Here is a 57,671-nt window from a genome sequence, read left to right as displayed (position 1 = left end):
AAGGTTATGTGATAGTAATACGTTATATATGAAAAATCCTGACCAGTTTTCAAAACAACTCGTCATGATTATCCAGAATGAAGCTGACAAGATTATCCAACAGACAAGTTTAAATGGACATTGTGCTGCAATCTTCGCATTTGGCCCAATGCCTGCATTAATTGGCTTAGGTGCTTTATTAGGTAATAAAAGTAAATTCCTCCCAATGCTGCGCGATAGAGAAGCAAATAAATGGGGTTGGCCAAACGCTTCAGCTGCGGATCAATCTTATGAAACTATTGGAATTGAAACCCTTCAAAAAGGTCCCGATGTAGTTTTATGCGTAAATTTCACGGCTATTATTGATAAAATTAAAAATAAAGCTCTTGAGCTAAAAACTGAATTGAATGCTGATATTGTTGAAATTAATGCACTTGAAGCATATTTAGGAAGTAAGGCTGTTCCACATCCGCATAATATTTCAAAATTCACTACTGAACTTCAGAAGCTTTTTCATCTATTAAAAGATAAACATGGCGTAAAGAGAGTGCATCTTTTAATTGCAGCTCCAAATGCAGCCTGTATAGCTTTAGGGCAAGCCATTGATTTACATCACCCAGATATCATTATCTATGACTTCGCACAAGATACTATGCTCCCTAATCTAATTATTAGAAATGATTCCCGTGGTAATCATTTAGAACTTCCATAAATAATTATTTTACAAACTTATTTTTAATATTTTAAAAATGGGATAGACCTTATGCCTAATACTTCTACAGATCAAAATACAAATCCTTCTGATGAGAATAATGTAAATAAATTATGGGAAATTCTTAAACCATACAAAGATAAATATTTACAAGTTTGGTGGTATGGAGGGATGGCAAAAGGAAAAAGGCCTGGAGACCAGCCACAGGTCCATGTCTTATTCAGAGAGGTTTTAGAAGATTTCAGTCCCACTAATAACTTTATTCCAATTACAACCAATATCACGGATATTGTATCTTGGAGAGTTGATTCAATTTGGCATCAACAACGAAAGATTGATTCTTTAAACAAGGATATCTATGAATTTGTTATTGATCATACCGATTTCGAATTAAAATTTTTAAAAATATATGAGAATGCCGATGAGAAGAAGAAAATTAACTTTTTCAAAAATCGAGAAGAATGTGCAATAGTAGATTCAAAATCGAAAAAAAATTGTATATCTTTCAAATTGAATCACCCTGAATTTAATGAACTTTTAATACCATGTCTAGAATTTCTCACTAGAGCTTATGGCTTATCAACTGAGCTCATTCGAATACTTACTACTTATAATGAGAATGAACGCGAATCCCGATTATACACTCCCCACATAGGTGAGAAGGGTCTGTGGACTGTACTTCTCGGAGATGGTATTACCCGAGCAGACCATGTTTTTGTTGCATATTATAAATATACTGAAATCGCTAAGAAGGCTTCACGTATTTTATTTAGTAGTATTGTTAAAAATTCTGATTTTAAACAAGCGAATATCTTTCCAGAAGTTGTTCCTTGGCATACTGAAACCTTACCGATCAGGGTGTCGGGATTCCACTTAGCTGGAACAAAAACATTTGTTGTGACAAGAATCAGAGGTATGAAACCCCCAAAGAATGACCATATTAGAATAATTCCTAAAGTTACTGAACGCATTAATACCACCACAGACACTGATCACCCCAATCCACCTTTACCTCAATTAGGTAGTGGTGACATCAATGTTTCCACAAATCTAGGTGGTCGACGTCCACCATCAGACCATGAATTAATAGAAGATGATTTTGAATGGATAGATGGCGGTCCTGCTAATGAATTAAGCAAATACAAATATGTAAAGCAGGTTAAACGCCCAAAACGTAAAAAGAAATTCATAGAAACACAAACCATTGGGACGGGAGCTCCTGACAATTCACCCGAGGTATTAAATACCCAAATACTGCCATCGACAAATAATTCAAAAGAGTTTCAAGCCCCTGTAGATGGCAGAATCATTGGATTATGGAAAGCTTGTGTAAAAGCAATGGAAGTTAATCCACATTTAATTCAACAAGTGAGCTACTACACATTTGAAAAGGGATTTAATTATTCAGAACTCCCGATGTTGATCGGTTTTTTTACAGAATCTGAAGTACAAGTTCACAAAACCTGGTGCTATGCAAATTCATTAAAAACCCAGATAAGAGGAGCTTTAATTATCAGATTAACTTTATCTCAATTAGAACCTGTTTATATTTTTGATATACAGCCCGCCACATATACTTCTACTATACAAGGTGAAACTCTGACAAAAGAAAGAGGACATGCCGGTTTAGTTTTCCAAATGAAACAGGAAAAAGATCTTGAACAGTTTATTTCTGATTTAATGTATCTTCTGCCTCTTCATGAAGGTTCATACTCGCCCTCAGTGTTCCAAAGCTTGCTGGTCACTCAGATATTCTTATTTCGACATTCAAATACAAAAGGGCTCACTGAAGGTGAGTCAACTTTATTGAATGCTTTAAGAAAGATAGGAATTGATAAAATAACGTTCAAGAATTAACTGGAATTTTTAAAACTACCTTATATAAAAATGCCAATAGTGTCGGTGTGATATAACACTATTGGCACCATATACTAGTACATTATGAATTATTAGGCTTTACAGCGATGATTATATAATTTTCTCCTTCTGCTTTTAATTCAAATTCAACTTTATCCCCTACAGTTAAACCATTTAATAAGGATGGGTCAGCAACTTTAAAGCCCATCTTCATTGCAGGCCATTTAAGTGCAGGAATTGCTTCATGGTCGAGTGTTAAAATATTTTCTTTCGTATCAATAGCAGTAATCACGCCAACGGCTTGAGCCGTTGTAGCGGTAGAAGACTCCTTATTCATCTGCTCCATAGGTGCGTCTGCTTTCTTCTGCTCTGATGCTTCATTTTTACTACATGCGCTTAATGCAGCAATAGTGGTAACAAGAGCAATAATTTTTATAAACTTCAACATAATAAAACCTCTTTAGACGAAATAATAAAACGATCAATGTGTTGATAGTTTTCTTTTGATTAAAAGCTGATATACAGCCGGGATAACAAACATTGACAGTAGAGGAGCTGAAATCATGCCCCCAACCATAGGTAAAGCAATACGGCTCATCAATTCAGAACCTGTCCCAGTCCCTAAAAGTATAGGAATTAAGCCTGCCAAAATGACGGCAACCGTCATGGCTTTAGGACGAACGCGTAGTACAGCTCCTGTTCGGATTGCATCATTGAGTTGTTGCTCCGTTAAGGATGTCGTTGAAGAAGATAGGTTTTGCTGTGCATGTTCAACTGCTTGCTTCAAATAGAACAACATGACTACACCAAACTCAGCAGCAACACCTGCAAGTGCAATAAAACCAACTGCAATCGCAACTGAAAAGTGAAAACCGCTCAAATACATGGCCCATATACCACCAATCAAAGCAAAAGGTAGCGTTGCCATAATCAGAACTGCATCTTGTACTTGTCTAAAAATCAAATAGAGCAGTAGAAAAATAATCATCAATGTAATTGGAATGATGACTTTTAAACGCGCATTAGCACGTTCCATAAACTCAAATTGCCCTGAATAGCTAATGCTCATGGCAGAGGAGCGTTTTACTTTTTGATCAATAGACTGCTTCAAATCTTGCACAACCGAAGCTAAGTCACGTCCTTGTACGTCTACATAAACCCAACCGCTTGGGCGAGCATTCTCACTTTTTAGCATTGGAGGGCCATCTGTAATTTGAATATTGGCAACACTACTTAATACAATTTGTTGTCCAGATTCAGTTACAATCGGTAAATTTCTCAAAGCTTCCAATGAGTCTCGAATCTCTCGTGGATAACGTACATTAATAGGATATCTTGCTAATCCCTCAACAGTTTCACCAATATTTTCCCCGCCAATCGCAGATGATACAATTTGCTGCACATCGTTGATATTGAGGCCATATCGTGCAGCCTGCATACGGTTAATATCGACATCAACATATCGACCACCTGTGAGTCGTTCAGCCAAAGCCGAGCTAACTCCGGGCACCTGTTTAGCCACTTGTTCAATTTGCTGTGCTACCCGATCAATATCTTGCAGATCATTTGCTGAAATCTTAATCCCGATTGGGCTTTTCACCCCAGTTGCCAACATATCAATCCGGTTACGAATAGGTGGCACCCAAATATTCGTTAAACCCGGTACTTGAACTGCTTTATCCAGTTCTTTTACTAATTTGTCAGGTGTCATACCTGAGCGCCATTCAGACCGTGGTTTGAACTGAATCGTGGTTTCAAACATTTCTAAAGGCGCAGGGTCTGTTGCTGACTCAGCTCTCCCTGCTTTACCAAATACTGTCGCAACTTCTGGAACCGTTTTAATCATTCGATCTGTTTGCTGTAACAGTTCTGAGGCCTTAGCTGCGGACAATCCTGGTAAAGCTGAAGGCATATACAGTAAATCACCTTCATCCATATTCGGTAGAAATTCTCCACCTAATCGAGTTAAAGGTAAAAGACTAATAAGGAAAATTAGCAACGCACCAAATAAAGTGGTCTTTGGATGAGCTAAAACCTGATCCAACATAGGTCGGTATATTTTGATGAGGAAACGGTTCAATGGATTACGCTGTTCTGAGGGTAATTTCCCGCGGATCCAATAACCCATCAAAACAGGAATCAGGGTAATGGATAAACCAGCTGCCGCTGCCATGGCATAGGTTTTGGTAAACGCCAGAGGCGAGAACAAACGTCCTTCTTGTGCCTGTAAAGTAAAAATAGGAATAAAAGATAAGGTAATGATAAGTAAGCAAAAAAATAAAGCAGGACCAACTTCACTGGCGGAACGGGCAATAATATTCCAGCGTGCTTGAGTTTCTAATACTTGATTGGGATGTTCATGCTGCCAAGTCTCTATATGCTTATGTGCATTTTCAACCATCACAACCGCTGCATCAACCATAGCACCAATAGCAATGGCAATCCCCCCCAATGACATGATATTGGCATTTAGGCCCTGATAGTACATGACTAAGAAAGCCGACAAAATCCCAAGTGGTAAAGAAACAATAGCTACCATTGCTGATCGTAAATGCCAGAGGAAAAGTCCACAGACTAAAGCCACCACAATAAATTCTTCAATTAATTTATGACTGAGATTCTCGACTGCCCGATCAATCAGTTTACTGCGATCATATACAGGAACAACTTGCACTCCTTTAGGTAAACTTTGTTGCAATTCAGCCAGTTTTGCTTTCACAGCAGTAATCGTTTCACGTGCATTCTTACCGGCCCGTAAAATCACAACACCGCCAACAATTTCACCTTGTCCATTCAGCTCAGTGATACCACGACGCATTTCCGGTCCGAGTTGAATAGTTGCAACATCGCCTAAAGTAACAGGAATCCCAAAACTATTTGTTTTTATCGGGATCTGTCGAAAATCTTCTAATGTCTTTAAATAACCAGAAGCTCGTACCATATATTCAGTTTCAGCCATCTCCAGAACTGAACCACCGGTTTCTTGATTGGCCTTTTGAATCGCTTCAATGACATTGTTTTGAGTAACTCCTAAGGCGGCCATTTTACTTGGATCTAAAACAACCTGATATTGCTTCACCATTCCCCCAATCGTGGCAACTTCAGCCACATTGGGTAATGTCTTTAGTTCATACTTTAAAAACCAGTCTTGTATGCTTCTCAGTTGTGAAAGGTCATGTTGTCCTGTTGGATCAACTAACGCATATTCATAAACCCAGCCAACGCCTGTGGCATCTGGCCCTAATGAAGATTTCGCATTTGCAGGCATTTTTCCCTGAATCTGATTTAGATATTCCAATACACGCGAACGGGCCCAATAAAGATCGGTATGTTCATCAAAAATGACATATACAAATGAATCACCAAAAAAAGAATAACCACGAACCGTTTTAACACCGGGCACTGATAACATGGTTGTTGTTAAAGGGTACGTCACCTGATTTTCAACAATTTGTGGTGCCTGACCTGGGTAATTAGTTCTGACAATCACTTGTACATCAGATAAATCCGGTAAAGCATCAACCGGAGTATTTTTTACAGCCCAAACACCCCAAGCTGCCAGAATTAAAGCTGCCAATAAGACAAATACACGATTCAAAATTGAAAAACGAATAATACGGGCGATCATAATAGTTCTCCCGTTAGTTCTTCATAGATGCCATAGACATCTTTGAAATGTCAGAAATGACATAAGAATTTCCAACTTTTGTAAAACTAAAGTTGACCTGGTCACCTTGCTGAATTCGGGTAAATGGTTGTACTGGCTGTTTAAAGATCATGGTCATAGCACCCCAGCCCAACTCAGGAATAGCTTGGTGTGAAATGGTAATATCTTGATTTGTGACTTTTTCAACTTTACCAAGACCTTGATATGTTGACCTCTTAATCGTTTGAGATGATGTAATTGCTTGCCCAGTGTTGAGCTTATCCAATATGCCTTGCAAATTTGCTTCAGAATCAATCAGAAATTGTCCTGAAATCACTACTCTCTGACCAGCTTTCAACCCTTGTAGGACTGCAATTTTATTGCCATCACTTTGCCCTAACTGTACAACAACTGGTTCAAAACGCCCTTGCTCACGCCCTACAATGACAACATTCCGAGTACCTGTCCGTATAACAGCTTGCTCTGGTACAACCAAACTGCTTTGGGGATTATTTATTATATTGACAGAAGCAAACATCCCTGGCTTAAGTTGACCACTAGGATTTGGTAATTCAATCCGAACTTTAATAGTTCTTGATGTTGTATCTAAGGTAGGCAAAATGTCGATAACTTTGCCAGTTACTTTTTGAGAAAAAGCAGCAAAATTGGCTTCTACACTCATACCTCGTTTGATTCCAGCAATTTGTTTTTCAGGAACGGCTGCCTCTAGCCAAACCGGGTTGATACCTTTAATTGTGGCCAAGGTTTGACCCATAGCCAAAGCCATACCATTGCGGACTTCTAGTGAATCAATAAATCCACTAGTTGGAGCTTGCAAAGTTATATTAGATTGCACTCGACGAGTTCGCTCAACTTGATGAATCACATTTTGTGGTATTCCTAAAAGCTGTAACCGTTGACGGCTTGCTTGAATAAGGGAACGATCTCCAGTACGGAGCACAGCTAAAAATTCAGTTTGCTCTCCAGTCCATTCGGGTATTGAAATATCAGCTATAGGGCTTCCTTCGGTCACCATATCTCCAACAGCATGCCCATACACTCGCTGAACAAAGCCACTTGCTCTAGTTTGTAAAATAGCTGTTTGCCGTTCATTTGCTTGTAATATGCCATTAGTAAACATGGCATTTCCAATTACAGCCTGTTCAACTGTGCCGTAACGGATGGCTAAATTTTGTTGAAGAGATGGATCTATTTTGACTGTAGGACGACTTTCATCCGTCATCGCAGTATTTTCGTCTGCATATTTAGGTACCAGTTGCATGTCCATAAATGGAGACTTGCCTGGCTTATCAAAATGCTGTTCTGGTTTCATTGGATCGTACCAATAAAGCACTTTAGCATCCTGCTTCTGGCTTACCAATGCCGATTGAGAACCCTCTTCCTGATGAGCAAACCAATATCCGGCACCGCCACCTACGACAAGACTAATTGTGGCAACTCCCATGACAGTCATTGCCAATTTATTTCTTAACATTATGGCTGCTCCTCAGCATGGTTTAAGGTCGGCTCTTCAAAGGCAAAATAAAGTTGTGCTGTTGTAATTGCTTGTTGTTGTTGAAGATCAATAAGACGCAGCTGTTGTTCTAAAAGAGCTTGCCGGGCGGTAATGACATTGGACAAATTGCTTTTGCCTGCTTGGTAACTTGCTAACTGTAAACCCACTTTTTGTTTGGCGAGTGGAATACTTGTCTGTATCGTACGCTTAATTTGTTGACCAAGCGCATCGAGATCGGATAGCCCGTCATCTAACTTCGTGAGATGTTCACGGTATTGGGCTTCTTGATCAGCAGTAATCCTGTTTTGCTCGTCTAGGGCTGCCTGAATGAGGGGACCACTACGTTTTTTTGAAAATACAGGAAGCTCAGTTGTCAGTTGTACACCGATCATATCGCCAAACTCTGGGGCACGATGCTGGTATGCAAGCTCAATACCCCAATCAGGCTTTTGTAAAGCTTGAGCTTGTTTCAATTTTGCTTCAGCAGTTTGCTTTTCAGCCTGAAAAGCTTTTAATTCAGGATGCTGATGCAAGTGATGATATAGCTTTGATGTATCAAGATGGATGGATGGAGCTTGGTCAGGTAAGGTTTCAATTTGAGAGGGATTTCCAGTTGGCTCTACACTTACCAACCGATGTAATTCTAGCTTGGCTTTATTTAAATCACGAAGTAAATCATCCTTCTGGTCAAGTAATACAGTTGCTTCTTGTCTTGGTCCAAGCCCATCAGCAATCATAGTTCGACCAGAGGTGACCTGTGTTTGAGTAATTTGAGAAAGTAATCGATTTTCTGAAAACAGCTCATCAAATAGCGCTAATTTACGTTCAAGATAAAAACGCTTAAGCCAAGCGGTTGCGACTTTCTGTCGTAACTCAATACGTAAAATCTCAGTTTGAGCATTGGCTGAACCCAATTCAGCTTTCGCTAACTCTACATCGGCTTGTCTTTTGGCGCGGTTTGGAAAATCTTGCATAACACCAATTTTCTGCATGGTCATGCCATCTTGAGTAACAGACCATGCAGCATCACCGGATACAGGGTAATTCTCTAAACCTACAAATAGTTTAGGGTTGGGTAAAATCCCTGAAGCTGAAATCATATCCTTAGCCCCTTCAATCCGGGCACTATTTGCTCTTAAGGTAGGTGCATATTGCTCGGCAAGCTTCAAAGCTGTATCCAGAGTCATTGGCTGAGCATAGACTTGGCCATAGACCAGAGAAAAACAGATCACACCTATCGGCCATCTTACCCTGCGAGATAGCTTTTCTTTATAAAATTTCATATTTTTAGCTCTAAAATGATATACACGCGCACGCGCAGAACATCCATAAAAATGCTATGAATGACGATGAATCATTAAATTAGATAGAGCGTGGGGGTTTCCAAAGAACAGAAGGAAAAGGAGCAGGAAGGTTTTGATCCAGAGAATAAAAAGCCGATCGCTCTATAGGAGGGAACACCTTTGCGTATAGAAATTCTTGCGTAGAAGGGGTATACGCAATCTTGGCAAAAGACATAATGCACTCCTGCTCAGACATACAGGATGGATCATGTAAAGATTTTTTGGCCTTTGTCTCTACTTTCATACAATCAGTGTGCATTGTATCCTGATTTTGAGATGCTTCCATTGGTATAGGTTGCATCTGTTCAAATGGCATTAAACACCGTTTATGTACAGACGAAGCAGCAGCAGCCGATCCGACGAACAGGATAGCAAACGATAAAAACAGCGATAGGCATGTCTTTAACCACTGCATAGATTTAGACCAAAATTTAAGCTTTTTTAGTTTTACAGATTCGAAATTAAATAGCAATAATTTCATGAATGATAGCCAAAGCTATCATTCATGATACTAAGTCATATCACCTTAAAAAACTAATTCGATACCTGCACCATATTTCCAACCTTTTTCAGACTCAGTAGCTTCTTGCATAGAGGTAGCTTTTTGTCCTTTTTCATATTGATAAGCCACATCAATAAAAGGCCTGATTCTTTTAGTTATCTCATACCGCGTTTTAATACCAGTTTTTAATTCTGATAAACCTGATTTTGCAGCATAGTTAGAATCATCACTAAATACAGCATCTACTTCTAGGTAAGGTTGGGTAATCAATTTCTGGGTTAACAAGAAATCACGTTCGACTTCAAAACTTGCTCCCCAGAAGTTATTTTCCCCACCATATAAATAAGCTTGGGTTTCAAAGAAATAAGGAGCTAGCCCTAATACCCCAATAACACCATCAACTCGATCGCTGTTGCTGTTATTTTTATCTTCACTGTATCTCACCCCAGCTTGTAAATCCCAAAAAGGTGCTACATTGCGGCTATAAAGTGCTGACACATCATATTTGGGGTCATGGCTTTCTGACTTATCCAAATTCGCTTCAATAAATAGGCGATTTTCATCTGTACCTATTAAAGTTTCAATTTTTGAACCTAAGGCACCTTTACCATCTTCATCCACAGTCCATTCATTCTCAAACTTTGTTGTTTGAAAAATTTGTCCACCATGTTCTTTAAGATGCTTATCATGATTCTGACCATTGGAAATTACAGTTTCAAACCCTGTACTATTATCTCCATCATTACCAGAAGTTGTTTTTTGATAAGTATTCCTTTCAGCATAACCTAACCCACCTGGTTCTTTTAACAGCACTCTCATACTTTCTGATTGAGAGCTATTTACTTGATTTCCGGTAGATGGATCATTGGCAAAGGCAACACTTGTTAATCCTAACAAGGCTAAAGATACAAGTGTTTTAGAATAGAGTTTTTTAGTGGTGTGCATGTTGATTTACCCCCTTATCATTATTAATAGGTTGAGCAACAACATCTTTTGAATCAGAACTATTGCTATCGACATTTGCAACAATAAGCTTATTCATCATCCCAGCAGACATGTGATAGAGTAAATGACAATGGATAGCCCATTCACCTAACTCATCTGCCGTTAATAAGGTTGTAACTGTTTTACCTGGTGGGACAATTACAGTATGTTTATTTGGCATATTACTAGCATCCTGGCCATTTTCTAGTTGCATAAACATGCCATGTAAGTGCATTGGATGAGCCATCATACTGTCGTTCACGAATTTCAAGCGTATACGCTCACCATATTTAACCTTGAATGGTTCAGTTTCATTAAACTTCTTCCCATTAATTGTCCAAATATAGCGCTCCATATTTCCACCTAAACGAATTTCAATTTCACGTTCTGGAGCACGAGTATCTTTTTGGGGCGTTAATGACTGTAAATCACTATATTGAAGTGCTTTTAGACCAGCTGGAGTTGATGCATTCGCCCAACCGTAAACATTTTCACCATTTTTCACTTGTGTTGGTGAGGTCATTGCAGTATTCATTTCCATATTATGTGTCATGCCTTGCATTGAAGACATGTCATGATTCATTCCGGACATTGACTGGTCTTTTGAATTGCTTCCCTTTGAAGGCATATCGTGATTCATACCTTCCATTGAAGACATGTCATGATTCATTCCGGACATTGACTGGTCTTTTGAATTGCTTCCCATAGAAGACATATCGTGGTTCATACCTTCCATTGAAGACATATCATGCCCCATACCCATATCCTCCATAGTCAATAAAGAACGTGGACGTGGTTTTGGCATCAAAATATTTTTTACAGGTAAGGTATTTTCATTATGTAATGTACCAATAGAAAAACCACTACGATCGATAGATTCAGCCTCTATCTGATAATTTGCCTGTTTTGGTTCTACGATAACATCGTACGTTTCGGCTGTTCCAATTCTAAACTCATCAACTGGTACAGGCTTCACTGGCTGGCCATCTGCACTAACTACTGTCATTTTTAGATTAGGAATTCTTACATCAAAAAAAGACATTGCAGATGCATTAATGAAGCGGAGACGAACTCTTTCTCCTTCTTTAAAATTTCCGGTCCAATTTTGTTCCGGGGTTTTACCATTCATCAAGAACGTATACTTTGTTACATCAGACATATCTGTCTTAAGCATTCGCATCTGATTCCACATAGAGCGATCTTGCCATGTTGCTTTTAAGCCATCTTTTTTAATCTGTTTAAAAACATCAAAAACCGTTTCTCTTCTATTTTGGTAATAATCAGCCTCTTTTTTGAGGTTACTCATAATTTGACCACTAGTCGAATTATGAAAGTCAGATAGTAGGACTACGTAATCTCTATCAGCCTTTTCGCCAGCTGATAAAGGTACTTTATTTTTTGGATAAATCACGAGGGGGCCATATAGGCCATCCTGTTCTTGTCCTTTACTGTGTGAGTGATACCAATAAGTACCATTTTGACGGACTTTAAATTTGTATTCATAAGTTTTATTTGGTGCAATACCATCAAACTGATTAAATCCAGGAACACCATCCATGATGCCAGGTAAGATTAAACCATGCCAATGAATAGATGAATCTTGATTCTTTAACTTGTTATGTACACGAATAACAGCATCATCACCTTCCTCAAACTCAAGAAGAGGTGCAACAAACTTACCATTTACCGTAATTCGCTTTAAAGGCTTACCTGTTATATTCACCGTCTGTTCAGCAATAGTTAAATCATATTCTTTAACCGCGGCCATAACCCAAGTCGACGAAAATAAACCGATTCCTATTAAAAAGACATGACTTAATTTTTTAGACATTTACTTCACCTATCGGATATCAAGATAAGGGATAAAACATGTTTAACTGCTTTACCCCCAATCTCTCATTTATCGTATTCTTTATTTATTTGATGTATTTGACATGTTCATTTTAGAGTGATCCATGTTCATCATATTTGAGTGATCCATATTTCCCATTTTAGAAGGGTCCATATTCATCATCTTAGAATGATCCATTTGGGACATATCGGACATTTTACTGTGGTCGTGCTGGCTATGATCCTGTTGAGTTGTTTTATCATTCTTCATATCACAGGGTTTTTGACACTTACCTTGTTCTTTGATATCTGCTTGAACAGCAGTACTTACTGTACTGGTCTGTTTAGCCTCTGCAGCCCAAGACTGAGTTCCAGCGAACAAAGATCCAACACATAAAAAAGTAGTTAAACTACGACGAAATAAAGTTTTCATTTTTTGCTCCAAGATTAGCTCATATGAATACATTAAAGGCCGGCACTAAACATCTATATGACATGAAAATGACATTTTTGTAATCTACGCCGAATCACGGATTTATAACGTTATTATGATCCTAATTAATGCAATCAGGTTTTTATAAATGAGAATCTTATTAGTTGAAGATGAACAAAAAACTGGTGATTACCTTAAACAAGGCCTTTCTGAAGCTGGCTATATTACTGACTGGGTTACAGATGGATTAACAGGAAAACACCAGGCTCTTTCTGAAGAGTATGACCTAATTATTCTAGATGTAATGTTACCTAAGTTGGACGGCTGGAATATCATTAATGACATTAGAAAAAGCGGTAAAAGCATGCCTATTCTTTTTCTTTCAGCCCGAGATCAAATTGATGATCGAGTGAAAGGGTTAGAATTAGGGGCTGATGATTATCTTGTCAAGCCTTTTGCTTTTGCAGAGCTACTGGCTCGAATTAAGAGCTTACTCCGTCGGGGACAACAAAAAGAAGATAGCAACCTAATCACTATTGCAGACCTTGAACTTGATTTACGTAAACGTCGTGTTACTCGTGCAGGGCAACGTATTGACCTAACAGCCAAAGAGTTTGCATTGATGGAATTATTTATGCGTAGACGTGGAGAAATTCTACCTCGTGCTTTAATTGCTTCTCAAATATGGGACATGAATTTTGATAGTGATACCAATGTAGTTGAAGTCGCTATTAAACGGTTAAGAAATAAAATAGATAGCAACTTCACCCCTAAGTTAATTCAAAACATCCGGGGGATGGGATATGTCTTAGAGGTAGAAGATGACTCATAAATTGTTTAATGCAATTAGCTTCCGTATTGCAATTATCTTTTCTCTATCAACTGTCATCATCTTATTGATTATGGGGCTGGTCATTCATCAACTTGTTATGCATCATTTTGAAACTCAGGACCGGACCCAGTTAGAAGGAAAAATTCAGCTTTTAGAAAATTTACTTGAACAGAACCCTACAAATACCCATGAATTAAATACATATTTAAAAGATGCTTTAGTAGGTCATCATGATCTGATTGTTCAAATAGAACGTCCAACAGGCCAAATCATTTTTAGTTCAGCACCAGCAGTCATAAAGACGCAAACGTTAGTCAAATCTAAACAAGCCCCTTGGATAGAATGGGAAATTCAAAAAAAAATCTATCGGGGCTTAGTTTATAAAAAGTCCTTTAATAATATTAGTATTCCATCAGCCCAAATTATTGTGGGGATCGATACATCTGAACATCAACACTTTTTAAATGATTTTAGACGACAGTTATTATATATCGGCGTTGTAGGCACAATTTGTTTAATGTTTTTAGGTTGGTTTGCCGCTTGGAGAGGATTACGACCAGTTCAAAAAATGGCGAAAGTTGCAGAAGGTATCTCGGCTCAGCATCTTTCTGAGCGATTAGAAGTAGACAGTACTCCAACTGAACTGAAATCATTAGCCATCGCATTCAACGATATGTTAGACCGGCTAGAAACAGCGGTAGGGAAACTCTCGGATTTTTCATCTGATCTAGCTCATGAGATCAGAACACCTATTAATAATTTGATGACGCAAACCCAAGTTTGTTTATCACGTAGTCGAGATATTAGTACCTATCAGGAAATTCTATTTTCCAATTTGGAAGAGTTTGAACGTTTAGCCCGAATGGTATCCGATATGCTCTTTCTTGCAAAAGCAGAACATGGCCTACATAAAGCGAATTTACAGCAAGTGAATTTAGTCAAGGAAGTCTCAGCATTATTTGATTTTTATGATGCAATTGCTGCTGAAAAAGGAATGTCACTCAAGCAAACTGGCCAAGGTTACGTTGAGGGCGATCCTTCAATGTTACGTCGTGCACTTAGTAATTTGCTATCAAACTCTATTAGGTATGGCAAACCAAATTCGGTAATCAAAATTCAGTTTCAAAAAAATATAGATACCACTATATTCACAATTGAGAATGAAAGTTCACCATTAACATCTGAGCAGTTGAACCGATTATTTGATCGTTTTTATCGTACAGATGCATCGAGACAACGAGTTGAGGAAGGCACCGGGCTAGGTTTAGCCATTACAAAGTCAATTCTTGATGTCCATGGCGCAACAATTCAAGCAGACTATAATAACGGACGTATAATTTTTAAAATTATTTTTAAAAATTAATTAATTATCCTATAAAAAACTGACTACTTATTACAAATAATTAAAATAATAAGTAGTCAGTTAATCATCTATTTTATTTACGTAGCCGTAAAGCATTACCAATAACCGAGGCTGAACTTAGACTCATCGCGAGCGCTGCAATCATAGGAGAAAGTAACCATCCAGTAAATGGGTATAAAATACCAGCAGCCAAAGGGATACCTAACGCATTATAAAGAAACGCAAACATCAGGTTTTGCTTCATATTCTTAATAGTTGCCTCCGACAAGGTACGGGCTATTTCAATACCGCGTAAATCACCCTTTACCAAAGTAACTTGAGCACTATTCATTGCGACATCTGTTCCTGTCCCCATTGCAATTCCGATGTCAGCCTGCGCTAAAGCCGGAGCATCGTTAATTCCGTCACCAGCCATTGCTACGATTCTTCCTTCTTTTTGTAATTTCTTAACTAATTCTAATTTATCTGCGGGTTTTACTTCTCCATAAACTTCATCGATACCTAAACGGCTACCAACTGATTTCGCTGTTGTTAAGCCATCGCCTGTAGCCATTACGATTCTTAAACCGGAATTTTTTAATGAATGCAAAGCTTCAGGTGTACTTGCTTTGATTGGATCTGAAACAGCTATCAAACCTATCAGTTTCCCATCCACAGCTAAATGCATAACACTTGCACCTTCAGCTCTTAACTTCTCAGCATCATTGATAAATGCATCAACAGATATACCAAGTTGTTCCATTAATGCGGTATTACCTAGAGATAACTGATGTCCATTTAACTCACCCTTAACGCCAATACCAGACCCTGACTCAAAAGATGTCGGTTTCGTTAGTGCAAGATCTCTTTCCCGGGCAGCACGTACAATTGCATCGGCTAAAGGATGTTCACTTCCTTGATCCAGACTAGCTGCTAATCGAAGAATCTCGTTATCTTCATATCCAGAAAGAGGGATAATCTTATCAAATGTAGGTTGGCCTTCGGTTAAGGTTCCTGTCTTATCAATAATTAACGTATCAATCTTCCGTAAATTTTCTATAGCTGCAGCATCACGAAAAAGTACACCATTTGATGCACCACGACCGGTTGCCACCATGATTGACATAGGCGTCGCTAATCCTAAAGCACATGGGCAAGCAATAATTAAAACTGCGACAGCATTGATTAGCCCATAGACCCAACTCGGCTCCGGTCCGAATATTCCCCAACCCAAAAATGTAAGTATAGAAATACCAATAACCACCATAACAAACCATCCTGCTACCTGATCTGCCATTCTTTGCATTGGAGCTTTAGAACGTTGAGCTTGCGACACCATTTGTACGATCTGAGAGAGTACAGTTGATGACCCAACCTTTTCTGAACGCATCACTAATGAACCATTCATATTCATAGTTGCGCCAATCACCTGGTCTCCCACACGTTTTGTAACTGGTACGGGTTCTCCAGTTAACATCGACTCATCAATAGAACTTGAACCTTCAGTAACTATTCCATCAACAGGTACCTTTTCACCTGGTCGTACTCTAAGCAAATCTCCAACGTGTACATGGGAAAGAGGAATATCTTCTTCTCTTCCATCGTCATTTACTTTTCTGGCAGTTTTCGGCGCCAACCCAAGCAAAGATTTAATCGCGGCCGAAGTTTGCGAGCGAGCTTTTAACTCAAGCACTTGACCTAACAATGTTAGTGAAATGATAGCGTCAGTAGCTTCAAAATATACTGCAACACGTCCCATAGATATAAAAGAGTCAGGGAATACTTGCGGTGCCAAAGTTCCAACGAGACTGTATATAAATGCTGCACCGGTCCCAATCCCAATTAAAGTCCACATATTCGGACTACGATTTAAAATTGATTGCCAACATCTAACAAAAAATGGCCATCCCGCCCAAAAAACTATTGGCAAGGTAAGAAGAAGTTCAATCCAAGTTTGTACTTTAATTTCAAACCAGTTTAATTTATGACCAAACATCGCCAAGGTTATTACGATAACGGTCAAAGGTAACGTGTACCAAAATCTTCTTTTAAAGTCCTTGAGTTCAGGATTTTCATCAGCCTCATCTAAATTTGGAAGCAAAGGCTCTAATGTCATACCGCAAATTGGACAGTTTCCAGGTTGATTCTGTCGAATCTCCGGATGCATGGGACATGTATAAATTGTGGAAGTATTTACATGAGCTGAATTAATAATTTCAGTTGAATCTACTTCAGCTCTATTCATTGATTTTTTAGTTGGAGAAGATTTACCCTCTTCATTAATATAAAACAAAGGATCATTTTCAAACTTTAACTTGCATTTTTCACTGCAAAAGTAAAACGTTTTACTGTCAATTTTTTCATAGAATTTAGAAGCCTGTGTTACGGCCATTCCACAGACAGGGTCAATAAGTCTATTGCCGGTATTCTTATCTTCATGATGATGGTCCATAGAACCTCCTTCATATTAATTCTCAAAAATAAAGAGCTCATTAGGATTAAACTAATTTTTCGATATCCGGTCATTTAGTGACCATTATTTTCAATAAAGTCAGTGTAACACTTGTGTGTTTTCAATTTTAAAAATGACAAAAATGTAATTTTGGAGTCATCAAGACGTTTCTATCTGTCTTGAATAATAAGCATACGAAGAGTGATGACCAACTCAATCTATTCATGAACGTCAACGGGTCATTACTTAGCTATGTATCTGTTTTAGAAGGATGATGAAATGAAAATTTTCCAAAATAAAGTATCAGTTCTACGCAATGTATTAGTTGGTGCAACTATGGTTGTAGCTGCTTCTAGTGCGTTTGCACATGTAAAACTTGAAAGTGCAACACCTGCTATTAATGCTTCTGTAGCAAGTCAACCCCAAAACATAACTTTAAATTTTGGTGAAGAGGTTATGTTAATGAATGTCAAATTGCTTGATGCCCAACGTAAGGATATCCCATTAAATTATAAAATAACTCATGATATGAAAAAGTCATTTGAAGTGGCCGTACCTAAACTTAAGAAAGGTAAATATACCGTGGTATGGACCACAATGGGTGCAGATGGCCACAACATGAATGGCGAATATAATTTCACGCTTAAAGCAGCAAAATAAAATAAAAATGAAATTAGTAAACATGCCAGCTATTTGCTGGCATGTTGCTATAACGATGGAGAAAAATATGCTTCCTGAAACTTGGATATACGCAACATGGCTGGCTAAAGTCGTTTTATATTTAGGTATTGCATTTGTTGTTGGTGGCGCTTTCTGTTATTTCTTACTTGGTCGTTATGTAGAAATTAAACAGACTATTCTGAAGTACATAACTATTGGTGCAGGACTGGGTTTAATATCCAGTATTCTTGGCTTCTTCCTTCTCATTGGAAGTTTTGCCAATACAGGTCTTTCTGGCATGTGGGATAGCAACTACATAAACATTTTAATAAATACTCCCACAGGGCACGTTCATATTATTCGATCAATTAGTTTTGCTCTTCTACTTCTAGTGATGATCATAAAACTTAGTAAAGGAACTATTCAGGTTTCAAAAATTGAAGGAGTAATATTTCTCATACTTTTAACTCCTATTGTTTTTAGTTTTTCTCAACTTGGTCATGTTACAAATTTACCTTCATTCGCACAATTTTTATTATCAATCCATGTACTTGTAATGTCTTTATGGATGGGATCACTTTATCCTTTATGGAGAACAAGTAAAAAAATTACTGGTCTTCCCTTGAAAGAACGCATGCATCTGTTTGGAAGAATTGCTGCTTTTGTGGTAGGAATATTACTTGCATGTGGTGCCAGTATTGCACTATTACTCATTAAAGATTTCAATATTCTACTGAATACTCCTTATGGGCATGGATTCATTATTAAAATAATATTTGTTTTAAGTATTTTATTATTGGCTGCCTTTAATAAATGGTATTTTACTCCTCGTTTACAGGATCCAAAATTTGCAAAACAATTGGGTTATGCCATTTTATTTGAAATGTCACTAGGCTTATCAATTCTTTTAACGACTGGGTATATTACAACAGTAGTCGGTATTGAGTAATAGGAGTAGCCAAGCAATGACTTCATGGATGAAAGTTAACTGTATCGTAATTATATCTCTTGTTGTAAATACTGTGAGTTGGGCAGAACCAGCATCAGCTAAACATATGCATGCGCTTGATGACAGCGAGCTGAGGAAAGTTTCGGATCATGACCACTCAGACGAGAGCTCACTTTCACATGCCCATCATGCAGATAAGAAAGAGGAGCCACAAAATTTAAGTAAGGAAAATAATCAGCAAAATTTAAGACTAATACAAACGTCTTATCCAAAATAAATATGGATAAGTAGGCTTGATTTTGGGGATAGAAAGATTCTATTCCCTATCAATAACTAGTAATTAATTTTTTTTTGATAAAGTTCTCAAATCTTCTTGTATCTAGCAAGACCTCTCGATAATGTACCTATGTTGATTCTTGGCTAATATCAAAAAAATTATTAATTTTAGGTATCCAAAAAATCTCATTCCTGAAACTAATCTCTAATCCATCTTCAATTTCATTGATCATATTTAGTTCTATATGCTTAGAATGGGTAATCTCAAACTTATGAAAATACATTAAGCAAATTCTTACCCACAATAATAATTCAAATCTATTCTCGGTCACTTTACTTAACTTAATAATTTCTTTTTCTAATTTCTGATTTTTTACTGCTTTTATAAAGTTAGAATTCTTTATAAATGAAAAGTTTAAATCCGTATCATAATTCCGGTTTAAAAAAATTATAAAGCCAATGAGTTCAGCCGCTTGACCAGGATGATGTGACAAATAATGTTTGACATGCCATATCCGTGGCAAGTTAAATCTTGAATTACTCATCAGAAACATCAAGGCTGAAGCTGGTTTCATTGCTAGCCTGGCAGAGCGAATAGTTGTTGTACCATCGCTCACTCTACTCATTAACGTGTCAAAGTACTTTTGAAGAATTTGAGCGGGAAAAGTGGACTCTAGACAAATATTTTTTAACCTATTCAGTTGGTCCAATTCAGAACAAAATTCTTTTGCCTGTATATCTACTTGAAGATGATGTACTTGAGTTAACCATTGCATAGGTAATACAAATTTACGTAAACCACTTGTTCTTAATCTTCCCAAAAGCTCGGTATAAGCGGGAACTTGCTCTATCCAAAGATCTTCAGTTTCTTCAAAAAATTTTATATGTTTCGCAGTAAATAAGGCTGCTTTATGTGAGCCTACTCGTTGTTCAAGCCATTTTATATAGTTTTTAAAGTGTTTTCGGAGATGTGTATCTACTAAATTATTTGCTAATTTCCCAACTCTTCTTTCAAGAATCTGGTGCCAGGAACAACTTTCACAATAATTTCCACGCCCAGCAGGAATCTTCAATTTACAGATCAAACAATAATGAGGTGGTGAATTCAAACATTTCTTGCAATACATCTGACCTGATTTAACATCTTCTTCAAGTAGCCGGTACCTACGACAACTTGGGCAAGTTCTATAATCACGAGTTGCGCATTTAGGACATACTCTTAAATTATCTGAAAAGCGGCTGATTCTGGAGAGTTTCTGGGAAAAGCATCCACAACGCTCACAGGCTTGAAACTCCTTGAAATAAACAGAGCAACTACAACAAACAGGACCATACTTTGTAATTTTTCCTATAGAGTAATCAACTCGTTGACAACGTATACATGGTCTATTGTTTTCACATTTTTGGCAAATGGCTGAGTTATCATATTTATATAACCTGGCAAGCTTTCCACAGGATGAACATGCTCTTTTTTTGAAAACCCGTACATAACATGTATGGCAAAATTTAGTCGATTTATAATTCTTATGAATTTTTTCCACATTGCGACCACAGTCATCACATTGAGGCATCTCATCTTCCCCCAATTTATAAGATTTTTCGCTTCAATCTCCACATTTTTCGTAATATAGCTTTTTTACATGTTGGTTTTGGGGTACTTGAGACATTTCCCTTTAATATATACCCCCGAGAAACCTTGTCTAGTTGCTTTTCTAAAGGTATTAATATTTCTGGTATTTTACATCTCTTATCCCAAAATGAGGCTCTATTCATACTTAAAGAGTGAGCTGTTTCAATAAATTTTTTTTGGGAAACTTTTAACAGTTGAGAAATACAAGCAAATATTTTCTCCCTTTCTAATACTGAAATTTGACTAAGGACTAAACCCGTCGAGGAAAGTTGAGGATGGGGAACTCTAATATCCAGCGCATTTAAAAATGCCCAACCTTTACTATTTAAGGAACTTCTAAGAACTTTTCGAATAAATTGATTAAATAACTGAATGACACTCAACCACTCTGATATAGGAATTAAAGTATCATCATAAATTGCATATCCTTGTTTAAGGAAAAGATCAAAGTCTTTCTGTAATGTCAAAGCATTGCGATCTATGACATCGGCTTTCACATCAAAAAGTTTCTCTTTACATAGGGCACAGCAAGATAATGTCTGATCAGGAGCTTCCAATAATCTTGGTTGAATAGCCTTCTGGCAATGGGGACATTGATCTAATAAACGCTGATTATGCTTAACACATCCCACGTGCAATACATACCGCCAATTCAGCCGAAAGTAAGCAACAGGATCACTTTCCAAACATTTGGGACAATATTGCCAACCACTTTTATGTTTACGATTCCGTGTACCTAAAGCTAATATCCATGGTTCAAGATTTATTGCACTATTTTGTAGAAATAATGTCTTAAAAGTTGAGGGATTGAAGTGATCCGGGCTGGTACCAACCTTACGGACTAATATATCTAAATATTCTTGATCAAGTCCTTTATCAATGTCTACAGTCCATGCTCTCCATTTAGGCCAAAGTAGCCCAGTTAAGCTCAGTGGATCACAACCACTCTCAAGGGAAATTCGTATCAGCCATGAGGATAAGGCTTCATCTTCATAGGGAAGTGTACGAATAACCCAATAATGAGTCCCTACAATCTGAACCATACTTGTATGCTACAGGTTACTTTACACTTTCTAATAATTGGTGATTAATGTGTTCCTGCCCAGTAATGATAGCCTTCTTGGCAGCTTCCCTTAAAAGACTACGTAAATTGCCTAAATTTCCCTCTGTAATGTCATGTAAATACTTTACAGTTGCTGGCTCAGCTAATCTTGAAGGCAGTTTAAGTGGAAGCACTTTTTCAAATTTATTTACCATAGCCTGAAACTCTTTATCAAGTTGCCATAAGGGAAGGTTAACAACACGAAAACGGCTTACATGCTGTGGATCGGTATATAGCACCCGAACAGCTTCTTCCGTCCCAAAACCAACAACAGGTATCTGAGTTTCATTACACAAATATTTGATCGCATTCATGACTGTTCTTTGTTTAATAGGAGTTCCACACAACAAAGAGTTCATTTCATCAATAATAAGTAACTTCACCTCATAAAGCTTGAGGCAATGAACAACCTGATATCTTAATTTTGCAACAGGATCTCTTTCGCGGAAGGGTTCCCAAAATCTATCTAAGATGGCCATATATAAAGCTTTCTCATCAGGGGAAACAGGTGCTTGAACAACAATCACAGGTTTAACTGCATTATTAAGCTCATTAGTATACCCCTCTCCATAGAGCTTAAAAAATTGGTTAATAATTGAAGTCTTACCATTATTAGGTTTACTTAACACCAGTAAATTAGGCATACGACTTCGTTTTGGAAGAGCGAGCATGCCCTTTAATTGATCCAGTAGATCATTCGCTGCTGGGTAACCTATCCAACGGTCCTCTTCGAGGAAAAAAAGTCTGTCCTCATTAGATTGGTCAACAATAGGTCGAAATTCCTGGAAAATATGTGGATAATTACTCATGAAATATCCTCATCATTTTCTACCTCATCTAAAGGTAATAACCCATATAAGCTTTCAAATTGTTGATCCATAACGGTACTCTCATGTTGAGATTTTTTGTCCTGAATTGAAGCAGGGTTAATTCTCTGTTGATGTTGAGTATTACGCTGATATGTTCTGCGAGCACGACGAGTTTTAATACTCGCTTCTTGTACCCGTTCACGCAGTTTAGCTAAAGCCTGTCCAAGCTCATGATCTTTTAAATATTCACCAGTTTCTTTTTTCAATTCCTGAATTTTTTTATGTTCCCAAATACTAAAGGGTGGAATACTTTGATCTGCTAGAGGAACTTTAAAATAGTTTTTTATTTCAGGGTCAAAGAACCATATTTCACTAATATTCCTTGGATCTCTTCTAAAAATAAACTTGCGTTTCTCTTTATGGTTATCAGGGTCAATTGAATTGATCCAGCTTCTCAATACATCCGCATAATATGACAGCCCATCAATAGTTACACCTGTAGTTTGGATTGTTCGTTCAAAACTCGGTAAAAAATCAAGGAAAAAATTATGATCATTTGCAGGTAATCTGGCTGCTCCAGAACCTAAAGTATTCTTATCACCAAAGATACCCAGTTCAAAAGCATGTAGAGGTGATGTACCTAAAGCTGAATGTTTTCGTTTATGGTAAACATTACAGATAAAATCAATCAGCCAATCCTCAAACTCTGTAAATGTAAAAACGGCTTGAGTATCAGAGTCATAATCTTTTCTCTGAAAAATATTAGAAAAAGTAGTACCTGGTACTGCATGAATATCTGTAGCAAAAGTACCCATCAAACGTTCAATATGTCCACCAAAACGTGGTTTTTTAACAGGTCGATATTCCAGACGGATATCATGTGCCATACAAGCATTTCTGAAAGTTTCTGAATGGAATTCGGGACCATTATCTACATGGATCGTATTCATAATTCCCCAAACAGGCCATTCAGCCTGGATCTTGCGTAAAGCCAACCATTTCTCTTTGGGTAATACTGCTTGAGATACACACATGGCAATAGACATTACCGAAGGTGCATCTAAAGACAGGTAATAGCCGACAACTACCCGCGAAAAGACATCAATTGCAAGAGTTAGATAAGGACGCCCAATAGGTTGTCGGTTAAAATCATCCACCAGAATTAGATCCACTGGGGTATGGTCAATCTGAACAACTGCAAGCGGGTAATCCGCATGAGGAAATTTTCCAGCGGCTGGGGTAAATTTATTATTAGCCTTTTCTTTATGTCCTCTTTTACGAAGAACTTCTCTTTGACTGATTGCTGCTATACGATTCCGTACGGTATTTGCATGAGGGACGTCAAGAATATGATATTCATGACATAAACGTTTCACTTCAAGTACAACTTTTTGAACACTTATTCTCTGATTAGTCAGATATAAGTCTTTAATCGCTTTTTCAATAATTGCTTCAGCATGCTTATTAATCATCTTCTGACCTTGAGGCAACCCCTCTTTTTTAGGTCTCAGTCCATCAATCGTTCCGTATGCGTTATATATTTTTAACCATCTGTATAAAGTTGCTGGATTTATATCATGTTGCTTTGCACGTAACTCCACTTCCTTGCGTCCACTCACCCCATCCTCAATAAAGGGGCGGATTATATTGAAGCGCCTTTCAGCTTCAGCCCAGTCTTTATCAGGAATGAGATCTATATCTTCATACGTTTCAGTAGGCAATGCTGGCTGTAATTCACTTATGGCAGCAATACCTTTTCTACCCGTATTCTTGTTTTCAACAAAGACAGATTTAAGGTCAATAATCTCAATAATTGTATGCGGTATACCTTTTACCTGAACTGACTCTCCAGCAGCAATCTTGATATTCACACGTCTATCATTCATCTTAATTCCCACTTATCCAAAGTTCAGTAGAAGGCTGTAAAGGTAGACTCAAATCGCATGCTAAAAAGCCATGAGCAACTAAATACCAAATTTGACTAATCCCATTTGCACGAGCCCATTTACCAGAAAAATGCCGAGCTAAAAGTGTGTCAAAAGTTACAACTTCTCGATCTCTTACATAGTCCATTAAAAATTTTGAATCGGCAAAAGAGAAGAACATTTTTCGGTATTTTTGCAGAAACATAGCATTTGACCATATCTGATCACGAATACGTCCTTCATGTGCAATGTGGAATTTCCAACCTTCTTCTTTGCAAATAGCCATAGCGGCACGGTATCTGGATTTCCATAGATTTAAATTAAGTTCTAACTCCGCTGCCGGCTTAACTTCAACTAATTTAGGAGGGATAAAAGGGAGATAATTGTCATGTTTATATGTTACTAAAAAGTCTGGGGTATAAACCCGTTTCTTTCCATTATCAACATACTCAATAGTAAATGGTTGAGACTCAACAGCCAGAACATTGGGATCAACCTCTAAACGAATGAGAAAATCTCGTTCAAGTGTAGATTCAAAAGGAACTGCAGAATCTTTTTTAAAAGGGTACAGTCCGGATACACTGATACGTGTATTACCAATTTTTCTTCGAGCTGGTACGATCTTGACCGTGTCGCATAATTGATTGTACATTCTTGGTTCCGTCGCATAGTTCATTATAAGATTTGTCGCACAGTTCTTTATAAAAAGCGTTCTAAGTTATTGACTCAAGCTTAAATTGTCGCATAGTTCTTTGTAAATGACAGCGGATCTCATCCTAAACCGGGTGAAATTACCCTATCTCACTTAGGTGTTCTATTTTTAGATGAACTTCCAGAGTTTGACAGAAAGGTGCTAGAAGTTTTACGCCAGCCGCTTGAGTCAAAAGAAATCATTATTTCACGAGCAGCTCGGCAGATTACTTATCCGGCTAACTTTCAATTGATTGCTGCGATGAACCCCTGCCCATGTGGTTATGCGTTTAATCAAGACAGCCGTTGCCAATGTTCACCTGACAGCATTAAGCGCTATCAAAACCGTATATCAGGACCTTTACTTGACCGTATCGATTTACATATTGATGTACCGCCTTTAAAAGCTCAGGAACTGCAAGATTCAACACCTGTTGAAGGTTCTACGGCTGTAAGACAGCGCGTGATTTCTGCTTATGAACAACAAATGCAAAGACAAAATTGTTTAAATCAAGCGCTTTCGCCGAAGCAACTTGAGCAATATGCTGTCCTTGATAGTACTTCACAGCAAATGATTGAAATGGCACAGCAACGTTTAAATCTATCAGCTCGTGCTTATCACCGTGTTTTACGAGTAGCGCGGACCATTGCCGATTTGGCTCAAAGTGAGATGATCCGAAGTCCTCATCTCACAGAAGCACTCTCCTATCGAGGCAATCATTCTTAAAAACAGAACAGCGGATTATGAGTCCGCTGTTCTTTTGTTAAGAACTTGATTTAAGGACTCAATTAAAGAAGTGATTTCTTTCTCTGATAAAGCAGCAAAACCCAAGCGAATACAACGATTAGAAGACTCAATTTGTTTAAACTTATGCTCTGTATCAATGTTGAGTTCTTTTAATTTTATAAGCTGATCTCGAGTAAATGGTTTCTGGAATTTTACCCATAAAGCCATTCCACCCGCAGGTGGTTGTATATGAACACACTCTGCAAAAATTCTTTTAAACTCAGCTAACGCATGGTCTCGGCGTAGTTGATATATTTTTTTCATTTTACGGATGTGCCTTTTAATTTCACCCCGTTGCATTAAATCTGCTAAGGCAAGTTCAGTAATATTATTACCTTGACGATCAATCAGTAAAATATCTTCTGTAATCGATTGAATGATTGATGGCGATGCCACGATGTAGCCTAAACGGATCCCTGGTGCAAAAACTTTAGACAATGAGCCAACATGAATGACTAATTCAGAATGAGGCAAACTCGCTAAGGGTGGCATAGGCCGACTGTCATAATGGAATTCATGATCATAGTCATCTTCAATAATATAAAAGCCCCATTTTTTTGAAAGCTCTAAGAGTTGAAGACGGCGATTCATTGGCATCGTGACAGTTGTGGGATATTGATGATGCGGAGTTGTATAAATGGCAGCAACCGAATGTTCTTTTAAAATACGTTCTAAATCCTCAATGACAATACCTTGTTCATCTAATTTGACAGAAACGACCTGAAAACCATTTGATTGAAACGCTTTAAAAGCAGATGGATAGTAAAGCTCTTCAACAACGATAACACCCTGCCGATTAGGTAATGCACGAGATGCAAGAAAAATTCCCATCTGGCTACCACGTACAATACAAATTTCATCTTCGGCAACATTCATAAAACGTTCCATTGACAACATTTGTTGTAAGGCTTGTCTTAACTCAGCCATACCTTGCGGATCACCATATCCCATATACTGGTTTTGGGTAATTTTAATCAGTGCATGCCGATAGGCCCGCGAAAATAGTTCGTAGGGAATAAGCCTCGGATCTGGTACACCATCGTTATGTGGATATAAAGCAACTTCTTGAATAGTTGGCTTCTCATTCACTTTTCGTTCAGATACTGACTCTATTTCGAGTTGTTTTTCTGGCAAAATATCTGCCACAAATGTGCCTTTTCTGGGACGAGTCACAAGCCATCCCTGTGCTTCTAATTCTTCATAGACCGCTTGTACCGTTTTCCGATTAATTCCTAATTCTTTTGATAGGCTACGAGACCCCGGCAGCATAGTCCCTTGCGCCAAACGGCCACTTAAGATTTCCTGACTAATCAAGTTGGTAAGCTTTAAAAAAACTGTTTTCTCTTCTCTTTCATCGATACGAAAATGTACTTGCCAAGGTCTTAGCATATTTGCCCCATCTGGACCATATAACTTATTAAAACTGGATGTATTGATTCATCCAGTTGTTTTCTATTCTGCCTTCACCTACTTAATTTGGTCAACTGGACTGGAGAAGAGATGAAGACTGCTTCTGTAAACAAACAAGACCTTATGCAACATGCACAGCAAGACATGCAAAAGTGGATTAGTGACTCAGATTTAACTGACCGCCAAAAGCTTGCTCTCACTTGTCGTATTTTATTTGATCATGGCCATGATGCTGGTTTAGCAGGCCAAATTACTTGTCGTAGTGAAAGTAAAGAATCCTTTATTACCCAACGTTTTGGTTTAGGTTTTGATGAAATTACTGCCTCAAACTTGCTTGAGGTGAATCAAGACTTAGAACCCATCCATCAAGAAGGTATGGCAAACCCAGCCAACCGTTTTCATACATGGATTTATAAAGAACACCCAGAGGTGAACTGCATTATCCATACGCATCCGACTCATGTAGCGGCTCTTTCCATGCTTCAAATTCCGCTCATAATTTCTCAAATGGATGTCTGTGCACTCTACGAAGATTGCTCATTTGTAGGCCATTGGCCAGGTGTTCCTGTGGGCAATGAAGAAGGTATTTTGATTTCTTCTGCTCTGGGTAAAAACCGCGCTGTTTTATTGTCTCACCATGGTCAACTGGTCACAGGAAAAACCATTGAAGAAGCGTGTAACTTGGCTCTTTTAATTGAACGTGCAGCTCAACTGCAACTTTTAGCCATGTCTGCCGGGCAAATTCAGCCAATCCCACACGATTTAGCTACAGAAGCTCATGACTGGGTATCTACCGATAAACGCAACAAAGTGAACTTTGCTTACTACGCACGTAAAGCTTTGAAAAAACATTCTGACTGTATTTAAAAAAGAGATTTCGACCATGAAACTAAACGGCATTATTGGCTACCCTGTTACTCCTTTTTCTGATGGCAACACCATTAATCTTCCTGTTTTAAAACAGATGCTGGATTTGCTTATTGAAAACGGCTGCGATGCAATTGCACCTTTAGGCAGTACTGGAGAAAGCGCTTATCTTGAATGGGATGAGTGGTGCTTAGTGGCTAAAACTTCAATTGAAAGCATTAATAAACGTGTACCTGTCATTATTGGAATTTCAGAACTCACGACGGATCAAGCCATCAAAAAAGCGCAGATCGCTCAAAGCTATGGTGCAGATGCACTTATGGTGATTCCTGTATCTTATTGGAAGCTAACAGATCAAGAGATTTTTGAATATTATCAATCGATTGCACAAGCAACGACTTTACCGATTATGATTTATAACAACCCTGCAACGAGTGGTGTTGATATGTCTCCAGAATTAATCGTGCGCATGTTTAATAACATTGCAAACATCACAATGGTAAAAGAAAGCAGCGGTGATATTCAACGTATGCATAAAATTCAAGAACTCTCAAAAGGAGAACTTCCGTTTTATAACGGCTGCAACCCTCTAGCTTTAGAAGCTTTATGTGCTGGAGCAAGTGGTTGGTGTACAGCAGCGCCAAATCTGTTAGGTCAACAACCTCAACAACTTATCGAACATGTAAAAAATGGTGAATTAGAACAGGCCAAAAAATCATTTTATCAGCAACTTCCTTTACTACGCTTTATTGTAACTGGTGGTTTACCCAAAACGATTAAAGCAGGTTTACAACTAAAAGGTGTTGCTGCGGGTTCACCACGCAAGCCACTGTTTAAAGCTACAGATATTGAGCTTAACCAGTTAAAACAGCTACTTTCTGAAATAGAAAACTAATAAAAAAGCGGGTCAATAAACCCGCTTTTTTACAGCATAAACTTAGAATGTTTTAGTTAAACTAAAGACTAAGCCTGTGTCATAAGGTTTTTTCTGAGCATCAGTCATACCAGAAGTGCTAATATCTGTACCAACAACATCTAGCTCAGCCAAAATGCCTAGAATGTTACGGTTTACACCCACTTTATAATCGATATAGCTATCGTCTTTACCTGGACCACCAGCAACTACGGCTAAAGCTTCTTTATTTTTGAATTTGTTATAACCAACTGATGCAAGTCCAGTAAATCCTGTATCTGCAATTGGCGCTGAATAACCGACATTAAAATACCAAAACTGCTTAGAATGAGCCCAGTAATCATCTGAATAGTTCACACCTACGCTAAGTGCATCCCCTTTAAATAAAGAATCAGCAAAAGTTAATTTACCGTAAACCTCATTAAAATCTAATCCATTTTTACCATCATAACCAATTCCATTACGGTCAAAACTATGACCAGAACCAATATAGCCATAATGAATTACACCGACATCATAAGTAGGCGCAAGCGTATCCGTTAATTTCAAAGTATTGGTATAACCCAAAGCGACATCAGTTTCTGTTGAGTTGCCAGTTACTCCAAAATCAACACTTGAACCCCAGAGTGATAAATAAGCACCCGACTTATGAGAAAAAGTAAAACCACCTTGAATCGCTGGATTATTTGATGATTGGGTAACTCCGCGGAAGCGGTAGTCTGTGGTTGCTGCGACGCTCCCTGTTGCGGTGATACCATAAAAAGATGGTGCATCTTCAGCCATAGCCATGGTTGAACCTGCTGCAAAGATACCAAGACCTAAGGCCTTAAGTGCAAATTTCATCATTCTGATCTCCCCCATAATGAATGCACGATTTATGTATATAAAACACATTGTGTTACTTAAGCTTTAGCAATTGCTGTGCCAATTCCATGTTTGCTATCAACGCGCTTCATTAATTTTGAGATCAAACTTGTTTTATACTGAAACCCCTGCTTGTTTTGTATAAATATAAATTCATAAAAAACAATAAAATAAAATAAAACTCTTGTGCATTTAGAAATAATAAACATATGAAAACCCCTTATCGGAAACTAGTAACCGAGATGGGAAGTATTCATTTACTCAATGTAAACTTTCTATTTAACCTTGATTAGGAAATATAAAAATTACGTAAATTTGTTAAAGCTAAGCTTTTAATGGTCTGTAAATGGGCATTTCATTTAATTAGACTTCTTTATTTTTTCTATTTTTAAACTTATGAACTATTTTGGGTCTTTTTTAATCAGCAATATGAGCAAAAAGAGTAATGCACAAAATTTACGCAAAATATCGCACTAAATTTGACCAATTAAACTAAATTCTATTGCTCGTTTAGAGTGATCTATTTTTGCACATTGTTCTTAAAAATAATGTTATAAAGTAACACTTTAAAAAATATTAAAAATAAATCGTCGAAAAAATCAACTCAACAGAAGATCAAAAACTAAACATATCCATCAAAAAAGATTAAAAAATAAACAGAAGAATCAACTATTTTTTTAGCTTGGAATATAAAATAAATGGTAAAAATACACTAAAAAATAAATTACTTTTTTTATTTTAAACAATACATTAAGTATAAAAGGTTAATAGTAAATTTAGTCAACAAGCAGTAGCACATTAATCAATTTCTGCATAGCATATATAAAATAAAATCAACAAAAATATATCTTTTTTATAGATTACTTATACAATTGATTCAAATCCTAGGCCCTGAACAATAACAAGGCACAGGATTTATCGTTTTTATGAGGTTCTTTAAATATGCTAAATGCACAAAAACTTACATTAGCAGTTCTCATTTCTGCGGCAATAATTTCCTCAGCTCAGGCAAGCGAGCAAAGTGAGGCAAAAGGATTTGTTGAAGATGCGAACGGTTCTATTCTCTTCCGTACAGGTTACATCAGCCGTGACAAAAAAAATGGCGTGGATGATACCAGTTCATTTGCTCAAACAGCAATCGTAAATATTGATTCTGGCTTTACTCCTGGTATTGTCGGTTTCGGTGTAGGTGTTGTTGGCGATGGTTCATTTAAAATCGGCGCAAACAAAAACGCTGGCAATAACATGATTCCACGTGAAACTGGTCTCAATGATGATGGCGTACCAACAAAAGGTGCTGGTGATTCTTATGATCACTGGGCACGTGGTGGTGCTAACGTTAAAGCACGTTTCTCAAATACAACAGTACGTTACGGTACTCAAGTACTTGATTTACCAGTTCTAGCAAGTAACACAGCACGTTTGGTACCTGAATATTTCACGGGTACTTTGTTAACTAGCCATGAAATTAAAAATTTAGAAGTGATTGCTGGTAAATTTACTAAAGATCAATATTCTGATCAGGTGAATACAGATGGTCGTCATCTTGACCGTGCAATTGTTTGGGGAGCTAAGTACAAATTTGATGACAATTTAAATGCATCTTACTATGGTCTAGACAGTAAAAATGCTCTTGAACGCCATTATGTAAATGTAAACTATAAACAGCCTTTGGCGAATGACAGTTCATTAACTTACGATTTCAGTGGCTACCACACTAAATTCGATGCGAATGCGAATACCTACTCAGCTACTGGAGCAGTAGCACCAGATTATGGTAAAACTGGTATAGCAGGTGAAGAAAAGTCTAATAACATTTGGGCAATTTCAGGTACTTATGCAACTGGTCCACATAGTGTGATGTTAGCATACCAACAAAACAGTGGTAATGTTGGTTATGATTACGGTGGTAATGCTGACGGTGGCCAAAGTATCTATTTACCGAACTCTTATTTGTCTGACTTCATCGGTAACGATGAAAAATCAGCACAAATTCAATACAACGTTGATTTTGGTAAGTTAGGTGTATTACCTGGTTTAAACTGGACGACTGCATTTGTATACGGTTGGGACATCAAAGTTAGAAATGTAACTGACAGTGCCCAGGAACGTGAGTTCTTTAACCAAGTGAAATACACTGTTCAAAGCGGTTTTGCTAAAGATGCAAGCCTTCGTATTCGTAACTCGTACTATCGTGCAAGCGATTCATACCAAGGTGCTTACATTGGTGACACCAATGAATGGCGTATCTTCCTTGATATTCCTGTGAAATTATTCTAATTCACAAATTTATCAAGCATAAAAAAACCTACGTCTGGCAACAGATGTAGGTTTTTTATTAAGCTCAGAATATCAATTGAGGCATTCTGAGCCTTATCAATTAAAGCTTATTTAGCAGCTTCAATTGCTTTTAATACTTCAGCTTTAGCAACGTCAGCACCTTCCCAACCACTGATTTTTACCCACTTACCTGGTTCTAAATCTTTATAGTGACTGAAGAAATGCTCAATTTGGCTAATCAATAATGGAGGAAGATCTGTATATTCCTTAACATCTTTATACAATGGAGACAATTTCTCGTGTGGAACAGCAATTAATTTCGCATCGATACCACCATCATCTTCCATTTTTAATTTGCCCACTGGACGGCAACGAATGACTGAACCAGCAGCAACAGGATGTGGAGTTACAACAAGTACGTCTAACGGGTCACCATCTTCAGACAAAGTATTTGGAACATAACCATAGTTCGCTGGGTAGAACATTGCTGTACCCATGAAACGGTCTACAAACAATGCATCAGAATCTTTGTCGATTTCATATTTAATTGGTGCTGCATTTGCAGGAATTTCAATGATGACATAGATGTCATTTGGGGCATCTTTACCTGCTGGGATATTGCTGTAACTCATATCAATACTCTTTCGTTATGAAGTCAGATGTAAAATCCACTCGATTATAGCGTGGATATCATCAAAATGATGCCGATTATACAATGCGCACACGCGAAAGTTGATATGAATGATGACAGAATGACACTCAAGTCAGTTTAATCGTGACGACTAATAAGAAGATTGGGCACAATATAGATAAGAACCAGACAATCGAACGTAAAGTTGCCCAGTTACTTAAATAACAGATCCCATAAATTACTCTTAAAATAATATATGCCCAACCTAATCTCAGAATAAAATATTCTGGAACGACCATATATTCAGCCATTAAAATAGCCGTTAAGAATAAAGGTAAGCTTTCAAAACTATTTTGTTGTACGGCATTTGCACGAGCAGCCAAACCAGTTGTTTTGGCAAAAAAAGCTCTTGGGTTTTGATTATCGGCAGGCTGAAAACCACCTGTAAACTTTGCAATTACGGTAAATGCGTATGGCAGCAAACATGCCACTAAAATAATATAGATAATGCCGCTGATGCCCTGCATAGTGCCATCCATCACTGAAAATACTGTTGATCATGCTATCATAACATTGCGTTTTTACCTGAAATTTTATGCAATCACTTGTCATTACTGATTAATAGGGCCATGTATGCAACAACCTGATCAAAAAGAATTGTTTGAAGTCTTGGATAAGCAAAAACAGAATCAACTTCAGATAGATCGCATATTAAAAATCGTACTTCCTATTATGGCTTTTTTACTTAGTGTGATTTGTGCAAACTTGAATTGGCAATCGACACTTGGCACCTTTGTTATTTTAACAATTACCTTTATTGCAGTCGGTATTAAACGACTTACTTTGTGGCATTGGCTCATTGTGATTACGATATATTGTTTAGCAGATAATTATTTGAGTTATGGTCAGCTTGATTTAACTCACCTACGCCTGCAACTCGGCACAATGCTTGTTTTTGTTGGGATGGTCGGAATTGGACGCCCTTATATAGACCGCTGGTTTATAAAAAGCCATAAAAACTAAAATAAAAAAAAGCGCCTTAAGGCGCTTTTTTTATTAACTGATTAGGCTGGTTTACGTAAGTCTTTACGTAAAATTTTGCCTACATTTGATTTTGGTAATTCATCCATAAACTCAACATAACGAGGGCGTTTATAGCCTGTTAAGTTTTCTTTAGCGAAGCTCAAAACTTCTTCAGTCGTTAAGCTTTGATCTTTTTTCACAATAAAGAGTTTTGGCACTTCACCTGATTTTTCATCTGGAACACCAATAGCTGCAACTTCCAATACTTTTGGATGTTTAGCAATAACTTCTTCGATTTCACTTGGGTAAACGTTAAAGCCAGAAACCAAAATCATATCCTTTTTACGGTCTACAATTTTTGTATATCCACGGCTATCCATCACACCGATGTCGCCAGTACGGAAGAAACCATCCGCTGTCATGACTTTAGCTGTCTCATCAGGACGATTCCAGTAACCCTTCATCACTTGAGGACCACGAATCGAGATTTCGCCTTGCTCACCTAAAGCAACTTCTTTACCGTCATCATCTAAAATAGCAACTTCAGTTAAAGGTAACGGAATACCAATAGTGCCGCTAAATTCAGTAGAAGCAGGTGGATTTGCAGTTGCTACCGGTGAAGTTTCTGACAAACCATAGCCTTCAATAATGGTTGTACCAGTAATTTTCTTCCACGCTTCTGCTGTAGAAGGTAAAACGGCCATACCACCGCCCATCGCCATTTTTAAATTGCTATGGTCAAGTTGTTTGAATTCTTCATTGTTCACTAAAGCATTAAACAATGTGTTTACTGCTGGGAAGAATGATGGTTGATATTTACGTAATTCGTTAATAACAGCTGGTAAATCACGAGGGTTCGGAATCAAGATATTTGCCTGACCTTTATACATACCGTACATCGCGCAAACCATGAACGCAAAAATATGATAAAGCGGTAATGCACAAACAATACGGTCGCCTTTAGCGCCATCATTTGCTCCAAATTTACTTTGGAAGATACCGTCACACTGAAGTAGGTTTGCTACAAGATTACGATGAGTAAGCTCTGCACCTTTTGAAACGCCTGTTGTACCACCAGTGTATTGAAGTACAGCCGTGTCACTTAAAGTTAAAGTCGGACGCTTATAATTACTCGCATTTTCTTTATTTAATGCTGAGTTAAATTTAACGTGTCCTGGAATATTCCAAGCTGGAATTTGTTTACGTACTTTACGTAATACAAAATTCACCAGAGTACCTTTGAGTGTACCGAGCATATCTCCGACTGATGCAACTACAACATGCTTTACTGGAGTTTTACCCAAAATGCTTTGGTAAACACTGGCAAAGTTTTCGATAATCACGAGTACTTCTGCACCTGAGTCATTTAATTGATGCTCAAGTTCACGCGCAGTATAAAGTGGGTTAACGTTTACTAACACTAAACCTGCACGTAACACAGCTAATGCAACTACAGGATACTGCAATACATTCGGCATCATCACTGCCACACGAGTTCCTTTTGCTAACCCCAAATTTTGCAAATAGGTCGCGAACTTACGACTTGCAAGTTCTAACTCATTAAATGACATCGCTTTATCCATAAAGATAAAGGCATCGCGAGAACCAAATTTTTGGAAATTACTCTCAAAAATATCAACAAGTGAGGTATTTTCCGCAGGCAATGCTACTGTTTCTGGAATCCCTGTTTTTTGGTATTCTGCAAACCAAATTTTTTCCATAATGCCATTATCTCCGATTCGTAATCCTTAGTAATAACTGTTATTCAATGCCCCAGCTATTCTTTAGCTTCTTGGTGCCAGAACATATTTAAAACTTATTGGCACATTCATGACACTTCGAACAAGATTATGAGACAGAAGTTTTGACAATTTAACCCTGCCAAATTTTTTGCATGGAGTACAAATTACGTACTCCAAATTGCTGTCCTTTTAATCGTTATTCAATACCAACAAGTTCAGTTCATTGCTTGAACATGTTGCCATATATAGCGTATTTATGTTGCCAGACGCTAGCTTTATCTCTGAATCAACAGTTTATTTGCTTTTTGATATCCACGTGGTAAGAGCTGACCTTTTGAAGCTCGTTTACCCATATATTTTTGTAGATCATCACCTTTTAATTTTAGATGTTGCTGACCTGCAACCACCTGAATTATTTCATCTAAGTTCAGGGTTGTCATGGATAAAATTTGCTCTTTCGCATCAAGTTGTATCAACTTATTACCTTTACCCTTATTTAGATTTGGTAGTTCTGCCAAATCAATAATCAAGAGTCGACCTGCTGAGCTGAGCACCGCTAAGTGCGTCATATTCTGAGCAGATATTAATGGTAAAGCTTTTGATTTTTCAGGAACAGACAAGAATGTCTTACCTGCCTTGGCATTGGTATCTAGCTGTTTGGTTTGAGTTTTAAACCCGTAACCTGATGTACTTGCAGCGATAAGTTCAGACTCTTCGTCTTCTAGATAAACCTGAATAAACGACACACCACTTGCAGGAGCAAGTTTAGAACTTAAAGGTTCGCCCAAACCTCTTGCTGATGGCAAACTGCTAATAGGCAAGGCATAACTACGCCCTGTCTCATCAAGGAAATAGATCCGTTGATTGGTTTTACCCACAGCGTGGCTTAAATATTGGTCACCCGCACGATAGTTTAAATTCTCTGCATCAACATCCGCACCTTTTGCAGCACGAATCCATCCCGCTTCAGATAAAACCACCGTTACCGCTTCAGCTGGCATTAAATCCTGTTCTTTAATCTGAACAGCTTCAGCACGCACCACGATTGGAGAACGGCGTTCGTCACCAAACTTTTTCGCGTCTTCTTTTAACTCACCAATAATCAGATTTTTTAAAGATTCCGGATTTTCTAATTGCTCACGAATAATGGCAGCTTTTGCAGCAAGCTCATCTTGTTCATGACGGATTTCCATCTCTTCAAGTTTTGCTAAATGACGCAACTTGAGTTCTAAAATTGCTTCTGCCTGTATCTCATCAATATTGAAATGTTCCATCAACACTGGTTTAGGCTGATCTTCTTCACGAATAATACGAATCACTGTATCAATATCAAGATAAGCAATTAAAAGACCTGCCAAAATATGCAGGCGTTTCTCAATTCGGTTTAAATGATATTCTAAACGGCGAGTTACCGTTTTTTTACGGATCTCAATCCATTCAAGCAAGATACGACGAATTGACTTAACTTGAGGACGACCATCCTCACCAATCATATTTAAATTAACACGGTAGCTCGACTCTAGATCGGTGGTTGCAAATAAGTGACTCATTACCGCTTCTGCATCAATACGGTTAGAGCGAAGTACAATCACTAATCGTGTTGGGTTTGCATGATCCGACTCGTCACGAATATCAACGACTAATGGTAGCTTTTTGGCCTGCATTTGGTCGGCAATTTGAGTAATCACCTTAGAGCCCGATACTTGATAAGGCAATTCAGTAATCACGATTTCATTTTTTTCGATGGTATAAACCGCTCGCATGCGGTAACTGCCACGACCAGTGGTCTGGATTTTGAGTAACTCTTCTGGCGGAGTAATAATTTCAGCTTTTGTTGGTAAATCTGGCGCTGGAATATATTCAGCCAATTTTTCATCTGAAGTTTGTGGGTTACGAATTAAGGCAATCGTTCCTTTAATCACTTCACGTAAATTATGCGGAGGAATATCGGTCGCCATACCAACGGCAATACCGGTTGTGCCGTTGAGTAGAATATTAGGAATACGCGCTGGCAACGTAATAGGTTCTTTTAATGAACCATCAAAGTTATCTTGCCAGTCAGTTGTGCCCTGACCTAACTCATTTAACAATAATTCACTGTAGGCAGAAAGTTTTGCTTCGGTATAACGCATCGCAGCAAATGACTTAGGATCATCTGGTGCCCCCCAGTTACCTTGTCCTTCAATTAAAGGATAACGATAACTAAATGGCTGAGCCATCAATACCATCGCTTCATAACATGCCGAGTCACCATGAGGATGATACTTACCGAGCACATCACCTACTGTACGTGCTGATTTTTTTGGCTTGCCGCTATTTTTTAAGCCTAGCTCGCTCATGGCATAGACAATACGGCGCTGTACAGGCTTTAAGCCATCACTGATATGCGGCAATGCACGGTCCATAATGACGTACATGGCATAATTCAAGTAAGCCTGTTCAGTAAATTCGGCTACAGAGCGGTTTTCTGTCGCTTGATGCGCAAGGCTGGTCATAGTCAGCTTATCTTCCAAATCAGTCGTTATTTTAAATGAGTCTTATGCTAAGTGGGCTATGTTACAGACACAAGAGGGAGTCTGTCACCTGAGCGTCAAATTATGTCTCATCTCTCTATATTTTTAGTTACTTGCTATAAAGTTAGGCAAAACTACAAGCCTATCGACTCTAGTCTTTTCCCTTGGGTTTCTTCACCTAATATTAAAATTACGGCTGCGACCAAAAGTAAAACAACGGTAAACATCATAAAAACATGGCTAAACCCATGCTTTGCAACCATCATATGGGTAACAACAATTGGCGCCAAAATTCCCCCTAAACGCCCCATTGCCGATGCCCAGCCCGAACCAAAAGCCCGAATATTGGCTGGATATTGTTCTGGCGTATAGGTATATAACACTCCCCATGCCCCTAAATTAAAGAACGACATGAGGCAGCCCCAAAACATAATGCTGTTTACGCTGTCGGCTTGTCCAAAGAAATATGCAGACAGTGCACAAAATCCGATAAATGAAGCAAGAGTAATTTTTCTACCCAGTCGCTCAACAAACCATGCCGCTGCTAAGTAACCTGGTAGCTGTGCCAAAATCATCAGCAAAACATATTCAAAAGATTTAACAATGTCATAGCCCTGTTTCACCAATAAACTTGGCAACCACGTAAAAATGCCGTAGTAGGAATACACAATTCCAAACCAGATGAGCCAAAGCATTAAACTACGACGTGCAAAAGGACCACTCCAAAGTTGTTTAAAAGAGACTTTTTGTTGTATGGCGACAGGCACAACTTCAATGTGATGAACAATTTGAACACCCGCCTGAGCTTCTAGTTTTTGTACTAAAGCATGCGCTTCTTCGATACGTCCACGGTTAATCAGGTACGGTATCGACTCGGGGAGTTTTTTCCAAATTACTAAAATATAAATTAGTGGTAGGCCGCCCATCAGAAATGCGATATGCCAGCCAAATTTAGGAATAATAAAATAAGAAATTAACGCCGCAACTAACCAGCCTAAACCCCAAAAACTTTCAAGTAATACAATAAAACGACCACGTACATGTGAGGGTATATACTCACTCACCAATGTCACCGCAACAGGTAGCTGCCCGCCAAGTCCAAGGCCAACAATAAAACGGAAAATCAATAACCATTTCAAATCAGGAGCAAATGCACATAAGGCAGTCGCAATACTATAAATTGCCATGGTCGTGGCAAATATTGTCTTACGACCAAAACGGTCTGCTAAAGCTCCCGAGCAAACTGCTCCAATAGCCATTCCTACAAAGCCAATACTGACAATCCAACCGCTTTCGGCTGGTGTTAATGCCCAGTCTTTAACAAGCGTTGTCATGATAAAAGCAATGATACCGGTGTCCATCGCATCAAACATCCAACCTAAACCAACCACCCACAATAATGTGTAGTGGAATTTGCCAATTGGAAGATTTTGTATACGTGAAACCAGATCCATAAGAAAACTCTACTGGAAAGAATAAGTGAGCAATACAATATTTAATTGTTATAGCATGCTCACATCGTATTCTGCATGATTAATGTTCATCGGTTGATGAAGCTGATTCTGCATCGTCATCTTTATAAATAAACTTAGGCATTTCTAAGCCGAAATAGATCGCAATCAAACGCAGAGTAAAACCGAAAATTAAGGTTGAAATAACAGTTAACTCTAAACTGAATCCCAAATCTAAGCATACCCAATAGCAAATGACCGCTACAAAAGAAATACTCGCATAAAGTTCGCGACGGAAAACGAACGGAACGTCGTTACATAAAATGTCACGCAAAATACCACCAGAAACGCCAGTTAACACCCCTGCTACTGCCGATACGACAAAACCATGCCCCATTTGTAAGGCAATCTGACAACCAATAATGGTAAACCCAATTAGACCTAAAGCATCGAGCACCAAAAAGATGTTATGTAAATGACGCATCCATTTGGCAATAATGATTGTGACAAATGCAGCACAACAAGTCAGAACAAGATATTCAGGATGTTTTACCCAAGTTAAAGGATAGTGACCAAGTAATACATCACGTACAGACCCACCACCTAAAGCAGTCACACAGGCAATCAGTACGACACCGAACCAGTCCATACTCCGTCGCCCAGCAGACAGTGCGCCTGTCATGGCTTCGGCAGTAATCGCAATAATATAAATAACGGTGAGTAACATTGCCCTTTCCCTCAGGCCAAACGGTGCGCGTATTTTAAGATAAAGTTATAGGAATTGTGCACAGCATTGTTTAAATTTTTTTCCAGAGCCACATATACAAGGCTGTTTCATGGTGACATGCATATCTACAGTGGGATCAAGAAAAAACCATTGTTGTTGCTGATATACAAAATGTGAAACCTCATGGTGCACCTGAGCTTTTTGTCCATCATGATAATGTGCCTTGAATTCAACTTGTGCATGGGTTTTATCGAGTTTTTCTTTAGCGTTAACGACGTCTAAACCCAACCATTGATTTTGTTTACTCCAATCTGCAATGGCATCTTTATCAAGTGCAGTTTGCTGGCCTAAAGCGGTTGTTTTCACAATATAATCAATTTGCTGTAATGCAAAAGCACTATAGCGCGAACGCATCAGCTGCTCTGCCGTCAGGGCTTTTGCTGTGCCTAAATGTAAAGGCTCACAACATTCTGCATAGCTGCCTTTTCCACATGGACAAGTGTGTTGAGTCATTCTGTGTTTCTCAAATAAAAAAATAGCTCAGAGTTGAGCTATTTTATGATGTTTCTAGACTTAAAATGTCATTTAATCTTTTGATTCATCTTGTTCGATAGAAACAATATGAACTTTCTCGATTTTATGACCTTCCATCGTAATCACTTCAAAGCGATAACCATCTGCTTCAACAGCTTCACCATTTTCTGGTAAACGACCTAAATGGAATAGCAAGTAACCTGACAAAGTTGAATACTGTTCACTCTCATCGACCAAATCACGGCCTAATAAAAGAGATACGTGACGAATGTCCGTTGAACCTTCAAGTATTAATGAACCATCTGCCAAGCTCTCAGCGGCTGCATCTAGCTCATCTTCATCAGGGAATTCACCCGCAATGGCTTCTAAAATATCAATTGGCGTTGCAATACCTTCAATTGAACCGTATTCATTTAAAACGATTGCCATTTGTAACGGTGCTTGACGTAATTGCTCCATCACCATAAGTACTTGAGCATTTTCATGCACAATGACAGGTTCACGTAAATGCTTTTGGAAATCGACCACACCTGTTTCAATAAAGCCATTTAGAACTTTATGAGTAAGTGCAATACCTTCAATATTATCAAGCTCACCACGTGCAACAATCAAACGGGAGTGTGTCATTGACATTAAACGTTCTTTTAAAACTTCCGGTTCGTCGTCTAAATCAATCCACTCAAGTTCAGGTCGTGGAGTCATAACAGACTTTACAGGACGCTCTGATAAACCCAGAACACCTTGCACAAGCACACTATGATAAGCACCATTTTCTTCGTCAAAAACTTCATCTGCAAAAGCTTGTGTAGCTAATACATCTTCTTTATCAGAAGATTGCGTATCTGAGCTAGAACCACTGCTTTTACTGCCTAACATACGTAACACGGCTGAGGCAGTGCGATAACGTAAGTCTGTAGTTGTAACCAGTTTTTCCTGATTGCGGCGCATGCTTTGGTTGATAATTTCCACCAAAACCGAGAAGCCAATTGCAGCGTATAAGTAACCCTTCGGAATATGGAAACCAAAACCTTCCACGACCAAAGAGAAACCAATCATCATCAAGAAACCAAGACACAGAATAACAACCGTTGGATGCTTATTCACAAAGTCCATAAGTGGTTTCGATGCCCACAACATGATTCCGACGGCAATTACAACTGCAACCATCATGATAGACAGTTCTTTCACCATACCTACAGCGGTAATCACACTATCTAACGAGAACACGGCATCAAGCACAACAATCTGAACAATGACCATCCAGAACGCAGCATGAACAGGATTGTCTTCTTTATGAAGTTGATTACCTTCCATGCGTTCATGCAATTCCATGGTGCCTTTAAAGAGCAAGAACACGCCACCGAACAACAAAATCAAATCACGGCCAGAGAATGGGTGATTAAAAATATGGAAGAGTGGTTCTGTCAGTGTCACGACCCAAGCAATCGAAGCTAAAAGTATTAGCCGCATTCCTAAGGCGAGTATTAAACCAATTATACGTGCTTTAGCTCGCTGCTCTGGCGGCAGTTTTTCGGCCAAAATAGCGATGAAAACGAGGTTATCGATCCCCAATACAATTTCAAGAACGATTAAAGTTGCTAAACCCACCCAAGCAGATGGATCAGACATCCATTCAAAGATCATCGATCCTGCTCCTGTGCTGATTGGATTTTATCTTTATTTGGCAACACAGCAGGCATGCCCATACAAAGGAGGGAAAATGTTTTTTTAGGACAAGAAATTAAAACGGAGCGACTACAACCACTACCCATATTTGTTCATATGTTGTTAAACGAATTTTTAGTATAGGCAAGATTTAACATAAATTCATCATTTTTATTTGTTCATGACAGGCATTCACCAAACCCATACAAAACATGAGTCTTTACTATAAAGCTGCTTATAAAGTTGTCATATTTTTTGCTTAGTGTAGACAAGAAATATGAACGTGATAAGGTGAAAATAAAACAATGAATAGCGTATTAACAATGGCAGTAAATGATTCACCAATAACAGCTGTAAAAACAAAACAACCTCTTATTGCATTATATTGTGGTTCACGTGCGGGAAATAACCCGATCTACCGAGAAAAGGCGATTGAACTCGCTCACGGAATTGCTGACCAAGGTTTCGGTTTAGTCTACGGTGGTGCCAGTATTGGTTTAATGGGACAAGTTGCTGAAAGCGTTCTCGCAAACGGCGGAGAAGCTGTCGGTGTCATTCCTGAATTTATGCTCGATTATGAAGTAGCCCATGCTGGCTTAACCGAATTACATATCGTAGAAACCATGCACGAGCGCAAAGCCATGATGGCAGAGCGTGCAAGTGCATTTATTGCATTACCCGGCGGTTTAGGAACATTCGAAGAAATATTGGAAATAGCCACTTGGGGCCAACTTAATCAACATCAAAAACCCATGATTTTGTATAACGTAAATGGCTTTTATAATCCATTGATTGCCCAACTAGACCATGCGGTTCAAGAAGGTTTTCTTCCCCTTCAGCACCGAGCTAAATTAATTGTATGTGATGATGTCGATCAAATTTATAACGTCATTAAAAATTTAAAAATGCCGAAAAGATTTGTTGTTTAGTTACCCACCTACTCTCCATAAAAAAGCGGTTCTGCCGCTTTTTTTGTTTTACCTATTTTCACCGCTACCTTCAAAAGCACTTAGATTTATTAAAGGGGTAATCAACATTGTCTTACTTTTTTTACTTTCAATTTGTTTTACACTAGACCAAAACGTTAACTTTCAAATGTTATGAATGCCACGCCGACTCACCAAGCCTTGCAACCTGAATATCGCTTACTCGTACTTTTGGTTTCCATTGGCTTTTTTATGCAGGCTTTGGACACAACAATTGTAAATACAGCTATTCCTGCCATGGCTCACCATTTAAATGAAGACCCTCTACGCATGCATAGCGTAGTGGTGGCCTATGTTTTATCAGTAGCTGCCTGCATTCCTTTAAGTGGATGGTTAGCAGACCGCTTTGGTGTTAGAAATATTTTCTTATCGGCAATCGTTATTTTTACTTTAGCCTCTTTAGGTTGTGGTCTTTCTCAGAGCCTCAATGAACTCTTATTTTTCCGAGTCATCCAAGGCGTAGGCGGGGCCTTACTACTTCCTGTTGGCAGACTATCACTTTTAAAGATTATTCCCCGAACTCAGTTTTTAGCTGCAATGAGCTTAATGAGTCTTGCAGGTTTACTCGGGCCTTTGGCGGGTCCAACTTTAGGTGGCTGGTTAGTTGAAGTTGCAACTTGGCACTGGATTTTCCTGATTAATATTCCCATGGGTATCTTAGGCATCTTAATGACATTAAAAGTCATGCCTAATTTAAAAGAACCTTCAGTCAAAACATTTGATTTAGGCGGCTTCATCTTATTAGTGGTGGCCATGATTGGATGGTCTTTGGGTATCGAACATTTAGCCTCACCTGAATATTCAAACTGGTTCAGCATTTCACTTTTAGTCGTCGGCATAATTGCAACACTTTGGTATGCCTATCACTCCCACACTCATCAAAATGCATTATTCCGCAGTCGACTCTTTAGAAACAAAATTTATGCGATTGGTATTTTAGGTAATTTCTTTGCTCGTTTTGGTGGTAATGCCTTACCTTTTGTTTTACCGCTCATGTTACAGGTGGCTTTTGGCTTTGAACCTTTCATTGCAGGTTTAATGATGATCCCTTTGGTCTTAGGCTCATTATTTTCAAAACCAATTGTCAGACCTATTATTCAAAAGATTGGCTATCGACGTTTTTTACTCATCAACACAACGCTGGTCGGGCTATGTATCGCCTCTTTCGCCATCATGACAGTTGACACTCCAACTTGGTTTAGAGCCTTACACTTTTTCTTATTTGGCACATTAAACTCACTGCAATTTGTGGGTATGAACACATTGACCTTAAAAGATCTGCCTCAACAAGATGCAAGCAGCGGTAATAGTTTCTTATCGATGATCATGATGCTATCAATGAGTATTGGCGTAGCACTCGCGGGCACGCTCATTAATATCTTTACTGATTATTATGGAGCTAACCATGTGACCACTGCATTCCATGTCACTCTCATTTGCCTCGGGTGCATCAATGTCATTACAGCGCTTATTTTCTGGCAAATTCCAAAAAATACCCCCGTATAAGCCGTTGCATTTTTAGCATGGTTTCTCCCGCTTGAATCACGTTATGATGTCGGCTTCAAATCTTTAATGAGTTTTGCATGACCAAACTGGCTAAAACCTTTTTCACAGCACGGTACAATACCTTTATCGGAATTGGCTTGGGATGTGTTATGGGAGTTCTGGCTTATTTTGGTCTGTTCTATCAGCAAAAAGCCGTTGCACAAGATTATCCAGTTCAAGGGTTCGATGTCTCTCACCATCAAGGTGATATTAACTGGAAAAAAATATCACCGGAAAAATTCCAATTCGTTTATTTGAAAGCGACTGAAGGTGGTGATTACAAAGATTCAAAATTTCAAGAAAACTGGCTCAAAGCTCGTGAACATGGGCTTCATGTAGGGGCTTATCACTTTTATCGTCTATGTCGTGATGGAAAGACACAAGCAGATAACTTTATTGCGACTGTGCCTAAAAAATCAGATGCGCTTCCACCCGTCATTGATCTGGAATATGACGGTAATTGTATTAATTCACATACCAAAGAACAATTACTTAAAGAAATAGGCATCATGCATGATCGCCTAAAACAGCATTATGGCAAACAGCCTATATTTTATATTTCTAAAACTTTTTATCACATTGTGTTAATCGGTAGTTTTCCTAATACACCTCTTTGGGTTCGTGATTATGAAGGTAAACCTGAACTTAAAGACAAGAGAAAATGGCTCTTCTGGCAGCATAGTAATCAGGGTAAAATTGAAGGGATAATAAAACCCGTAGACTTAAATGTTTATGAGGGTTCAGTCAAAGAATGGCACCAATTCTTACAGCAGCAAGGCATCGTGAAAGCACAATAATATGCGCAAAATCATTCATATCGATATGGATGCCTTTTATGCATCAGTCGAATTGCGAGAGCGTCCTGATCTAAAGCATCTCCCCGTGGTTATTTCTTCGCATCATCCGCGCGCTGTCATTGCTGCTGCATCCTATCCTGCCCGTGAATTTGGTTTGCGTTCAGCCATGTCGATGAGTCAGGCAAGAAAACTATGCCCTCAAGTCGTTATTATTGAGCCAAATTTTGAAAAATACCGCACAGTCTCTGCTCAAATTCACTCTATTTTTCAGCAATATACTCTGCTTATTGAACCTTTATCGCTCGATGAAGCCTATTTGGATGTCACTGAAAACCTAAAACAGATTGCGAGCGCAACCGAGGTTGCGATGCATATTCGAGAAGATATTTTTAGGTTAACTGGACTGACTGCATCAGCAGGTGTAGCCCCCAATAAATTTTTGGCAAAAATTGCTTCGGATTGGAACAAACCTAATGGTTTATGTGTAATCAAACCTTCGCAAGTCGCTAGTTTTATTCAAGACCTGCCACTTAAAAAGATTCCTGGGGTCGGCAAAGTCACTCAGGAAAAATTACAGCAACTTCAATTACATACTTTGGGCGATTTACAGAAAATTGAAGAGGCTGTTTTAGTTCACCACTTTGGTAAATATGGACAGCAGCTCTACTTATATGCACAAGGAATTGATCATAGACCTGTTCAGGCTGAAAGAGTGCGTCAACAAATTTCGAAAGAGACCACTTTCGATAGTGACTTTACTTTGGTTCAATGTCAGCCCTATTGGCAGGGACTGGCCGAGAAAGTCTGGCAAAGCTTAGAAAAAAAACAACTCAATGCACGTGGTGTAAATATTAAGCTTAAACTCAAGAATTTTCAGACTTTACAACATAGTAAGAGCTTTAAAAGACCGATCCAGTCGCTACAGGACTTAATCCAAGTTTTATTTTTATTATTAAATGAAATGCAGATTCCTGAACATTTTCAGTTTCGCTTAATTGGTATAGGAGTTTATCAATTACAGACCCAAGCGGATGACTTCCAACTTAACCTTTGGTGATTGATTAATTTTCACTCAAAAGAGCAACTTTTAAACAAAATAGACTCCCTTTTACTAAGACTTTAGAGTAACCTAATCAACGCATATTCATTACCCATGTATTTGCAACATGCCAAAGCAACCTTTACTTTCGGCATATCGTCCTGTGATTGGCGTGACGACCAAATCCGAATATTACAGGGCTCTTCTGATACATGGCTTAGATATCCCTTCATCACAATAATCTACTGAAATTCCTTTCTACTTGCTTGCACCAACCCAGTAACTCTTCATAAAATCAAAACTATTAAATAAAGCCACTCTAGAGCATTTTTATGACGGTAAAGCGTTTACACGTGACTTCACGCTACTGTGAAGTTGCGATTTCAGGTAATTTGGTACATTTAGCTGGCCAACTCGCAGACGATACAAGCGTCGATGTTACAGCACAGACTCAACAAACTTTAGATAATATTGACCGTCTATTGGCAGAAGCTGGAACAGATAAAACCCATATTCTTTCTGTTATGATTTTTCTAAAAGATATCGACAAAGATTATGCAGCAATGAATGCTGTTTGGGATGCATGGATTAGTGAAGGACATCCACCAGCACGGACGTGTGTCGAATCTAAACTTTATGCACCAGACGTGCTTGTAGAAATGACGGTTGTTGCAGTACTTCCCTAATTTTTATAAATATAAAGTGACACTAAATTGAGCAATATCCCTAGTTATATTGCTCAATTTTTTAGCAGTTTTAACATTTTTAATGTCAGCATGTTATTAAGATCTTCTTTAATGAGTTCTTTAATCAATTGCTATAATCTCTAACTTTTAAGACTTCACAAACGCATTTGACATTCGTTCTAGTTGCGGCGTTGCATGTAAAATTGCCATCTCTGTTTCTGGAGTCAATAAGTCCCTTCTTAGATCGTGATAATCAGGCACCTCACTGTAATGCAGTACACGATAGCCAGCCAATTGTAATAGACGACGTTCATATTGTTGATGCGCACGACGTAAACCATTTTCGCCAAGAACCACAATGACAACAACCTGATAATTTTGATCAAGTACAACAAAATCAGCTGCCATATTTTGATATTTTCGACGTGTATGCGCATATTTTGTAGTTAATAATGCATCAAAGGATACATGTGCCAACACGGTAAATTTAGGTAAAACTGTTTGTAGTCTGGTTAATGTCATTTGCTCATGACTAGTTAATACTGCACGGCGCTTCAAGGCACTATCATGTTGATGCCTTCGCGAAAGACTTTTCACTGCCATTACAACAGCAAGAAATAATAATAAAATCGTAATTAAATAGTACATGGGTCCAATCCTTTAGGTTTTTTATAATGATTTTGCTAGATCACACTTTGTTTTAATTGATAACGACACAGCCGTTTTTTAAAAGGTTCACTTAGTAATTTCACTTGTAGTTATCAAGCTTGGCTTAAATTTAGCCACCCTCACATTATTTATAATCATAGAATCTACAACAATCAAGTGCAGCTCGTCAGATTTTTGCTATTTATCATTATTCGTTACGTTTTTTGTACTTTTAATCTTCAAAAATCTCACTATACGATTTAAATAGACACTTTAAAAACAAAACAGGCTCTATTTAAGAGCCTGTTTTATCACTATCCACGAACCTTGTTTTTAGGTTTACTTTTTCCACCAAATGGTCTTTTCTCACCTGTTTCACGAGGAGGTAAACCAGTGTGTTGGGTTAGAACCTGTCCTTTTTGTGGACGTTTTTGCCCTGCTGCTGAACGAGACTGCCCCTGACCACGTTTTGCTGAATCGCCCGCTACAGAAGAGTTCTTCTTACGTGCCGACTTATATTCACCTTCAGCAGTACCTTGTGGCTGATAGGTCGGGATCAAGTGCTGCTTTGAATTACCAATTAAGTCTGCACGGCCCATTTCTTTTAAAGCTTCACGAAGCAATGGCCAGTTGTTTGGATCATGGTAACGTAAGAATGCTTTATGCAGACGACGGCGTTTCTCGCCTTTTACAATATCAACTTTTTCAGTATAGCGAGCGACTTTAGCAAGCGGGTTTTTGCCCGAATAATACATGGTCGTTGCAGTTGCCATTGGCGATGGATAGAACGTCTGTACCTGATCGGCACGGAAACCATTCTTTTTCAACCAAATTGCAAGGTGCATCATGTCATAATCTGAAGTACCCGGATGTGCAGCAATAAAGTAAGGAATTAAATATTGCTCTTTTCCTGCTTCTTTACTAAAACGGTCAAACATTTGTTTGAAACGATCATACGTACCAATACCCGGCTTCATCATCTTAGATAAAGGACCATTTTCGGTATGTTCAGGAGCAATTTTTAAATAACCGCCAACGTGGTGCTGTACCAGCTCTTTTACATATTCAGGGTTGAGTACGGCAAGGTCATAACGTAAACCAGAACCAATCAGAATCTTCTTCACACCTTTAATGGCACGTGCTTTACGATAAAGCTGCACTAAAGGTGCATGATCGGTATGCAAGTTTTGACAAACGCCCGGGTATACACAAGAAGGTTTACGACAGTTCTTCTCAATTTCTGGGTCTTTACAGTGCAAACGGTACATGTTTGCCGTTGGACCACCTAAATCTGAAATAATGCCGGTGAAGTTTGGCGCTGTATCACGGATTTTTTCAATCTCACGTAAGATCGAATCTTCCGAACGGTTTTGAATAATACGTCCTTCATGCTCTGTAATCGAACAGAATGTACAGCCACCAAAACAGCCACGCATAATGTTGACCGAGAATTTGATCATATCAAATGCAGGGAAACGAGCATCGCCATAACTAGGATGTGGCAAACGTGCATATGGAAGATCAAACACGTAGTCCATTTCCTCAGTAGTTAGAGGAATTGGTGGAGGATTGATCCAGACATCACGTTCACCATGGCGTTGAACCAAAGCACGGGCATTACCCGGATTAGTTTCAAGGTGCAAAATACGGTTTGCATGTGCGTAAAGCACGTGATCATTTGACACTTCTTCAAAAGAAGGTAAACGAATTACCGCTAATTCGCGTGGAGGCAACTTATGTTTAATTGCTTTTGATGGTGCTGGTTTTAATTGAACGATTTGAGTGTCGTCATCGAGTTTGTCGCCTTCACGCACAATCGGATTTGCAACAAACTCTTTCTGGAAATCTTGATACTGAGCTAATGAGTTACCTTTTTCTTTTTCAACCTCACAGCCATCAATATCTTCAGTCATGACATATGGGTTAATAATTGGATCAACACGCCCAATCGTATCTACATCATTACTCGCAACTTCAACAAACTTTGCTTTTGATGCTTTGTTATGTTTATTAATAATAAATGCTGTACCACGAACATCAGTAATCTCATGGATTTTTTCACCTTTAGCCAAACGATGCATCACATCAATAATGGCACGCTCACCATTACCATACATGAGTAAATCAGCTTTTGAATCCATCAAAATCGAACGACGAACTTTATCTGACCAATAATCGTAGTGCGCAATACGACGTAAACTACCTTCAATACCACCTAATAACACAGGTACATCTGGGAATGCTTCACGACAACGTTGGCAATATACAGTCGCAGCACGATCAGGACGTTTATTTGGTTCATTGTTTGGAGAATAAGCATCATCAGAACGGATTTTACGATCTGCCGTATAACGGTTAATCATCGAATCCATATTACCTGCGGTTACACCCCAAGCAATCGTTGGTTTACCTAAAACTCGGAAGCTTTCAACATTGGTCCAGTCTGGCTGCGCAATAATTCCGACACGGAAACCTTGTGCTTCAAGCACACGCCCAATCACACCCGATACAAATGATGGATGGTCAATATAAGCATCGCCACAGACTAAAATAAAGTCACATGCATCCCAGCCGAGTTGGTCCATTTCTTCTCGTGACATCGGCAAAAATGGTGCGGGTTCAAAACACGACGCCCAATATTTGTCGTAATCAAACAGCGCTTTAGGCGCAGTCTGCATGGTGTAGGCAGTAGACATGGCTTGCGAATCTCGGCTAGCAGATGGAGGAGAGACATCTAAAGATGAAAGCCGATCATTTTAACATGAATTCCATTCATTTTCCCTGTTTATAAAACATGCGAAAACAATAATATAGAAATTAATTTGATTAAACTTTACTCAATATTTTATTCTTGGAATAAATACGGCGGAACAAAATCCGCCGCAGTTTTAATTTTTTATTTATAAAGCTTAGAACAAAGCTTTTGGCAAACGAATCTGAATAATCTCATTATCATCAGCTAGTTTTGCATTACGTCCTGTTGAACCAGGGAAATTATTGTCATTTAGTACCGTGAGCGTTGTGCCATTTTCAATAATCACATCTTCAATAGTTTCAAACGGGAAAGCAAAAACCTGTCCCGTCCCTATATCGCCTGCTCTAGCTGTGCCATACAGCATATTCGGGTTAGCAATTTTAATTAAATCGACTAAATCTTCACGGCTTACTAGCTGACCTGACTCATTCAATTTAATACGGATTAATTTTTTATATCCGCCTAAATTATTCTGAGTCGCATCACGCTCAATAATAATGCCTTCTTTATCATTAAAGAGTTGGAAGTCACCAATATTGGTTGCCTTACTGTCTAATTGGAACCAATAATATTTCCCTGTATACGCTTTTTTCTTAATGTCGAATTGAGAGATCAGCAACTGTCTTTCCGTTTCCCGAATTGATTTAATTGGCTTTTCTATAAGCGGGTAAAGATACTGCCCATCTGGTGAAATTGCCATTCCTTCAAAACCACCACTTTGCTGAACCAGAGGCTCCACAAAATTAATTTGTGCTTTATTAAACTGATTTTGTGGTGAACGTAATTCTTGGGTCGGGTTTAACGGATTTGGTAGAGCAATCGGTGCATCTAATAACACGCCCTCTGCTGAAAAATGAAGTAAATAAGGTCCAAACTCATCCCCAATCCAGTAAGTACCATCGCTAGTACGTTGCATTGACTCTGGGTCAAAATCAGCACCCGTTAATAAACGCTCAGGCGTATTACCGTTCACGATATTAAAAGGAATTAACTTATTTGGATCACGCAATTGAATAAAGCTTTGTACGGTAACTTGCCCTGTACCTTTGGTTTTAGTTTTGAAATCAGGCTTTAATTTATAAATACGAAGTAGAAAGTCTGCTGAATTATCTTGAGTCCCAAAACCATTATCAGCCATTGCCATATAACTGCCATCTTCATTTTTTAATGCAGCAGAAAAGCCTTGTACAGGCTGACCTTTAAATGGAGGATAAATTCCATTTGCACCTTTCACATATGCCCCAGAGTCTGGGCCAGCCGCATAAGTTTCTACAGGTAATTTGGCAAAAGAAATTAAGGTCGGTTCAGTAACTTTTTCAGTAGGTGAAGCTTGTTCTTGATCGTTATCATCATTACATGCCGTCAATCCTAAACTGGCACAGCATAATAATGCCACTAATGTTTTTTTGCTCATAGTTTTATACAGTTGGTAAAAAATTAAGCAAATTTAATCAAGCTTATATGAAGTTTTTACTTCAAAAAGATGAAATCTTTATGGCGAAAATATGACAGGACTAACTATTTAATAGAACCTTAAAAATTCAACCTCTTCGCTAAAAACTGATTAAAGTTTTGTTGGCTGATATTCTCCAGCAATTGCTGCTTTTAAAAATTTTTGGAAAGTTGGACATTCCATATGATTTTCAGCAGGACATACAGCAGCATGTTCTAATCCTTGACTAATAAAATGTAATCGCTTTGCCATGTGCTCTAGCTGTTCAGCTTTATCTTTTAGTTTTTGCCGATCAAGCTCTGGCTTACCATCTTGTCCAAACATTGTAGCAATCTCATTTAAAGAAAAACCTGCGGCACGACCTAAAGCAATGAGTGCCAATTGATCAAGCACTTGTTTCCCATACTGCCGACGTAAACCTTGCCGCCCTATCGATTTAATTAATCCTTTCTCTTCATAAAAACGTAGTGTAGCGGTTGTGACTTTTGCCTCTTTAGCGACTTCACCAATATCCATAACAACCTCTTGACTTCAAGTGAACTTTAACTTGCACAATAAATTTATCACGTTTCAGACGTATAAAAGCAAGGTTTCAAAATGAATCTCTCCACAACATTCTTTCAGGCTTTATACCTTGGTATTGGCGCAACAATTATTATGGATATCTGGCTGTTAATATTAAAGATATTCAAAATTCCGACCTTAAATTTCTCCTTTCTCGGACGCTGGGTGGGCTGGATATTTCAAGGGAAACTCATCCATCAATCAATTGCAAAAAGCCCTCAAATTAAGGGTGAATATTTGTTTGGCTGGATTGCTCATTATAGTGTGGGGATTATCTTCGCATTGAGTTTTCTTTTCATTATCGGCTCAACTTGGCTTAGCCATCCTCAGTTTTATTCAGCACTTCTGTTTGGTGTAGTCACCGTTCTCATTCCTTTTTTTATTATGCAACCTGCGATGGGTAGTGGCTTTGCTTCGTCAAAAACCCCGCATCCTTTTCTGAACTGTCTAAAAAGTTTGATGAACCATAGTGTTTTTGGTTGTGGCTTATATCTCACTGCAAAACTATTTCAACTTTAAATAAAGAGGAAACTACCCATGAAAACCGTTGCCATTATTTACTATAGTCGCCAAGGCCACACCCAATTTATTGCTCAACAAATTCAAACTGGTATTTTGAGCCATAAAGATATTAAAGTAGATTTACTCAATGCTGAACATCTTGTCGAAAACCCAGAAATCCTAATTCAATATGACGGCTTAATTTGGGGATCCCCTACTTATTTAGGGGGTGTATCTTCCAAGTTAAAACAACTCATGGATGCAACGGGTCCATTATGGAAAAAGCAGAGCTTTAAAGGAAAACTAGCGGCTGGCTTTACCGTATCTTCCCTTCCCGCAGGTGACAAACAATCGACACTAATTTCAATTTTTACTTTTTGCATGCAACACGGCATGTTATGGATCGGCAACCCGATTATGCCAGAACAACACCAAGGTATTCCTTATACTCAAGCAGCCAATCGTCTAGGCTCATGGTCAGGCTTAATGGCTCAGGCTGAACATGGCAGTAATGCCGATAGGTTTGATGAAGGAGATATTAAAACTGCTCAACAATTTGGAGAAAATTTTGCATTGACCTTAAATGCTTATCAAGGAATATAAGACCATGAAAGTACAGAAACTTTTATTCCTCTTAATTTTATCTGGAATGATGTCTTTTATAGTTTCAGGTATTTCAACTTTTAAAGTAGTGGGACTAAATCATCATTTGCTTTCATTGTGGGTATCGGCTTGGATTATTGCATGGATATTGGCTTTTCCAAGTGTATTGATCTGTGCGCCTATAGCCCAGAAACTTGTCGACATCGTATTTAAGTAAGTTGATCTGTAAGTTAAAACGTACAAAACTTGCGGTGAATTGCGGATATTCATCTTTAGTATTTTTTCATAATATATGAAGCATAGAGAGACAGGATGTCTCATTGAAGAAGAATAAGAACGCAGGAAGCGGTAGTTGACAGGAGTTAGCTACATAAGCTGAATACGAAAGAACCTCGACAGGATGTCGGGGTTCTTTCATTTTAATTATACAAAATTCTCACTATTTGCTTGTGCTGAGCAACAGAACTTATATTGATCGATTAGTTGCAGCTGAATACCATGATTTCATTTGAAATTTGATTATCGGTTTTGTATTTTGCTTACCTCATCTTTATCTAACAATTATTTTAAACCGACTCAAATAAACATTTTGAGTCTCAAATTTTTCATAATTGCTTTAATGACAATAATGACTGGGTGTACAAGCTTAGGCCCGAATAGTGGTTCATTTTCATGGCGTTCAAATACGCTCTCGTCTGGTCTACAAAAAGCTTATTCTGTTCCACAAAGCACAGCAAATCGGTTATCTCCAATAATTATTCAAAGTGCTGACCAATATAATGTGCCGCCTCTTTTACTTGCCGCAGTCATAAGACAAGAGTCTAACTACAATAGTAATGCCCTCTCGCCTACGGGTGCAGTCGGTTTAACTCAAATTATTCCCAGCTATTGGCAACAAACTTGTGCTGGTAATTTGTATGATGAATCTACAAATATTCAATGTGGTGCTTATATCTTAAATCACTATTATCAGTCAGCGGATAGTTGGTTCAAAGCAACTGCTTATTATAATGTGGGACCAACTGGATATGAGCGAAGCTTCTGGACACGGCACAAAGCTAAAAAATATGCTCGATCTGTTAAACATCATCAAAAAGCTTTAAAAAGTGTCCTATAAATAAGCTTAAATAAAAGCCCATCAATAGATGGGCTTTTTTATACAGTTAATTTTATTCGTCAAATAAACCGTCAAACAGAACAGAAGATAAATAACGCTCCCCACTATCTGGCAGAATAACAACAATAGTTTTACCAGCACTTTCAGGGCGTTCTGCAATTTTTGCCGCCGCAGCCAAAGCTGCGCCACTTGAAATACCCACTAAAATACCTTCTTGGGTTGCACAGTTTCTTGCCCACTGAATTGCTTCTTCGCTAGTCACTGGTAAAACTTCATCAACAAGATCTAAATCAAGATTCTTTGGAATAAAGTTCGCACCAATCCCCTGAATTTTATGAGGTGCAGGTGTAATGTTCTCTCCATTTTTGGTCTGAGTAATAATTGGAGACTCAGCAGGCTCAACGGCTACAGAATACAAAGGTTTATTTTGAACGTGTTCGAAATAACGAGAAATACCGGTAATTGTGCCACCAGTACCTACGCCAGCAACTAAAATATCAACTTGTCCATCTGTTGCTTGCCAAATTTCAGGACCAGTTGTTTCTACATGTATTTGTGGATTCGCTGGATTTTCAAATTGCTGAGGTAAGAAATAAACATCTGGCTGTTCAGCTGCTAATCGTATAGCTTCATCAACTGCACCTTTCATTCCTTTCGCTGGTTCAGTTAAAACTAAATTGGCACCGAGTGCTTTTAATACTTTTCTACGCTCAAGACTCATACTTGCAGGCATAGTTAAAGTAATTGGATAACCCTTAGCAGCCGCAACAAAAGCCAATGCAATCCCTGTATTACCACTGGTTGGTTCAATAATATGCATACCTTCTTTTAACACACCACGCTTTTCTGCATCGGCAATTAGTGCCGCTCCGATACGACATTTCACAGAAAATGCAGGGTTACGGCTTTCCACTTTTACTAATACGGTTGCACCAGTTTTAATCAAACGATTAATGCGAACTAAAGGAGTATTACCAATAGCTTCTGCATTATTTGAATAAACTGCTATTCCTAAATTATTGGGTGTTGGAAATTGCTGATCAGTAGACATGTTATATCCTTATTAGATTTGGAATGATTCTGAATCATTATAAGCTTCTATAATAAACAGGAAAGTAGAAAAGCTAAGTAATGCCTGAATTCTCAAGTGAACAATATCTCTTGGCATAGATTTCTTTTTAATAAACAAAAATTAATAATTATTTTAAAAATCAAAATATTAGATTAAATAAGTCTATTTCCCATCTATATCTTACATTAGAAAAAATAGAACTTCTGGCTAATATCTTACATTCTTAAGACTACGCTAATCTTCTAGTTACAGACTAAAGCTAATGTTTTCCAAAATTTTATATAGCGAGTTACCAAAGCTCACCCTCTCTCCAATCGGCACAAATAGTATCGTCTTCTAAATTATGGGTTAGCCGCTCTTTCAGCTGAGCGCTCAATGGAAATAGCATAATTTGATAATCATCTGTTAGATAAGTGGAAGTATCTTGCTTGATGTATAAATCCCCCCACCACGAAATCCAATCTAATTTTTTATAGAATGTCTCATCTTCAGGCTGTAATGCCGCGAGTTCATAGCCTAAAGTAGTTAAAGCATCAGTTAAATATTTTAATAATTTAGATGCGAGTCCTTTTCCACGCATTTTGACAGCAGTAGTCACATATTCTATATAAGCAGTTTTTACAGTAATACCATCTTTTAAGATGAAAGTTCGATCTGTCCATAAAGCATGTGACACAATATTACCATCCAATATGCCTATTATATGCATAGCGGTTTGCATGAAGGTATATTGACTCCAAGGATCTTCATCAAAAGCAGCAAAACACAGCTCAGCAATTTGTTGCTGTTGTTTCTTATTTAGGTCATGAGCCGCGATGATTTTAAACTGCATAGGCAGAAACTCTATTTTAATTGTTTAAATAATAAGCAAAGATCGAAATAATATGAAGTTTTTTAGTTAAAACCCCTCAATATTTATTACCCGCATGCAAAACAACACCCCGGTTTCTTTCGAGACCGGGGTGTTAGAATAATGAGCTGGCGATGACTTACTCTCACATGGGAAACCCCACACTACCATCAGCGCTA

General features: G+C 38.2%; 51 protein-coding genes and 2 pseudogenes (1 of these 53 running past the window's edge). 21 read left to right on the top strand and 32 right to left on the bottom strand.

From position 1 onward, the window contains the following. Positions 1 to 691: the 3' end of an SAVED domain-containing protein gene (locus F886_RS03600; RefSeq protein ID WP_005301585.1), read on the top strand. The gene continues 911 nt to the left of window position 1, outside the view; only the last 691 of its 1,602 coding nucleotides appear in the window; its start codon lies beyond the left edge, outside the window; it ends in the stop codon at positions 689 to 691. Between the two features lie 51 nt (positions 692 to 742). After that, positions 743 to 2,548 carry a hypothetical protein gene (locus tag F886_RS03595; protein ID WP_004932202.1) on the top strand — a complete coding sequence of 602 codons (1,806 nt, stop codon included), beginning with the start codon at positions 743 to 745 and terminating at the stop codon, positions 2,546 to 2,548. An 82-nt stretch (positions 2,549 to 2,630) separates the two neighbouring features. On the opposite strand, the gene F886_RS03590 is transcribed toward F886_RS03595, so the two are convergent. The 8 genes from F886_RS03590 to F886_RS03555 all read right to left on the bottom strand — a co-directional run bounded on the left by F886_RS03590 (position 2,631) and on the right by F886_RS03555 (position 12,802). After that, entirely contained in the window at positions 2,631 to 2,996 is a 366-nt protein-coding gene (locus F886_RS03590; protein WP_005301580.1) for a copper-binding protein, read from the bottom strand. A 33-nt stretch (positions 2,997 to 3,029) separates the two neighbouring features. Next, entirely contained in the window at positions 3,030 to 6,176 is a 3,147-nt protein-coding gene (locus F886_RS03585) for an efflux RND transporter permease subunit (protein WP_005301577.1), read from the bottom strand. A gap of 13 nt (positions 6,177 to 6,189) precedes the next feature. Then, the gene (locus F886_RS03580; protein ID WP_005301574.1) at positions 6,190 to 7,689 is read right to left on the bottom strand and encodes an efflux RND transporter periplasmic adaptor subunit; all 1,500 of its coding nucleotides are present in this window, start codon (positions 7,687 to 7,689) and stop codon (positions 6,190 to 6,192) included. Next, positions 7,689 to 8,993 (bottom strand): TolC family protein, encoded by a 1,305-nt coding sequence (locus F886_RS03575; protein ID WP_005301571.1) that lies wholly within the window; start codon positions 8,991 to 8,993, stop codon positions 7,689 to 7,691. Before F886_RS03575 ends, F886_RS03580 begins: the two co-directional genes overlap by 1 nt. A 79-nt stretch (positions 8,994 to 9,072) precedes the next feature. Further along, entirely contained in the window at positions 9,073 to 9,534 is a 462-nt protein-coding gene (locus tag F886_RS03570; RefSeq protein WP_005301569.1) for a hypothetical protein, read from the bottom strand. 45 nt (positions 9,535 to 9,579) lie between these two features. Further along, complete coding sequence (locus F886_RS03565; protein WP_000557534.1) at positions 9,580 to 10,500, bottom strand: copper resistance protein B; 921 nt, start codon at positions 10,498 to 10,500, stop codon at positions 9,580 to 9,582. Next, positions 10,487 to 12,370, bottom strand: coding sequence for a copper resistance system multicopper oxidase (locus F886_RS03560; protein WP_005301566.1), 1,884 nt, complete (start codon positions 12,368 to 12,370; stop codon positions 10,487 to 10,489). The genes F886_RS03565 and F886_RS03560 overlap by 14 nt, the downstream gene beginning before the upstream one ends. A gap of 81 nt (positions 12,371 to 12,451) precedes the next feature. Then, on the bottom strand, positions 12,452 to 12,802 hold the full coding sequence (locus tag F886_RS03555) for a hypothetical protein (protein WP_000853615.1): 351 nt from the start codon (positions 12,800 to 12,802) through the stop codon (positions 12,452 to 12,454). 148 nt (positions 12,803 to 12,950) lie between these two features. Here F886_RS03555 and F886_RS03550 point away from each other — a divergent pair, with 148 nt between their 5' ends. Together F886_RS03550 and F886_RS03545 are read left to right on the top strand one after the other, a co-directional pair. Then, a complete protein-coding gene (locus tag F886_RS03550) occupies positions 12,951 to 13,634 on the top strand; it encodes a heavy metal response regulator transcription factor (protein ID WP_001221582.1) in 684 nt (227 codons plus the stop codon). Next, positions 13,624 to 14,997 (top strand): heavy metal sensor histidine kinase, encoded by a 1,374-nt coding sequence (locus tag F886_RS03545; RefSeq protein WP_000149042.1) that lies wholly within the window; start codon positions 13,624 to 13,626, stop codon positions 14,995 to 14,997. Before F886_RS03550 ends, F886_RS03545 begins: the two co-directional genes overlap by 11 nt. Before the next feature lie 73 nt (positions 14,998 to 15,070). Here F886_RS03545 and F886_RS03540 read toward each other — a convergent pair whose 3' ends face one another. Then, complete coding sequence (locus tag F886_RS03540) at positions 15,071 to 17,428, bottom strand: heavy metal translocating P-type ATPase (protein ID WP_005301560.1); 2,358 nt, start codon at positions 17,426 to 17,428, stop codon at positions 15,071 to 15,073. Between the two features lie 279 nt (positions 17,429 to 17,707). Here F886_RS03540 and F886_RS03535 point away from each other — a divergent pair, with 279 nt between their 5' ends. From F886_RS03535 to F886_RS03525, 3 genes are all read left to right on the top strand, one after another. Continuing rightward, complete coding sequence (locus F886_RS03535) at positions 17,708 to 18,088, top strand: copper resistance CopC family protein (protein ID WP_000689223.1); 381 nt, start codon at positions 17,708 to 17,710, stop codon at positions 18,086 to 18,088. Between the two features lie 67 nt (positions 18,089 to 18,155). After that, on the top strand, positions 18,156 to 19,037 hold the full coding sequence (locus F886_RS03530; RefSeq protein ID WP_005301557.1) for a copper resistance D family protein: 882 nt from the start codon (positions 18,156 to 18,158) through the stop codon (positions 19,035 to 19,037). A 16-nt stretch (positions 19,038 to 19,053) separates the two neighbouring features. Further along, entirely contained in the window at positions 19,054 to 19,314 is a 261-nt protein-coding gene (locus F886_RS03525; RefSeq protein ID WP_000205069.1) for a hypothetical protein, read from the top strand. Positions 19,315 to 19,441: 127 nt separating this feature from the next. Here the strand turns inward: F886_RS03525 and F886_RS03520 are convergent, their stop codons facing one another. The 5 genes from F886_RS03520 to F886_RS03500 are packed head-to-tail and all read right to left on the bottom strand — an operon-like array spanning position 19,442 to position 25,431. Then, positions 19,442 to 20,884, bottom strand: a complete 1,443-nt coding sequence (locus F886_RS03520; RefSeq protein WP_005301554.1) for a hypothetical protein — start codon at positions 20,882 to 20,884, stop codon at positions 19,442 to 19,444. Positions 20,885 to 20,900: 16 nt separating this feature from the next. Next, the gene (locus tag F886_RS03515; RefSeq protein ID WP_005301551.1) at positions 20,901 to 21,986 is read right to left on the bottom strand and encodes a TniQ family protein; all 1,086 of its coding nucleotides are present in this window, start codon (positions 21,984 to 21,986) and stop codon (positions 20,901 to 20,903) included. Between the two features lie 16 nt (positions 21,987 to 22,002). Beyond that, positions 22,003 to 22,854, bottom strand: a complete 852-nt coding sequence (locus F886_RS03510) for a TniB family NTP-binding protein (protein WP_000073891.1) — start codon at positions 22,852 to 22,854, stop codon at positions 22,003 to 22,005. Continuing rightward, complete coding sequence (locus tag F886_RS03505; protein ID WP_005301547.1) at positions 22,851 to 24,740, bottom strand: Mu transposase C-terminal domain-containing protein; 1,890 nt, start codon at positions 24,738 to 24,740, stop codon at positions 22,851 to 22,853. The genes F886_RS03510 and F886_RS03505 overlap by 4 nt, the downstream gene beginning before the upstream one ends. Before the next feature lies 1 nt (position 24,741). Then, positions 24,742 to 25,431: a heteromeric transposase endonuclease subunit TnsA gene (locus F886_RS03500; RefSeq protein ID WP_005301544.1), complete on the bottom strand. Its 690-nt coding sequence runs from the start codon at positions 25,429 to 25,431 to the stop codon at positions 24,742 to 24,744. 114 nt (positions 25,432 to 25,545) lie between these two features. On the opposite strand from F886_RS03500, the pseudogene F886_RS03495 reads away from it, so the two are divergent. Then, positions 25,546 to 26,196, top strand: a pseudogene (locus F886_RS03495) (ATP-binding protein); the annotation flags it as partial. Positions 26,197 to 26,211: 15 nt separating this feature from the next. Here F886_RS03495 and F886_RS03490 read toward each other — a convergent pair. Beyond that, on the bottom strand, positions 26,212 to 27,645 hold the full coding sequence (locus F886_RS03490; RefSeq protein ID WP_005301536.1) for a MocR-like pyridoxine biosynthesis transcription factor PdxR: 1,434 nt from the start codon (positions 27,643 to 27,645) through the stop codon (positions 26,212 to 26,214). Between the two features lie 111 nt (positions 27,646 to 27,756). On the opposite strand from F886_RS03490, the gene F886_RS03485 reads away from it, so the two are divergent. After that, positions 27,757 to 28,533, top strand: a complete 777-nt coding sequence (locus tag F886_RS03485; RefSeq protein ID WP_005301534.1) for an aldolase — start codon at positions 27,757 to 27,759, stop codon at positions 28,531 to 28,533. A gap of 16 nt (positions 28,534 to 28,549) precedes the next feature. Next, the gene (locus F886_RS03480; protein WP_005301525.1) at positions 28,550 to 29,428 is read left to right on the top strand and encodes a dihydrodipicolinate synthase family protein; all 879 of its coding nucleotides are present in this window, start codon (positions 28,550 to 28,552) and stop codon (positions 29,426 to 29,428) included. A 42-nt stretch (positions 29,429 to 29,470) separates the two neighbouring features. Here the strand turns inward: F886_RS03480 and F886_RS03475 are convergent, their stop codons facing one another. Both F886_RS03475 and F886_RS20330 read right to left on the bottom strand, forming a co-directional pair. Then, a complete protein-coding gene (locus F886_RS03475; RefSeq protein ID WP_005301523.1) occupies positions 29,471 to 30,292 on the bottom strand; it encodes a TorF family putative porin in 822 nt (273 codons plus the stop codon). Positions 30,293 to 30,348: 56 nt separating this feature from the next. Next, positions 30,349 to 30,519 carry a hypothetical protein gene (locus tag F886_RS20330; protein WP_013199149.1) on the bottom strand — a complete coding sequence of 57 codons (171 nt, stop codon included), beginning with the start codon at positions 30,517 to 30,519 and terminating at the stop codon, positions 30,349 to 30,351. Between the two features lie 733 nt (positions 30,520 to 31,252). On the opposite strand from F886_RS20330, the gene F886_RS03470 reads away from it, so the two are divergent. Beyond that, positions 31,253 to 32,590, top strand: a complete 1,338-nt coding sequence (locus tag F886_RS03470) for an OprD family outer membrane porin (protein WP_005301521.1) — start codon at positions 31,253 to 31,255, stop codon at positions 32,588 to 32,590. A gap of 107 nt (positions 32,591 to 32,697) precedes the next feature. Here F886_RS03470 and ppa read toward each other — a convergent pair whose 3' ends face one another. Both ppa and F886_RS03460 read right to left on the bottom strand, forming a co-directional pair. Then, the gene (ppa, locus tag F886_RS03465) at positions 32,698 to 33,222 is read right to left on the bottom strand and encodes an inorganic diphosphatase (RefSeq protein ID WP_004795210.1); all 525 of its coding nucleotides are present in this window, start codon (positions 33,220 to 33,222) and stop codon (positions 32,698 to 32,700) included. A gap of 127 nt (positions 33,223 to 33,349) precedes the next feature. After that, a complete protein-coding gene (locus F886_RS03460; RefSeq protein WP_004795212.1) occupies positions 33,350 to 33,748 on the bottom strand; it encodes an MAPEG family protein in 399 nt (132 codons plus the stop codon). Between the two features lie 106 nt (positions 33,749 to 33,854). On the opposite strand from F886_RS03460, the gene F886_RS03455 reads away from it, so the two are divergent. Further along, complete coding sequence (locus F886_RS03455; RefSeq protein ID WP_005301519.1) at positions 33,855 to 34,244, top strand: hypothetical protein; 390 nt, start codon at positions 33,855 to 33,857, stop codon at positions 34,242 to 34,244. Between the two features lie 41 nt (positions 34,245 to 34,285). On the opposite strand, the gene F886_RS03450 is transcribed toward F886_RS03455, so the two are convergent. The 6 genes from F886_RS03450 to F886_RS03425 all read right to left on the bottom strand — a co-directional run bounded on the left by F886_RS03450 (position 34,286) and on the right by F886_RS03425 (position 42,855). Beyond that, positions 34,286 to 35,965, bottom strand: a complete 1,680-nt coding sequence (locus F886_RS03450; protein ID WP_004795215.1) for a long-chain-fatty-acid--CoA ligase — start codon at positions 35,963 to 35,965, stop codon at positions 34,286 to 34,288. Between the two features lie 296 nt (positions 35,966 to 36,261). Beyond that, the gene (parC, locus tag F886_RS03445) at positions 36,262 to 38,481 is read right to left on the bottom strand and encodes a DNA topoisomerase IV subunit A (protein WP_005301517.1); all 2,220 of its coding nucleotides are present in this window, start codon (positions 38,479 to 38,481) and stop codon (positions 36,262 to 36,264) included. A 152-nt stretch (positions 38,482 to 38,633) separates the two neighbouring features. Next, entirely contained in the window at positions 38,634 to 39,953 is a 1,320-nt protein-coding gene (locus F886_RS03440; protein WP_005301502.1) for a niacin transporter NiaP, read from the bottom strand. 79 nt (positions 39,954 to 40,032) lie between these two features. Beyond that, positions 40,033 to 40,677: a trimeric intracellular cation channel family protein gene (locus tag F886_RS03435; protein WP_004795225.1), complete on the bottom strand. Its 645-nt coding sequence runs from the start codon at positions 40,675 to 40,677 to the stop codon at positions 40,033 to 40,035. 45 nt (positions 40,678 to 40,722) lie between these two features. After that, a complete protein-coding gene (locus F886_RS03430) occupies positions 40,723 to 41,190 on the bottom strand; it encodes a YchJ family protein (RefSeq protein WP_005301486.1) in 468 nt (155 codons plus the stop codon). A gap of 72 nt (positions 41,191 to 41,262) precedes the next feature. Then, the gene (locus tag F886_RS03425; protein WP_005301484.1) at positions 41,263 to 42,855 is read right to left on the bottom strand and encodes a TerC family protein; all 1,593 of its coding nucleotides are present in this window, start codon (positions 42,853 to 42,855) and stop codon (positions 41,263 to 41,265) included. A 326-nt stretch (positions 42,856 to 43,181) separates the two neighbouring features. Between F886_RS03425 and F886_RS03420 the strand changes: the two genes are divergently transcribed. The 4 genes from F886_RS03420 to dinB all read left to right on the top strand — a co-directional run bounded on the left by F886_RS03420 (position 43,182) and on the right by dinB (position 47,261). Continuing rightward, positions 43,182 to 43,805 (top strand): LOG family protein, encoded by a 624-nt coding sequence (locus F886_RS03420; protein ID WP_005301482.1) that lies wholly within the window; start codon positions 43,182 to 43,184, stop codon positions 43,803 to 43,805. 171 nt (positions 43,806 to 43,976) lie between these two features. After that, positions 43,977 to 45,368, top strand: coding sequence for a multidrug transporter subunit MdtD (gene mdtD, locus F886_RS03415; RefSeq protein WP_005301481.1), 1,392 nt, complete (start codon positions 43,977 to 43,979; stop codon positions 45,366 to 45,368). A 77-nt stretch (positions 45,369 to 45,445) separates the two neighbouring features. Further along, complete coding sequence (locus tag F886_RS03410; RefSeq protein ID WP_005301480.1) at positions 45,446 to 46,204, top strand: glycoside hydrolase family 25 protein; 759 nt, start codon at positions 45,446 to 45,448, stop codon at positions 46,202 to 46,204. Between the two features lies 1 nt (position 46,205). Beyond that, a complete protein-coding gene (gene dinB / locus F886_RS03405; RefSeq protein ID WP_005301478.1) occupies positions 46,206 to 47,261 on the top strand; it encodes a DNA polymerase IV in 1,056 nt (351 codons plus the stop codon). A 4-nt stretch (positions 47,262 to 47,265) separates the two neighbouring features. On the opposite strand, the pseudogene F886_RS19585 reads toward dinB, so the two are convergent. After that, positions 47,266 to 47,382 (bottom strand): annotated as a pseudogene (locus F886_RS19585) (hypothetical protein). Positions 47,383 to 47,575: 193 nt separating this feature from the next. Between F886_RS19585 and F886_RS03400 the strand changes: the two are divergent. Next, positions 47,576 to 47,929, top strand: coding sequence for a RidA family protein (locus F886_RS03400; RefSeq protein WP_004795237.1), 354 nt, complete (start codon positions 47,576 to 47,578; stop codon positions 47,927 to 47,929). A 147-nt stretch (positions 47,930 to 48,076) separates the two neighbouring features. On the opposite strand, the gene F886_RS03395 is transcribed toward F886_RS03400, so the two are convergent. From F886_RS03395 to F886_RS03380, 4 genes are all read right to left on the bottom strand, one after another. After that, positions 48,077 to 48,577: a DUF2726 domain-containing protein gene (locus F886_RS03395; protein ID WP_005301476.1), complete on the bottom strand. Its 501-nt coding sequence runs from the start codon at positions 48,575 to 48,577 to the stop codon at positions 48,077 to 48,079. Positions 48,578 to 48,891: 314 nt separating this feature from the next. Beyond that, on the bottom strand, positions 48,892 to 51,273 hold the full coding sequence (locus F886_RS03390; RefSeq protein WP_005301474.1) for a YgiQ family radical SAM protein: 2,382 nt from the start codon (positions 51,271 to 51,273) through the stop codon (positions 48,892 to 48,894). Positions 51,274 to 51,486: 213 nt separating this feature from the next. Beyond that, on the bottom strand, positions 51,487 to 52,746 hold the full coding sequence (locus F886_RS03385) for an esterase-like activity of phytase family protein (protein WP_005301471.1): 1,260 nt from the start codon (positions 52,744 to 52,746) through the stop codon (positions 51,487 to 51,489). A 150-nt stretch (positions 52,747 to 52,896) separates the two neighbouring features. Further along, the gene (locus tag F886_RS03380; RefSeq protein WP_005301469.1) at positions 52,897 to 53,301 is read right to left on the bottom strand and encodes a helix-turn-helix domain-containing protein; all 405 of its coding nucleotides are present in this window, start codon (positions 53,299 to 53,301) and stop codon (positions 52,897 to 52,899) included. 81 nt (positions 53,302 to 53,382) lie between these two features. Between F886_RS03380 and F886_RS03375 the strand changes: the two genes are divergently transcribed. The 4 genes from F886_RS03375 to F886_RS03360 all read left to right on the top strand — a co-directional run bounded on the left by F886_RS03375 (position 53,383) and on the right by F886_RS03360 (position 55,570). Further along, entirely contained in the window at positions 53,383 to 53,868 is a 486-nt protein-coding gene (locus F886_RS03375; RefSeq protein WP_005301465.1) for a DUF2938 domain-containing protein, read from the top strand. 18 nt (positions 53,869 to 53,886) lie between these two features. After that, on the top strand, positions 53,887 to 54,453 hold the full coding sequence (locus F886_RS03370; RefSeq protein WP_005301463.1) for a flavodoxin family protein: 567 nt from the start codon (positions 53,887 to 53,889) through the stop codon (positions 54,451 to 54,453). 4 nt (positions 54,454 to 54,457) lie between these two features. Further along, positions 54,458 to 54,670, top strand: coding sequence for a DUF2798 domain-containing protein (locus tag F886_RS03365; protein WP_005301461.1), 213 nt, complete (start codon positions 54,458 to 54,460; stop codon positions 54,668 to 54,670). Between the two features lie 291 nt (positions 54,671 to 54,961). Next, positions 54,962 to 55,570 carry a lytic transglycosylase domain-containing protein gene (locus F886_RS03360; protein WP_081402083.1) on the top strand — a complete coding sequence of 203 codons (609 nt, stop codon included), beginning with the start codon at positions 54,962 to 54,964 and terminating at the stop codon, positions 55,568 to 55,570. A 52-nt stretch (positions 55,571 to 55,622) separates the two neighbouring features. On the opposite strand, the gene cysK is transcribed toward F886_RS03360, so the two are convergent. Then, on the bottom strand, positions 55,623 to 56,621 hold the full coding sequence (cysK, locus tag F886_RS03355) for a cysteine synthase A (protein ID WP_005301457.1): 999 nt from the start codon (positions 56,619 to 56,621) through the stop codon (positions 55,623 to 55,625). 310 nt (positions 56,622 to 56,931) lie between these two features. Beyond that, positions 56,932 to 57,474 (bottom strand): GNAT family N-acetyltransferase, encoded by a 543-nt coding sequence (locus F886_RS03350; protein ID WP_005301456.1) that lies wholly within the window; start codon positions 57,472 to 57,474, stop codon positions 56,932 to 56,934. Positions 57,475 to 57,671: the final 197 nt, after the last annotated feature.

It is taken from the genome of Acinetobacter sp. NIPH 542 (genome assembly GCF_000369825.1).
Classification (GTDB): domain Bacteria; phylum Pseudomonadota; class Gammaproteobacteria; order Pseudomonadales; family Moraxellaceae; genus Acinetobacter; species Acinetobacter oleivorans.
Note: the sequence above shows the minus strand (reverse complement) of the source record. Positions and strands in the feature narration are given on the sequence as shown.

What these genes read in the sequence shown, in the direction of transcription:
- F886_RS03595 (WP_004932202.1), top strand. Translation starts at nt 743, where the DNA reads ATGCCTAATACTTCTACAGATCAAAATACAAATCCTTCTGATGAGAAT.
- F886_RS03590 (WP_005301580.1), bottom strand. Translation starts at nt 2,996, where the DNA reads ATGTTGAAGTTTATAAAAATTATTGCTCTTGTTACCACTATTGCTGCA.
- F886_RS03585 (WP_005301577.1), bottom strand. Translation starts at nt 6,176, where the DNA reads ATGATCGCCCGTATTATTCGTTTTTCAATTTTGAATCGTGTATTTGTC.
- F886_RS03580 (WP_005301574.1), bottom strand. Translation starts at nt 7,689, where the DNA reads ATGTTAAGAAATAAATTGGCAATGACTGTCATGGGAGTTGCCACAATT.
- F886_RS03575 (WP_005301571.1), bottom strand. Translation starts at nt 8,993, where the DNA reads ATGAAATTTTATAAAGAAAAGCTATCTCGCAGGGTAAGATGGCCGATA.
- F886_RS03570 (WP_005301569.1), bottom strand. Translation starts at nt 9,534, where the DNA reads ATGAAATTATTGCTATTTAATTTCGAATCTGTAAAACTAAAAAAGCTT.
- F886_RS03565 (WP_000557534.1), bottom strand. Translation starts at nt 10,500, where the DNA reads ATGCACACCACTAAAAAACTCTATTCTAAAACACTTGTATCTTTAGCC.
- F886_RS03560 (WP_005301566.1), bottom strand. Translation starts at nt 12,370, where the DNA reads ATGTCTAAAAAATTAAGTCATGTCTTTTTAATAGGAATCGGTTTATTT.
- F886_RS03555 (WP_000853615.1), bottom strand. Translation starts at nt 12,802, where the DNA reads ATGAAAACTTTATTTCGTCGTAGTTTAACTACTTTTTTATGTGTTGGA.
- F886_RS03550 (WP_001221582.1), top strand. Translation starts at nt 12,951, where the DNA reads ATGAGAATCTTATTAGTTGAAGATGAACAAAAAACTGGTGATTACCTT.
- F886_RS03545 (WP_000149042.1), top strand. Translation starts at nt 13,624, where the DNA reads ATGACTCATAAATTGTTTAATGCAATTAGCTTCCGTATTGCAATTATC.
- F886_RS03540 (WP_005301560.1), bottom strand. Translation starts at nt 17,428, where the DNA reads ATGGACCATCATCATGAAGATAAGAATACCGGCAATAGACTTATTGAC.
- F886_RS03535 (WP_000689223.1), top strand. Translation starts at nt 17,708, where the DNA reads ATGAAAATTTTCCAAAATAAAGTATCAGTTCTACGCAATGTATTAGTT.
- F886_RS03530 (WP_005301557.1), top strand. Translation starts at nt 18,156, where the DNA reads ATGCTTCCTGAAACTTGGATATACGCAACATGGCTGGCTAAAGTCGTT.
- F886_RS03525 (WP_000205069.1), top strand. Translation starts at nt 19,054, where the DNA reads ATGACTTCATGGATGAAAGTTAACTGTATCGTAATTATATCTCTTGTT.
- F886_RS03520 (WP_005301554.1), bottom strand. Translation starts at nt 20,884, where the DNA reads ATGCCTCAATGTGATGACTGTGGTCGCAATGTGGAAAAAATTCATAAG.
- F886_RS03515 (WP_005301551.1), bottom strand. Translation starts at nt 21,986, where the DNA reads ATGGTTCAGATTGTAGGGACTCATTATTGGGTTATTCGTACACTTCCC.
- F886_RS03510 (WP_000073891.1), bottom strand. Translation starts at nt 22,854, where the DNA reads ATGAGTAATTATCCACATATTTTCCAGGAATTTCGACCTATTGTTGAC.
- F886_RS03505 (WP_005301547.1), bottom strand. Translation starts at nt 24,740, where the DNA reads ATGAATGATAGACGTGTGAATATCAAGATTGCTGCTGGAGAGTCAGTT.
- F886_RS03500 (WP_005301544.1), bottom strand. Translation starts at nt 25,431, where the DNA reads ATGTACAATCAATTATGCGACACGGTCAAGATCGTACCAGCTCGAAGA.
- F886_RS03490 (WP_005301536.1), bottom strand. Translation starts at nt 27,645, where the DNA reads ATGCTAAGACCTTGGCAAGTACATTTTCGTATCGATGAAAGAGAAGAG.
- F886_RS03485 (WP_005301534.1), top strand. Translation starts at nt 27,757, where the DNA reads ATGAAGACTGCTTCTGTAAACAAACAAGACCTTATGCAACATGCACAG.
- F886_RS03480 (WP_005301525.1), top strand. Translation starts at nt 28,550, where the DNA reads ATGAAACTAAACGGCATTATTGGCTACCCTGTTACTCCTTTTTCTGAT.
- F886_RS03475 (WP_005301523.1), bottom strand. Translation starts at nt 30,292, where the DNA reads ATGATGAAATTTGCACTTAAGGCCTTAGGTCTTGGTATCTTTGCAGCA.
- F886_RS20330 (WP_013199149.1), bottom strand. Translation starts at nt 30,519, where the DNA reads ATGTTTATTATTTCTAAATGCACAAGAGTTTTATTTTATTTTATTGTT.
- F886_RS03470 (WP_005301521.1), top strand. Translation starts at nt 31,253, where the DNA reads ATGCTAAATGCACAAAAACTTACATTAGCAGTTCTCATTTCTGCGGCA.
- ppa (WP_004795210.1), bottom strand. Translation starts at nt 33,222, where the DNA reads ATGAGTTACAGCAATATCCCAGCAGGTAAAGATGCCCCAAATGACATC.
- F886_RS03460 (WP_004795212.1), bottom strand. Translation starts at nt 33,748, where the DNA reads ATGCAGGGCATCAGCGGCATTATCTATATTATTTTAGTGGCATGTTTG.
- F886_RS03455 (WP_005301519.1), top strand. Translation starts at nt 33,855, where the DNA reads ATGCAACAACCTGATCAAAAAGAATTGTTTGAAGTCTTGGATAAGCAA.
- F886_RS03450 (WP_004795215.1), bottom strand. Translation starts at nt 35,965, where the DNA reads ATGGAAAAAATTTGGTTTGCAGAATACCAAAAAACAGGGATTCCAGAA.
- parC (WP_005301517.1), bottom strand. Translation starts at nt 38,481, where the DNA reads ATGACCAGCCTTGCGCATCAAGCGACAGAAAACCGCTCTGTAGCCGAA.
- F886_RS03440 (WP_005301502.1), bottom strand. Translation starts at nt 39,953, where the DNA reads ATGGATCTGGTTTCACGTATACAAAATCTTCCAATTGGCAAATTCCAC.
- F886_RS03435 (WP_004795225.1), bottom strand. Translation starts at nt 40,677, where the DNA reads ATGTTACTCACCGTTATTTATATTATTGCGATTACTGCCGAAGCCATG.
- F886_RS03430 (WP_005301486.1), bottom strand. Translation starts at nt 41,190, where the DNA reads ATGACTCAACACACTTGTCCATGTGGAAAAGGCAGCTATGCAGAATGT.
- F886_RS03425 (WP_005301484.1), bottom strand. Translation starts at nt 42,855, where the DNA reads ATGATCTTTGAATGGATGTCTGATCCATCTGCTTGGGTGGGTTTAGCA.
- F886_RS03420 (WP_005301482.1), top strand. Translation starts at nt 43,182, where the DNA reads ATGAATAGCGTATTAACAATGGCAGTAAATGATTCACCAATAACAGCT.
- mdtD (WP_005301481.1), top strand. Translation starts at nt 43,977, where the DNA reads ATGAATGCCACGCCGACTCACCAAGCCTTGCAACCTGAATATCGCTTA.
- F886_RS03410 (WP_005301480.1), top strand. Translation starts at nt 45,446, where the DNA reads ATGACCAAACTGGCTAAAACCTTTTTCACAGCACGGTACAATACCTTT.
- dinB (WP_005301478.1), top strand. Translation starts at nt 46,206, where the DNA reads ATGCGCAAAATCATTCATATCGATATGGATGCCTTTTATGCATCAGTC.
- F886_RS03400 (WP_004795237.1), top strand. Translation starts at nt 47,576, where the DNA reads ATGACGGTAAAGCGTTTACACGTGACTTCACGCTACTGTGAAGTTGCG.
- F886_RS03395 (WP_005301476.1), bottom strand. Translation starts at nt 48,577, where the DNA reads ATGTACTATTTAATTACGATTTTATTATTATTTCTTGCTGTTGTAATG.
- F886_RS03390 (WP_005301474.1), bottom strand. Translation starts at nt 51,273, where the DNA reads ATGTCTACTGCCTACACCATGCAGACTGCGCCTAAAGCGCTGTTTGAT.
- F886_RS03385 (WP_005301471.1), bottom strand. Translation starts at nt 52,746, where the DNA reads ATGAGCAAAAAAACATTAGTGGCATTATTATGCTGTGCCAGTTTAGGA.
- F886_RS03380 (WP_005301469.1), bottom strand. Translation starts at nt 53,301, where the DNA reads ATGGATATTGGTGAAGTCGCTAAAGAGGCAAAAGTCACAACCGCTACA.
- F886_RS03375 (WP_005301465.1), top strand. Translation starts at nt 53,383, where the DNA reads ATGAATCTCTCCACAACATTCTTTCAGGCTTTATACCTTGGTATTGGC.
- F886_RS03370 (WP_005301463.1), top strand. Translation starts at nt 53,887, where the DNA reads ATGAAAACCGTTGCCATTATTTACTATAGTCGCCAAGGCCACACCCAA.
- F886_RS03365 (WP_005301461.1), top strand. Translation starts at nt 54,458, where the DNA reads ATGAAAGTACAGAAACTTTTATTCCTCTTAATTTTATCTGGAATGATG.
- cysK (WP_005301457.1), bottom strand. Translation starts at nt 56,621, where the DNA reads ATGTCTACTGATCAGCAATTTCCAACACCCAATAATTTAGGAATAGCA.
- F886_RS03350 (WP_005301456.1), bottom strand. Translation starts at nt 57,474, where the DNA reads ATGCAGTTTAAAATCATCGCGGCTCATGACCTAAATAAGAAACAACAG.